This is a genomic window from Paraburkholderia sp. A1BS-2L, from assembly GCF_051125205.1.
Classification (GTDB): domain Bacteria; phylum Pseudomonadota; class Gammaproteobacteria; order Burkholderiales; family Burkholderiaceae; genus Paraburkholderia.
Map to the genome: position 1 here is coordinate 1,030,148 of NZ_CP120429.1, position 57,671 is coordinate 1,087,818.

Genomic DNA, 57,671 nt, shown 5'->3' on the forward strand with positions numbered 1-57,671 from the left:
CCACGCCGCTGCAGAATCCGTGGGGCCGTGCGTATCGGCTAGTCGAATGGACCACGCTGCTCGACGACGACGCGCGCCGCCAGGTCGTGCCCGCCGAAAGTTCGGCGCTGGATATCGCGCGCCTCGTGGCGGAGCACGTGCCCGGACGCCGTATCCTGCTCAACGGCGAGACGATGGACACCGAACGCCCGCGCACGCGGCGCCGCTCGCGCAGCCGCGCGAACGCAGGCGCAAGCGCGCACATCGCGGGCTAAGGGCGCGCGCGTCCCATACTTCAGGACGCGCCCGTTTTCGCGCGGCAAACCGCGTGATGTTCGGCGCGCGGTATTTCCGCCGCTCACGCCACCATCTTTCCCAGCGCTTCCTCCAGCGCGGCGCTCGCGCAAGTCATCGGCGCGCGCAGTTCATTGCGAATGAGCCCGCGCCGCGCGAGCGCCGCCTTCACCGGCCCCGGATTCGGCTCCGCGAACGCCGCCCGCACGAGCGGCACGAGCGCGTGCCAGAGCGCGCGCGCATCGGCGAGACGCCCCTCGCGCAACGCGCGCTCCATCGCTACAAAACGTTCCGGCAACAGATGCGCCGATGCCGCAATCGCGCCGCTCGCGCCCGCGCACAGCGCGCCGAACATCTCGATGTCCTCGCCGCACAGCACCTGCAGGCGGCCGTCGAGAATCAGCGCGAGCGTCTTCGCAAGCGAGCCGCCGCAATCCTTCACCGCGACGATTCGCGCATGGCCCGCGAGGTCGAGCAGCGTCGGCAATTCGAGTTGCACGCCCGTGCGCGCGGGAATGTCGTAGACGATCACGGGCTTGCGGCTCGCATCGGCCAGCGCCGCGAAGTGCCCAGCCACGCCAGCCTGCGACGGGCGAATGTAATACGGCGCGGCCGCCAGCACGCCTGCCACGGGCATCTCGTTGAGCGCGGCAATCCGCTCGCACAGCGACTGTGTGTGATTGCCGCTCACGCCGGCGACCACCGGCAGGCCGCCCGCGCCCGCGAGCACGGTGGCGAGCACGGCGTCCTGCTCGAGCTCGTCGAGCGCGGCCGGCTCGCCGGTCGTGCCGAGCGCGACAAAGCCCGCTACGCCGGCTTGCGCGTAGTGGCGCACGAGCGCATCGAGCGCCTCATGATCGACCGCGCCGCGATTGAACGGCGTGACCAGCGGAATCCAGATACCCGAAAACGAAGACATGATTTTCCCTTGTACGTGACCGTGTGAAAGGTCCGTCGAACCGTACGCGGGAATTGGGCAAGCCAGCAGGGAGAAAGAGGCGGGGCGCCGCCGGCAGGCCGTTCCATCGCACCATCCGACGGAACAGCATGCTCCGGTCAGATGAGCGGCTGTTTTTTGGCTTTGGCTTTCACGCACGCGCAGGAGGCCTGCGCGCGCGCCAGCATCGCGCGCGAAGCGGCGACGGCAAATGGCGTGACGAAGGGACTCGGCTGACGTGGCATGTCGGGCAGTGTACTGGAAATCGCGCGCGCCCTGGCGCTCAGTCGTGCGCCTCGACGTCGGTGACCGACGTTACCGACGTTACCGAGGTATCGAGCAGCAGTCCCGGCGCGTCGCCCGGGTCGCGCCTGGTGAGCTTGCCATCCACGCTCGCGCCGCAATCCATCCGCAATTGCTGGTAGTAGATGTTGCCGACCACGTGCGCATTCGACTGCAATTCGACGAAATGATCGGCGATCACGTCGCCCACGATGCGCCCGTTGACCACGATGTCGTAGCCATGCACGTTGCCCTGCACGGCGCTGCGCTCGCTCAGCACGAGCAGTGTCTGCGCGCCCGGCTTGCTCGTCACGTTGCCGCTCACCTTGCCGTCGAGCCGCAGGCCGTCGGCGAATTCCAGATTGCCCGTGACATGGACATCCTCGGCGATCAGCGTCGCGAGCTTGGTTTGGGCAATGCCCGGCTGGGGTTTCTTCCTGTTGAACATGAGTCGTGCCGTTGCGGTTAATTACGGTTGATTCCAGATGGTCTTGTCGAGGTTGGGTAGAGCCGCGCCCAGCGGGCGGCGGTAATCGGACACCAGCGTCAGCGCGCGTTCGAGCGCGCACCGTGGTTGCGCATGAACACCAGTTCGGCTTGCAGCTTCGCGGTCTCGGCCTGCGCCGCATCCGCGGCTTTCTGCAGCGCCGAGCGCTCCGCGCGCTCCTGCTCCAGCGCGAGTTCCACATTGGAGAGCCGCGTTTGCAGCACATCGGGCTCGACGGCGGGACACTGCCCGGCGTCACCGGCATGCAGCGCCCATGCGGCGAGCCCCGCGCCAGCCGACGCCGCCGCGACGGTCCATGCGAGCGCCACGCCCCAGCGCCATGCGAGCGAGCGCACTGGCTGCAATTCGAATTCGCGCTGCGCGTCGCGACGCTGGCGCGCGAAGCGTCGTGCGTCAGCCATTGCCGTTTCGTCCGGTGCTTTCAGTCCGATAGGCGTCGAACAGCGCGAGATAGTCGCCGGGATCGACCTGAACGCCCTTCACGATCACTTCGAAGTGCAGATGCGGGCCCGTCGAGCGCCCGGTCGAGCCGACGTCGGCGATATGCTCGCGCGGCAGCACGATCTGCCCCACCTGCACGTCGATCTTCGACGCATGCCCATAACGCGTGACGAAGCCGTTGCCGTGGTCGATCTCCACCGCATTGCCATAGCCCGACTTCACGCCTGCGAAGATCACGCGGCCTCCCGCGGCGGCGAGAATCGGCGTGCCCGTGGGCGCGACGATATCGAGCCCCGGATGAAAGCTCAGGCGCTGCGTGAACGGATCGAGGCGGTTGCCAAACGGCGAGCCGGGCCGGCCCGCGTCGGTAGGACGACGGCCCGGAAACGCATCCCACGCGGCCTTGTGCTCCGCCACGGACCGCTCGAGCGCGGCGAGCGTGGCCGCCATGCAGTCGACCTCGCCGTTGATGGCATGGACGTTGGCGCGCGCGGCGGATGCCTCGAGGCAGCGCCTCGGCGCGAGCGCGGGGCCGCCCTCGCCGCCGCCCTCGCCGCCGTCATCGTCGCCGGAGCGCGCGGCGGGCGCGGCGGGCACCGCCGTGGCGCCGCGCGGCGTTTGTGCGCGCAGGCGCTGATCGAACTGGCGCAACTCGGCAATCTGCGAGACCAGACGCTCGATGCGCGGATCGAGCAGCGCAATCGATGCGTTCATGCGGCCGATCTCGCCCACCACGTAATGGTGCGTGGCCGCGCCGGCGGCCGAGCTCGCAAGTGCGGGCGCCGTGCCGCTATAACGGCCGATGGCCACGCCGCCAGCCAGCGCGATGGCCGCCGCCACGCATGCGGCCGCCATCGCCGTGCGGCGCGCGGCGCGGTGCGTGACGAAACGGGTTTCGCCGCTGGAAAGCTCGTCGACCGAGCTGGACCACGGCATCTTCATGGCTGGCTCCGCCGCTGCCGCTTCGCGCGCAGGAGCGCGGCGCACGACACCAGGGTACAGAACAATGCGTACATCTCAGGCTGCGGAAGCCGGCGTGCGCCGGCCCGTCCAAAATCAAAACCGCGATTATGGTGGCGCCTCAAAAATGCCCATCCCGATAAAAGGGGACGTGCCGGGAAAAGAGCGCTCAGAACAGCCTGTCAGGCCGCGGATCTGCTGCACTGCGGCACGACCAGCGCCCTCGACAGCGCATTCGGGGAGGCGCTGCGCTACGTTGTCGCACTCGCCCCGGCCACTGCCGCACGAAAGCCCTTGACTTCTCACGCCGCCCCACTAATATACGCAACGCGTACATCAACCCGACATCACAGGTGCCAGTCATGAGCGTTCCGCAACAAGCCTTCCTCCGCGACGCCATGCGGCGTCTGAATATGACCCGCGATGCCTTCGCGAGCCGCATCGGCGTGTCGCGCCGGGCGCTGGACACGTGGCTGCTGCCGGAAGAGTCGCAGGAATCGCGCGCCATGCCCGAGATCGTCGAGCGCTTCGTCTCGGAAATCGTGGGCAGCGGCGAGCCGCGCGAAATCTATACGCAAAGCGTAGAGTCGCGTTCGCTGGCGAGCCAGATGGAGTTCGAAGGCAAGCCGCAACTGCTGTCGGTCGACCAGTTCTCGCGCGACTCAGTGGAAGCCCTCTTCCGCGTGGCCGACATCATGCAGCCCATCGCACGCCGCCGGAAAATCTCGCGCGTGCTCGAAGGCGCGGTGCTCGGCAACCTGTTCTTCGAAGCCAGCACGCGCACCCGCGTGAGTTTCGGCGCCGCGTTCTGCCGGCTGGGCGGCTCGGTTTGCGACACCACGGGCTTCACGTTTTCGTCGATGGCCAAGGGCGAGTCGATCTACGACACGAGCCGCGTGATGGCCGGCTACGTGGATGCGATGGTGATTCGGCATCCTGATCAAGGCTCGGTGGCCGAATTCGCGCGCGCAGTGAACATTCCCGTGATCAACGGCGGCGACGGCCCCGGCGAGCACCCGAGCCAGGCGCTGCTCGACCTCTACACGATCCAGCGCGAGTTCTCGCGTCTCGGCAAGATCGTCGATGGCGCGCATATCGCGCTCGTGGGCGACCTCAAGTACGGCCGCACGGTGCACTCGCTCGTGAAGCTGCTCGCGCTCTATCGCGGCATCAAGTTCACGCTGATCTCGCCGCCGCAGCTCGAAATGCCCGCGTACATCGTCGACAAGATCTCGACCAACGGCCACGTCGTCGAGCAGACGCACGACCTGCGCGCGGGCCTGCGCGGCGCGGACGTGGTCTACGCCACGCGCATCCAGAAGGAGCGCTTCGCCGACGAGTCGTTCGAAGGCTACACGCCCGAGTTCCAGATCAACCAGGCGCTGATGGACGAGTGCTGCAGCCCCGAGACGCTCGTGATGCATCCGCTGCCGCGCGACAGCCGCCCCGGCGCGAACGACCTCTCGACCGACCTGAATCATGACCCGCGCCTTGCGATCTTCCGCCAGACCGACAACGGCATTCCGGTGCGCATGGCGATTTTCGCGGTGCTGCTGGGTGTGGAGAATCTCGTGCAGCACTCGATGCGCGATGCCGTATGGCGTGCGCCTGCCTACCTCGGCCCGGACGACGCCGTGTTTCACGGCATCGACTGAGGCACGCCGGGCATGCAAACCGTCACGCACGTCAGCCCCTGTGCCGCTTGCGCCGCGTCGATCGCGGCCTCCAGCGCATCGAGCGCATAGCGCTCGATTTCAATCGCGTCGAGCGGCAGCTGGCCCGAGCGCACGAGCGCGATCAGCGCCCGGTAATCCGCGCCGCTGTACATGAAGTGCCCCATCAACTCCCAGTTGTTGATCAGCATTTCCCGATAGACGATGGGCAGATCCACCTCCATGCTGCCCATCAGCACCATGCGGCCATTGCGGCGCAGGCTGCGCAGCGCGGCGAGCGTCGAGCCCGGGTCGCTCGCGTGGCCGACCATGTCGAAGGCGAGATCGGCGCCGCCACCCGCCGCGTCGCGGATAGCCACGCTATCGCGCGCGCTGTCGCCGCTGAGCGCCACAGTCGCGACGCGACCATTGCCCAGCTCCGCAAGCGGCGCCAGCGCTGCGGCCCGCCGCGCCACCGCCACGACCCGGCTCGCGCCCAGCGCGAGCGCATCGAGCACCGCCGCAGCGCCGAACGCGCCGGCCGCACCGTTCACCACCACGGTTTCGCCGGCAGCCAGCCGGCCGCGCCGCAGCCCGCCGAACGGCACCACGAGCTTGCCGAGCGCGGCAAGCCGCACCGACGGCAGGTCATTCAGACCGTCGAGCGGAAACACCGTGGAGGCGGGAAACTCGACCACCTCGCGCAGGGTGCCATGCGCAAAATCGGCCAGCATGGGCGCGCTGTCGGGGCTGATCGTGGTGAGCCCGAGCAGCGCCTGGGCGGGCTCGCGCAGAGCCTCGTCGGCGACCCAGTAGGGGCTCAGCGCAACGCGCTGCCCGGCGCGGTAGCCGTACACGCCCTCGCCAACGGCGAGCACGCGGCCAATGCCGTTGGTGCCCGGCGAAAACGGCCCGCCGGGATACCCGAAAGGCAGCTTGCCTTCGACATACTGGCGTGTGTAGCTGAGGAGCGGCACGGCCTCCATGCCGACCACCAGCGCGCCCCGGCGCGGATGGGGTTGTGGCACGTCGCGCAGCGCGAGCGGCTGGCCGGGTCGATCGAGCATCCATGCTTTCATGGCTTCGTTCTCCTTGGTCGGTTTGCCCTGGTTCGGCGAGAGGGGACTTGCACGGTTCGTCTGACGGATTGAACTGTAGGTGACGCGCACGTATTCTTGAAATCGATCCCATGCATATGACCCATCACCGTGATCGATCTCTCCGGAATCGACCTGAATCTGCTGGTCACGCTCGATGCCCTGCTCGCGGAATCGAACGTGACGCGCGCGGCCATGCGCCTGAACCTCACGCAACCGGCGGTTTCGGCCCAACTGGCGCGGCTGCGCCAGCTCTTTGACGATCCGCTGCTGATTCCCGCCGCCAACGGCCGCGGCATGACGCGTACGGTGCGTGCGCTCGAGCTGATGGAGCCCCTGCACGCCGCCTTGCAAACGCTCGAGACCGTGGTGCGCCGCCAGCCCGCGTTCGATCCGCTTACCAGTTCGCGGCGCTTCGTGATCGCCACGAGCGACCAGTGCGTGGCCGTGCTCGGCCTGCCGCTGATGATCGAATGGGCGCACCTCGCCGGGACGGCCGTTCAGCTCGCGTTCGTCGCCATTGAGTCCGGCTCGCTCGCGCAGCGCTTCGAGCGCGGCGAAATCGACCTGCTGCTCGGCTCCGCGCAGCAGGTGCCGCCCACGCTCAAGACAAGAAAGCTCTACGACGAGCGCTTCGTCGTCGCGCAACGCAAAGGACACCCGCGCGGCACGGCCGCTTTCGATCTCGACAGCTATTGCGCGCTCGGTCACGTACTGGTCTCGACCAGTGGCGGCAGCTTCTCCGGCTTCATGGACGAGCATCTGGAAGCTCTCGGGAGGCGCCGGCGCGTGGCGCTCTCGGTGCAGCACTTCACGCTCGTGCCAGAAGTGCTCGCGCGCACCGACTACGTAGCCACGCTGCCCTACCGGCTCGTTGCACGCAGCCTGGACCGCGTGGATCTGTTCGAGCTGCCATTCGAGGCGCGCGGCTTTTCCATGCATGCGGCCTGGCATCCGCGCAGCCACGCGGACCCCGCGCTGACATGGCTGCGCGAGACGGTGAGCACGCTGGCGCTCGCGCAAGCTGACGCGCAGCGCAGTGCAATCGATTAGCGATCCTGCTTATCCAAAAACGGTTTCGATTGTGGCAGCAGCGCAATTCTGTCCGCCACGCCAGCTTCGCGACAGCTTCATGCCAGCCCTGCGACAGCGTTGCGCCAGCAAGCACTTCGCACCTCGAAAAACGTGCGCCAACGCTTTACTTTCGCGTTCCACGAGCGCAACGTGCGGTTCTCATAAGGGGCGCAAGGAGAGCACGCCCGACTGAACGCGGCATCGAATTTGCTGCATTCGGACAGCCGCGCCGCGAAACTCCGCGCATGGCAAATCCGGCCATGCGCTTGTGCTTCATTGCGCGCCTTACGTTCCGTCTTCGTTATGGAGTCTGTCGAACGCCATGTCCAACGCCCCTCCTCCCGCCGACGTCACCCGCCGCCGCTTCCTGCAATCGGCCGCCGCTGCCGCCGCGCTGGGCAGTGTGCCTCATCTGCATGCGCAAGACGCGCCGTCGCAGCACACGCCGTCCCCCGCCGATACCGCCACGCCACCGCCCTCGCCCGCCACCGCGCAACCGGTCAAGCTCGACATCAACGGTCGCGAATATGTGCTTCATATCGAGCCGCGCGTGACGCTGCTCGACGCGCTGCGCGATTACGCCGGCCTGAGCGGCACGAAGAAAGGCTGCGACCGCGGCCAGTGCGGCGCTTGCACGGTGCTCGTGGAAGGCCGCCGCATCAACAGTTGCCTCACGCTCGCCGCGATGCACGAGGGCCAGCGCATCACCACCGTCGAGGGCCTCGCGGGCGCGGATGCACCCAGCGCCGTGCAACGCGCCTTCATCGAACGCGACGCGCTGCAATGCGGCTACTGCACGCCCGGCCAAGTGTGCTCGGCCACCGCCTGCCTCACGGAATTCGCAGCCGGCGCGGCCAGCGCCGTGACCGCCGATGTGCGCACGCCTCCCACGCAACTGAGCGACGCCGAGATTCGCGAGCGCATGAGCGGCAACCTTTGCCGCTGCGGCGCCTACGCCAACATCGTGGCCGCGGTGCGCGACGCGCACGCGGCCTGCACCTGAAAGAAAGGAGCATCGCAATGGACGCGTTCTCCTTGCAGCGCGCCGACGACATCGACGCCGCCATTGCCGCCGCGCAGCAGCCGGGCGCAGCCTTTATCGGCGGCGGCACGAATCTGCTCGACCTCATGAAAGGCGGCCTCGCGCATCCGCTCAAGCTCATCGACATCACGCGCCTTGCCGCACTCGGGCACATCGAGACCTTGCCCGATGGCGGCCTGCGCATCGGCGCGCTCGTGCGCAATAGCGACGCGGCGAACCACGCGCTCGTGCGCACGCGCTACCCGCTGCTCACGCAGGCCTTGCTCGCGGGCGCGTCGCCGCAACTGCGCAATATGGCCACCGTGGGCGGCAATCTCATGCAGCGCACGCGTTGCGCGTACTTCTACGACACCGCGTTCGCGCAGTGCAACAAGCGCGCGCCCGGCAGCGGCTGCGCCGCGCGCGAGGGCTTCAATCGCATGCACGCGATTCTCGGCGCGAGCGCGCAATGCGTGGCCGTGAATCCGTCCGACATGAGCGTGGCGCTCGCGGCGCTCGAGGCCACCGTGCAAGTAAGCGGACCGCGCGGCGCACGCGCGATTCCGATCGCGCAGTTTCACCGGCTGCCCGCCGAGCGCCCCGATCAGGACACGACGCTCGCGCCCGGCGAGCTGATCACGTCGGTGGACCTGCCGCCCTCCGCGTTCAGCGATCACACGCACTACCTGAAGCTGCGCGACCGCGCGAGCTACGCGTTCGCGCTCGTCTCCGTCGCGGTGGCCTTGCAGCTCGATGGCCAGCGCGTGCGCGCCGCGCGCATCGCGCTAGGCGGCGTCGCGCACAAGCCGTGGCGCGCCAGCCGCGCCGAGCAGCATCTCGCCGGGCACACGCTCGACTCGGCCACGTTGCGCAGCGCCGCCGCCGCGGAACTCGCGCAAGCACAGCCGCTCTCCGGCAACACGTTCAAGGTCGAGCTCGCGCAGCGCGCCATGGTGCGCGCCGCCATGCTGGCCGCGGGCAGTCCAGCGACTGGCGCAAGCAGCGCGAGCGTCACGGGAGAACACGCATGGACAAGCTGATCGGACAGCCGGTCGAGCGCATCGACGGCATGCTCAAAGTCACAGGCGGCGCGAACTATGCGGCGGATTTTCCCGAGGCGCGTCTCGCGCATGCGGTGCTCGTGACAAGCACCGTGGCGAGCGGCACGATCGCATCGATCGACACGGGCCGTGCACAGGCCATGCCGGGCGTGCTGCTCGTGATGACCTCGCAGAACGCGATGCGCCTGCCGAACGCGGGGCGCCCGCCCGTTTCGCCGCCCGCGGTGCGGCGCCTCACGCTGCTCCAGGACAACGTCGTGCGCTACAGCAACGAGCCCGTCGCGGTCGTGGTCGCGGATACGCTCGAGCACGCCGCCGACGCCGCGCAGCACGTGAGCGTGACCTACGCTGCCTCGCCGGCGACGCTCGACTTCGCGCGCGCCAAAGCGCAGGCGCACACGCCGCCCGCCATACCCGGACGCCCGATGGATTCGCAGCGCGGCAACGTGGAAGCGGGCCTGCACCAAGGCGCGCTGCGCGTCGACGCGGTCTACACCACGCCCACGCAGTTCCACAACCCGATGGAGCCGCACGCGACCATGGCGCGCTGGGACGGTCCCGAACTCACGCTCTACGACGCCACCCAGGGCGTGACGAACGATCGCGCCGCCGTGGCCGCCGTATTCGGCATCCCGGCGGAGCATATCCGCGTGATCTCGCCGTTCATCGGCGGCGGCTTCGGTTGTAAGGGATCCTCATGGTCTCACGTGAGCCTGTGCGCGATGGCCGCGAAGCAAACCGGCCGTCCCGTGCGCCTCGCCCTCACCAGGCCGCAGATGTTCGGGCTGGTGGGCTCGCGGCCGCACACGGAGCAACATCTCTCGATTGCCGCGCGCGCGGACGGCACGCTCACCGGCGTGCGCCACGACACGCTCTCGCACACCTCGGCGTTCGAGGACTGGACCGAGATGTCGGGTCTCGTCACGCGCATGATGTATGCATGCCCGAACCTGAGCACGAGCCACCGCGTCGTGCCGCTGAACGTCGGCACGCCCACCTTCATGCGCGCGCCCGGCGAGACCACCGGCTCGTTCGCGCTCGAATCCGCGATGGACGAACTGGCGTGGCGCCTGAAGATGGACCCCATCGCGCTGCGCCTGAAAAACTACGCGGAAGCGGAGCCGCAAGAAGGCCGGCCATGGTCGTCGAAGGCGCTGCGCGAATGCTATACGGCGGGCGCGCAGCGCTTCGGCTGGTCGCGCCGCGTGAACGCGCCGCGCGCGATGCGCGAGGGCAACACGCTGATCGGCCTGGGCATGGCGGGCGCGACCTATCCGGCCAACCGCAGCGAAGCGGCGGCCATCGCGCGCATCCTGCCCGATGGCACCGCGATGGTCGCCTCCGGCACGCAGGACATCGGCACCGGCACGTATACCGTGATGACCCAGGTGGCCGCCGATGCGCTCGGCTTTCCTCCAGAGCGTATCCGCTTCGCGCTCGGCGATTCGACGCTGCCTCGCGCGCCGGTCTCGGGCGGCTCGCAATCGGCGGCGAGCGTCTCGCCCGCCGTGCAGGCGGCGGCACGCGCCGCGCGCGACAAACTGATCGCGCTCGCGATTGCCGACCCCGCTTCTCCAGTCCATGGCGTGGCTCCCGGGGACGTCGCGGTCGCCGACGGCTGGGTTCTGGCGACCCGCGACCCGGCGCGCCGCGACCCGGCCGCCGCCATCATCGCGCGCGCGGGCGGCGAGCCGATCGAGGCGCAAGCCGCGGAGAAGCCGGGCGCGGAGCGGCAGCAATACGCGTTCCACTCGTTCGGCGCGGTCTTCGCCGAGGTGCACGTGGACGCCGAGCTCGGCACGCTGCGCGTGGCGCGCATCGTCGGCGCTTACGACGTGGGGCAGGTGCTCAACGAAAAAACGGCGCGCAGCCAGCTGATGGGCGGCATGGTCTGGGGCGTGGGCACGGCGCTGCACGAAGACGCCATGCTGGACGCGCGCACGGGCCGCTTCGCCAACGGCAACCTCGCCGACTATCACGTGCCCGTGAACGCCGATATCGGCGATCTGGATGTGCTGTTCGTGGGCGCGCCGGACTTGCGCTTCAATCCGCTCGGCGTGCGCGGCATCGGCGAAATCGGCATCACCGGGGTGCCCGCCGCGATCGCCAACGCGGTCTATCACGCAACGGGCGTGCGCGTGCGGGATCTGCCGATCACGCTCGACAAGATGATGCTGCCGCGTCACGCATTCGCGTAACCCGCGCGTGACGATTTAATGACAGGCACGCGCGGCACCACGGAATGAACGGAACACGCGGCGCGCCGCGCGTCTTCCCTGGGCTTGCCTCACGCGCGGTTGCACCGCACAATCAACGCCTCCCCCTCTCGCGCGGCTCCCCCCATGGCCTATGCATCGCTCGCCACTGGCGTTTTGCTCGCCGCCGGCACCGGATCGCGCTTCGATCCAGACGGTTTGCGCAACAAGCTTCTCGCGCCGCTGCGCAGCGGCGTCAGCGTGGCTCATGAGGCCGCGCACCGGCTCTTGACGGTCACGCCAAGGGTGATCGCCGTGGTGCGTCCCGGCGCGGAAGCGCTCGCGCACGTCTTGAACGACGCCGGCTGCGACGTGGTGTTCGCCGCCGCCGCCGCGAGAGGCATGGGCGCGAGCCTCGCCGCGGCGATCAAGGCCGACACCGAAGGAGAAAGCTGGATCGTGGCGCTCGCGGACATGCCGCGCATCGCGCCCGCGACCATCGAGGCCGTCGCGCGCGAGCTCGATGCGGGCAAGCCGCTGGTCGCGCCGTTCTATCACGGGCAGCGCGGTCATCCGGTCGGATTCGGGCTCGCGCATCGCGCGGCCTTGCTTGCGCTCGACGGCGACACCGGCGCGCGCGCGCTGCTGAACTCGCCCGCGCTCACGCGCATCGACGTGAACGACCCCGGCATCCTGCGCGACGTCGATACCCCCGCCGATCTGGATGGGCTCTAGGCGCTTGCCGTCTCCGGCGCGTTTCCAGCGCCTCGCGCGCGCATGCGAAATCCCGCACGAGGCGCGCCGATCGCCTAGGCTATAAGGACCATCCACACATCGCGCCCGATTGGCCACGCCTGCTCACGAGGTACCCGCGATGATCTGCTCGCACACCAACCCGCTGCCCGACCCGCTCGCCGATCCCACGCGTGACCCCGAGCGCGATCCGCTCACGCCACCACCGCCCGGACATCACGGCGAGGAGCCGCAACGTCCGGACGCTCCGCCGAGCAAGGATCCGGTGTAGCGAAGCGCCACCAAGCGCCACCAAGCGCCGGCCGCGCGGCACTCGCCGCCAGCCGAATTTCCCGCCTGCCTCCGCGTCTTCCTGCTTTCGCGAAGCTTGCGTTCGCGCGCATCTCTTTATAGAATGCGAACGATTCGCATTTGCAACCAACATTGCACTCAGCCGGATTCATCCCAACCGTCGTGACCGCTTTCCAGACTGCGCCCGCCCGCGCGGACCGCCGCACTCGCTGCGATCACCGCGCTCGCACTCTTCCCGGCGCGCCCGCATGAGAGCCCTGCTGGTCCGCCTGCACCGCTGGCTCGGCCTCGGCACGGCGGCGTTCCTGTTTCTCGCCGGCCTCACGGGCGCCGTGATCGGCTGGGACCACGAGCTCGATGCGGCGCTCAATCGGTCCTTCTATCACGCCGATACGCCCGGCGCGCCGCTGCCCGCGCTCACGCTCGCCCAGCGCGTGGAAGCCGCCGATCCGCGCGCGCAGATCAGCTACATGCCGCTCTCGGTCGAGCCCGGCCACACGTTCGTCGTGCGCGTGGAACCGCGCATCGACCCGAAGACCGGCGCGCCCTTCGCGCTCGGCTACAACCAGGTCGCGCTGGACCCGGTCACCGGCGCCGAGCAAGGCCGCCGCATGTGGGGTGCGCCCTCGCTTGCGCGCCTGAATCTGATCCCGTTCCTCTATCAGCTGCACTACACGCTGTTCCTGCCGACCAGGATGGGCATCGACTTCGGCGTCTGGACGATGGGCGTCGTCGGCATGGCCTGGCTGCTGGACGGCTTCGTCGCCATCGTGCTCGCCTTTCCGAACCTCAAGAGTTGGCGCAAATCGCTCGCCTTTCGCGTGAAGCGCGGCGGCTACGCGCTCACCTTCGACCTGCACCGCTCGGGAGGCGTCTGGCTCTGGGGCCTGCTAATAATGGTTGCACTCACATCGATCTCGATGAATCTGGGCACGCAGGTCGTGCGCCCCGTGGTGTCGATGTTCTCGACGCTCGCGCCGGACCCGTTCCGCACCGTCGCGCCCGGTCCCGAGCTCACGCCCGAAGAAACCACTTCGGCGCGCGCGCGCATCGCCGCCATGGCGCCCGCGCTGGGCCGCCGCGAAGGCATTGCCGCGCCGCCGGGCGGCCTGTTCGCGATGCCCGCGCTCGGCGCGTATGGCGTGGGCTACTTTGCGGCGGGCAACGATCACGGCGACGCCGGCCTCGGCAACCCCTGGCTCGTCATGAACGCTCGCACCGGCGAGGTGATCGCCCGGCAAATACCCGGACGCGGCAGCGCCGGCGACCTCTTCATCCAGGCGCAGTTTCCGCTGCACTCGGGCCGCATCGCCGGATTACCGGGGCGCATCGCCATGAGCTGCATGGGCGTGGCCGTCGCGATGCTCAGCGTGACGGGCGTGCTGATCTGGCTGAAGAAGGCGCGGGCGCGCCGCAAGAGTGCAAGCAAGCCCGCGAAGGAAACCACGGCGCTGCGCGCGGGAGAACGCGTGACGGGGTAAGGCGCCCGTCCGAATCGCGACGGCTACTTCGCGACTGCGTCGAACGCCGCCAGCAGACGCTCGACGTCGGCGGCATGAATATCGCCCATCGTCGAGATGCGGAACAGTTCCTTCGACAAACCGCCCTGCCCCGCATAAATCACGAAGCCGCGCGCCTTGAGCGCGTCGTGCAGCGTCGGATAGTCGATGCCAACCGGCAGACGGAACGCTCGCAACACCACCGAGGACTCGTCCTTCGGCAACACGCTCGCCATCCCGCGCGCCGCAAAACCCGCGCGCACCTGCTCCGAAAGCGCTGCATAACGCGCGTGACGCGCTTGCCAGCCGCCTTCATCGGCGAGTTCGCGCAGCGCTTCGACGAGCGCGTAATACGCATGCACCGAAGGCGTGAACGGCGTATTGCGCTGATCCTGGAGCGTGGCGAGGCGCTTGAGGTCGAGATAGTACGTGCGGCTCGATGCATTCGCGAGCGCCGCGCGGCGCACCACGACGAAGGCCGCGCCCGGCACGCCGTGCAGGCACTTGTTCGCGGTCGCGGCCACAGCGGCAATACTCGTGTCGGCGAAATCGATGGCTTCGGCGCCGAAGCTGCTCACGCCATCCACGAGCATCTGCACGCCGCGCGCGCGGCACGCCTCGCCCAGCGCACGCAGATCGTTCAGCCGGCCCGTGGTGGTCTCGTGATGGATGATCGCGACATGCGTGATCGCACGGTCAGCGTCGAGCGCCGCGCAAACCCGCGCGAGATCGGGCGCCTGCATCCACTCGTGCTTCATCACTTCGTGTGCGATGTGGTACTGCGTGGCGATCTGCGTGACGCGCTCGCCGTACACGCCGTTCTCGACGATCAGCAGCTTGCCGTTGGCGGGCACGAGCGATGCAATCATGCTCTCGACCGCGGCCGTGCCGGAGCCGGTCATGAGCACCGCCTGCCACTGCGCGAGGTCCAGATCGTAGACGCCCAGGAGGCGCGTGCGCGCGTCTTCCTGAACGTCGAAGAATTCGCTTTCGCGATGGCAGAGGTCTTCCTGCAGCAGACTACGGCGCACGCGCTCGGTAAGCGTGACGGGACCGGGATTGAGCAACAGCATCGGCAATTCCTTATCGTTCAACGGTATGTTCCGCTGCATGAGCGGGCGCGCCGATGTGGCGCATGAGACGCGCCTTCACCTCGGGCGGCGTGATGGTCGGACGCGGCAGCCCATCGGGCGTGCCGCGGCGGATAGTCAGACGTACGAAGCGTGTGCCGTTCAGTCCCGAGTCGCCCGCCGCATCGTTCGCGCCAGCGAGCACGGCGTCAAGCGCCGCGAGGTCGTCGCTTTCCACCGCCTCGGCGTAACCGCATGCCGCCGCCACACCCGCGAACGACACTTGCGGCGAAACCGTCGCCTGGCCGCCGGTCGAATCGTGCACGCCGTTGTCGAGCAGCACATGCGTGAGGTTCGACGGGCCGTAAGCGCCCAGCGTCGCGAAAGCGCCCATGCGCATGAGCGCCGCGCCGTCGCCATCGAGCGCCACCACGTTCAGGTCCGGACGCGCAAGCGCGAGCCCGAGCGCGAACGGCGTGACGCAGCCCATCGAGCCCACCATATAGAGCTGGTTGGCGCGGTCGTCTAGCGCGTAGAGCTCGCGTCCGCAGAAACCCGTCGACGCCAGCACCACCGACGATTGCGTGGGCGTAGCCGCAATCACGCGTTCGAGCACCTGCTGGCGCGTGGGCAATTGATCAGGAGTCCGCTCCGTCCATTTCGACTGGGCGACGGGCAGCGCATGCTTCTCGGGCATCGCGCCGCCACCCTCGAGTTCGAACGGCGCAACGCTGCCCTTTTGCATCACGAGCGCATAGGGGCGGCCCGTTTCGTCCATATGCCTGAGCGCGCGATCGAGCGCCGGGCCGATGGCTTCCGCTTGCGTCGGGAACAGCTCCCACGGAATCTCCATCGTGTCGAGCATCTGCGGCGTGACGGGGCCCATCAGCGCATGCTGCGGCTCGTCGGCCACGCCAGGCTGGCCGCGCCATGTCACGATCAGCAGTTGCGGCAGGCGAAAGGTCCACGTGAGCGAAGTCAGCGGGCTCACGGCGTTGCCTAGCCCGGAGTTCTGCATCATCGAGATGCCGCGCTCGCCGGCGAGCGCCACGCCCGCAATCAGCGCGACGGCATCGCCCTCGTTTGCCGCCGACACGTAATGAAGCGACTCGTCCTGCAGCACGTAATTGATGAACGGCGTGAGGAACGAGCACGGCACGCCCGCGTACCATTCGAAGCCGCGCGAGCGCGCCGCTTCCACAAACTGCGCCGCTTCGATCATGCCTGGCCCTCCGCCTTCGACTGAGCCCGCGTCTGCGTCTGCATAGCAGCGCCCGGCATGACGCCACCCTGCGTAAGTACGCCCTGCGCGAAATCCCCCGCGCGGCGGAAATCTTCGAGATCGTTCACGCCGCGCCAGTGACCGCGCACGTATTGCACCTCGACCTGCTCGCCATCCGCGATCAGCGCATTGAGGAGCGCGGGCATGTCGAGCGTGTCGAAGTCGGCGCGCGTTTGCAGTTGCGCGAGCTTGTTCGCGAGCTTCTCGCGGCCCGCGCCGCGCACGCTCATGAGGCCGATCCAGCGTCCGTGCGGCGCCTCGCCCTCCTCACCCTTCGCGGCCGGCCCGCTCGCGATGCGGGCAAGCAGCACCTTGTTGCCGAAGAGGCCACGATCGTCGCCCGACGAGCACCACGCGAAGTCGCGCGTGCTGCTGCTTTCCGACTCCGGCGACGAATCGATCACCACGCTGAAGTCCGCTTCGCTTTCCACCAGATCGCGCAGGATGTAGCTGCGGAACAGCAGGTCGCCATACGAGATCACCGTGTCGTTCTTGAGCGAGTCGATGGCGCACGCGAGCGAGGCGAGCTCGTTGGTCTGCCCATAGCGCTCGTTGCGCACGAGCTTCACGCCCGCCATGTCGATGGCGTCGGCGCGATAGCCGCCCACCACCGTGATGTCGTTGACCGACTGCTTCTTGAACGCGTCGACGAGCCAGCGCAACAGCGGCTTACCCGCCACGGGCAGCATGACCTTCGGTTTGTCCTCCGTGAAAGCATCGAGGCCCGAGCCACGGCTCCCCGCCAGCACGATCGCCGCGCCCGCCGTGCGCGACGCGCTCAGGTAGCGGTTTTCCGCTTCCGAATACTCATCGGCGTCCTGAAGACGGAAGATTTCGTTGACGGGCGCGATGCGGTCTTCCACATCGATGAGCGTCTGCGTCTCGTGAATCGTCTTCGCGACGGACTGCATTGCCGAAGCCGAAGCGCGCACCAGATGGTTTGCCCAGATCACGACGCTGATGCCGGCCTTGCGAAACACATCGGTGGGCGTGCTGTAGTACTTGGTGGGCACGATCACGAGCGGACCCCGCCCCGCCCACTCGCGCGCGAACGTGAGAATCTCGTCGGGCTTCGAGAGCTTGCTGTGGATGAGAATCGCATCCGCGCCCGCGAGGCGATAGGCCTCGGCGCGCTTGAGCGCCTCGTCCATGCCCCAGCCCGCGATCAGCGCTTCCACGCGCGCAACGATCGAGAAATGTTCGTCGTGCTGCGAATCCTTGCCGGCCTTGATCTTGCCGCAGAACTCGTCCATGTCGGCAAGCGGCTGCGCTTCGCCCTTGATGAAGCTGTTGGTCTTCGGAAACTGCTTGTCCTCGATGCACACGCCCGCAATTCCGCGTTGCTCGAGCTTGCGCACGAGACGGCGCACGTTGTTGAAATTGCCGTAACCGGTGTCGCCGTCGAGCAGGATCGGCAGATCGCTCGCATCGGCCATGAATTCGAGGTTGTCGACCACCTGGGTCCAGCTCGCTTCATTGTTGTCGCGCACGCCGAACTGCGCGGAGATCGACAAGCCCGAGCCCCAGATCGCCTTGAAACCCGCCTCGCGCGCAATCCGCGCGGACAAGCCGTTGTGCGCTTCCATCAGGAATTCGAGTTCGTTGCTCACCAGCATCTGGCGCAGCCGCGCGCTGCGCGATGCGGGAACCGCAGCGGAAAACATGGCGGGTTCGCGTGCGTTCATCGTGTCGCTCCATGGGACGACGCCGCGTCGGCAGCCGTGGCTGCGCCGCGCGCGTCGCATCGTTGGGAAATCGGTTTTGGGACCGCGAAACATGCGTCGCGCCGCCGATGGACCTTGGCGGCGGCATGGGGCCAAAGCCGCGACTATAACGGAAATGATTCGTATCCGCTTTCAACCACAGCAGAAAGTGGCAAATCATGTAATTCCAGTGAAATTTGTGGTTTTAAAGGGCGCTTTCCGCGCATTTTTGCGCCAACGGCCGCCGCACACAGGGTTCATCCTGACTCGTGCGCTCGCGTGCGCGCGCCGTTATCACAGGCTGGCGAGGCCCTCCCTTTGCAGCAATCGCCGCCCCAACGCAGCCCTGGACCGACCAATCAGAAGATGACCCTCAACCAGAAACTCCGCTCGATGATCGCGATCCTCTGGATCGGCTTGCTCCTCATCGTTGCCTTCGGCGCGTGGCAAAGCCGCGACGGCATGATCCGCGAACGGCGCGCACAGCTCGTCACGCTCGTGCAGGAAGCCACCAGCATCGCCAAGCACTACTACACGCTGTCGCAGCAGCACGCCCTCACTGAAGCCGATGCGCAAAAGCAGGCGCTGGCCGCGCTCGCTGCCGTCCGCTACGGGACGGACGGCTATCTGAGCATCAACAACTCCCAGTCGGTGATGCTGATGCATCCCATCAAGCCCGAGCTCAACGGCAAGAAGCTCACCGACTTCAGCGACCCCTCGGGCAAGCACCTTTTCGTCGAGCTTTCACAGACCGCGAGTCAACCTGGCGGCGGCTTCGTCGACTATCTGTGGTCCAAGCCCGGCCAGACCGAGCCCGTGCCGAAGCTGAGCTACGCCTACCGCTTCGCGCCGTGGGACTGGGTGATCGTCACCGGCATGTACATGGACGACGTGCGCACCGCGTTCTACACGAACCTCGTGCGCTGGCTGCTCGCGACCTTCGTGCTCGGCGCGGCCGCCACGGTCGTGATGGTGTTGGTGGTGCGCAGCGTTCGCAGCAGCATCGGCGGCGAACTCGAAATCGCCGTCGAGACGGCCAACCGCATCGCTCATGGCGATCTCACCTCGCACATTCAGGTTCAAGGCGCCAACGCGAAAAGCCTGATGCGTGCGCTCGCAACCATGCAGGGCGCGCTCGTGCAAACCGTTTCGCGCGTGCGCAGCGGCGCGGAAAACATCAACGTGGGCGCCAACGAAATTGCCGCCGGCAACACCGATCTCTCGCAGCGCACCGAGGAGCAGGCCGCGGCGCTCGTGCAAACCGCATCGAGCATGGACCAGATGACCACCAACGTGCGCCAGAACGCGGACAGCGCGCAGCACGCCGCCACGCTCGCGAGCCAGGCGGCCGAAGTCGCCACGCGCGGCAACGCCGTCGTCGGCGACGTGGTGCGCACGATGGGCGACATCACCACGAGCTCGCAGCAGATTGGCGACATCATCGGCGTGATCGACGGGATTGCTTTTCAAACCAACATCCTGGCGTTGAATGCGGCGGTGGAAGCCGCGCGCGCGGGCGAACAGGGACGCGGCTTCGCGGTGGTCGCGGCGGAGGTGCGCAGCCTCGCGCAGCGTTCGGCGGCGGCAGCCAAGGAGATCAAGGCGCTGATCGAAAAATCGACGGGCACGGTGGCCGAAGGGCAGCACCTCGTGACCAGCGCGGGCTCGACGATGAACGAGATCGTGCAGTCGGTACGGCGCGTGCACGAAATCCTCGAGGAGATCAGCCACGCGTCGCGCGAGCAGAGCGCGGGCATCGAGCAGGTGAACCGCGCCGTGGGTGAAATGGATCAGGTGACGCAGCAGAATGCGGCGCTGGTCGAGCAAGCCGCGGCGGCGGCGCATTCGCTCAAGGATCAGGTGACGGGGCTGCGCGAGTCGATTGCGAGTTTCAGGTTGCCGGCGGAGGGACTGCACGAGCGCGCCTGAGGATCCAACCAGCGCCGGCAGCATGGCCTTCGATGGGCTTTGCAAGACCGGATCAAAGCTTCTGCAGTACGTATTGACTGCGCCACGTCAATTCCGGGAACAGGCTTCCCGGTTAACTTCTCGTCTTCCCCTGAAATAGAACCCGCCATTCCAGCCGTCGCGGGCTTGCGACGGCCAAATGCGCGTACCACGGACAGACGAGGTAACCCATGACTGCCCAGGCGCTGGACAAGGTGTTGCGCACCGGATACGCGCAACGTGGCCGTCTCGCCAGACTCGACACGCCACTCGGCGAAGACTGGCTCGTACCCCTGTACGTCAAGATCAATGCCCGGCTCGGACGCAATTTCGAGGTGATCGTCGACGCGGCTTCGGCCCACAACACCAGGATCGAACTCAGTGCGCTAATGCTTCGGCCCGTCACGCTCTGGATCCGGCAGACCAACGGCAGCTATCTGCCAATCCACGGCTATGTCCAGCGTGCCCGCAGAATTGGCAGCGATGGCGGCATCACGTACTTCCAGCTGCAATTTTCCTCGTGGCTGAGTTTCCTCAAGCTCGCCAGCGACCGGCGCGACTGGCAGGAAGTCTCTGGCCAGCAAGTGCTGTCTGACGTGTTCCATAAGCACCCCCAGGCGCGCGGAAATTACTCATTCGACCTGCGCACGCCCATGCGCTCGTATTCGAACCGCGTGCAGTGGGAAACCGACTGGAATTTCGTTCACCGCGGCATGGAAGAAGCCGGAGTGTTTGCACGCTTCGACTTCGCGAAGGACGGCAAGTCGCACAAAGTGACCCTCTCGGACGACCTGTACTTCGCCCCGCCCTTGCCGCAACAGACGATGAAATTCAGTCGCGCCGGCACCGATGAGGAGTTCGACGGATTGACTCAACTGAGCGAGCAGCAGGAAGCGCAATGCGCCACGCTCACGACAGCCACGGCCGACTACAAGCGGCCGGACCTGAGCAAGCAGGTCAGCGCATCCGCACTGGACACGGACGAGCTGCCGGGACAAGGAGAAGACTATCTCTACACAGGGTCGCAAAGCTGGGGGGAACGCGACCTGGGCGAGCAGCAGGCGCACATCCGCATCGAAGAATGGGCGTCGCGCGCGAAACGCTATTTCGGCGTCGGCAGTCCGCGCTATGCGTTGCCCGGTTACTGGTTCACGCTGACTGGCCATCCGGACTTCGACAAACTGCCCGAACACGATCGGGAACTGGCGATCATCGCCAGCGACTGGCTGATCCAGAACAACGTACCAGGCATGGACACGCTCGCGCGCTTTCCGAAGAGCCTGCGCGCCGAAGTCGAACAGGCGAAGAATGCAAAGGGCGGCGCGAGCGTGCGTCACCCGGACGGCAGCGCAGGCTTCATTCAGGTCGAAATCGACGCGCAGCGCCGCCGCGCGCCGTTCCGCAGCCCATTCGAACACAGCAAGCCGGAAATGCACCTCCAGACCGGTATCGTCGCCACCGCGGAGAACGAAGAAATATCCACCGACGACGGCAACCGCGTAAAAGTGTGGATGACTTACAGCCGCAAGGATCGCAACAACCGAGCATCGGCGTGGATTCGCGCCGCGATGCCGGACGCGGGCGCAAAGCGTGGCGGCTACTTTCCATTGCGCAACGGAGATCAGGTGCTCGTCGGCTTCGTGAACGGGGATTGCGACATGCCCGTGATCATATCTCGCGACTGCACGGCGGCGAGACCATGCCGGTGTGGAATACACATGGCCTGCTCTCCGGTTTCCGCTCCCGCGAATACGGCGGAGATGGCTACAACCAGATGGTGATGGACGACGCCAGCGGCCAGAATCGCGTCCACCTATACACGACCAGCTACAGCTCCCACCTCCACCTGGGCTACCTCATCGAGCAGACCGACAACACGCGCGGGGCGTTTCTCGGTCGTGGCTTCGACCTGAAGTCGAGCGCCTGTGGCGCCGTGCGCGCGGAACAGGGACTGTATGTCTCGACGCAGCCCGCCAGCGCGCAGCCCATGAACGTGACGGCGGCAACCGAGCAGCTTGCGAGCGCGGAAGCGGTGTTCGACACCGTCTCGAAGGCGAGCGAAACCAATCATGCCGAAAACCTGCAAGACGGCCACGATGCGCTCAAGGCATTCACCGATGCGACTCAGCACATGGTTGCTGGCACAACTTCAACCGGCGGACGCACGGCGGGCGGAGGCACGGGCAATGCAAACGGCTTCGCGAAGCCGGTGATGCTGCTTTCGAGCCCGGAAGGTATTGCGGTGTCCACTCAGCAATCGGTGCACATGGCCGCGCGTCGGCACGCGAACGTCGTTGCGGGAAATAACGTCAACGTCGCCGCAGGGAGATCGCTGCTGGCAAGCGTCATGGACAAGATCAGCCTGTTCGCACAGAACCTGGGCATCAAGATGATCGCGGCGAAGGGGCCGATCAGTATTCAAGCGCAAAGCGGCCCGGTGGATATGGCGGGCCTGGAAGACGTGACGATCGAGAGTTCGAACGGGCGGGTGGTCATCACCGCCGCAAAGGAAGTCTGGCTGGGCGCAGGTGGTTCGTACATTCGCATCAGAGCGGGATTGATCGAGAACGTAACAACCGGAGAGATTCTTGAGAAGTGCGGAACCTGGAACAAACCAGACGGCGCGAGCGCCACGATTCGCAATCCGCTGCAGTCGACGTCGGTTTCGGTGGATGGCGCGCATGGCTCGCTGTACTCGGGATAAGACACAAGACATTCCCCTTGCTGCCGGTACGCACACCCGAAACAACCACTGATCCGGGAATCCATGAACACGCCCGCCCTTCCTGCCCGACCAGCTGCATCGCCAGCATCCGCCTATACCCCGCTGAACTGGGCCTTTCCATTCACGCCGTCCGGCAATGGTGGCGCCACCGACCCGTTGACGTACATGAAGGCGCTGGCGAAGGCCGAGGACGGTTTCTATCCGCTTGGCGTCAGCGGAATATGGCACGGCGGCGTGCACTTCGACCGCAACACCGCCGCGATGCTCAAGCAGGATGAAGGCGTGCGCGCCATCGCCGACGGCGAGATCGTGGCCTACCGGCTAGACAGTAAGTATTCCGAACAGATCTGGCGCGACAATCGCAAGGCACTCTACTCGACGGGCTTTGTGCTGATCCGTCACAGGCTGCCGCTGCCGCCGGCGTCTGGTGCCACGGGCAAGCCCGCGTCGGACGAAACGCTGACGTTCTTCAGCCTGTACATGCACCTGATGGACTGGAACAGCTATCAGGCCGCGAAGAAACAACCTGATCCGGCCACACCGCACCTGGAGCCGATGCCGTTCTGGGAAGGCGAGCGCTACTACCGCGTGGGCGACAGGTCGAACGACATGCAAACGCTGCCGAAGCCAAAGCCGCCGCAGCCCGTGCCGGTGGACATCGCGAACCGGGACCTGCTTGGCGAATTCATCGATGCGGATTTCGTCGTTCCACCCCAGCCGCCCGTAGTCCAGCCGGTTGACAACACGCCGCCCCCCGCGCCCGTGAAGGGCATCCACATTCGCGACCTGGCGAATGGCAGAATCATCGGCATCCTGCCCCGTGGCGCTGAACTCCTGCTGTCCGAATCGGACCCGAGACATCCCGGCTGGCGAAGGATCAAGGCGCTCAGAAGCGGCGAGCCGGTCGCCCCGATTGCCGGCCAGCGGGTATCGGAGCATGCACGGTGGAGCTGGGTGTATGCGAAGGAACTCGATGCGGTTCTCGATCCGAAACCACTCGATACGGTGGTGGTGCTGAAACAGCCGTATCCCGTGAAGGCCGGCGACGTGGTGGGCCAGATGGGCCACTACGTGCGTTACACGGAAGCGAAGCTGCTGCCCCCGAAGCCGACCCGGCCGCTGCTGCATCTCGAGGTATTCGCGGGCCCGGAATTGCCGGCGTTCATCGAAAAGAGCCGCGCACGCGCAAAAGCGTTGCCGGCGGTGAAGACGTTTCTGGAGATTTCGCCCGGTGCGCGACTCGTCATGGAGATCCCCGGGCCGGACCGGACGCTGCCCCAGAGCGCAGGTGGCCTGAAGCTCGTGCCGGTGGGCAAGGCGGCGGGTTCGCGCTGGGTCAGGGTCCAGCCGAAGACGGTGACGATGCCCGCACGTGGAGGACACCGTGGCCAGCGCCCAACCCCGACGCTGACGAACGCCGGTTCCCCGGTGTGGGTGGAAGCCCAACTCGCGAACACAACGGCAACCGGTGTCGTAAAGGGATGGTCGGATTTCCCGCTGAATATCTCCAATGCGAAAGGCCCGGGCGCGGACTTCCGCGACGTATTCCGGCGCACCGATCTGGACCGGCTGGGCGCAGGTAATGTCGCCGTCGACGACAAGGGGCTGCACTGGTGGAACATCACGATCGGGACGAAGGATGGCTCAACCCTGCAAGGCTGGGTGTGCGAGGCACATCATCCGCTCGCGCGCCTGTGTGGCCAGTGGGACTGGCCGGGGTTCGAACTCGTCGACAACATCAGCTTCAGACCGGTCGACCTGTTCAAACGGCACCTCCATGTCACGGACCAGTATCTGGCCGACGAGGACAAGACGGCGTTCGAGCCGAGCGCGCTGAAGGTGAATGCTGGCGATCTGATCGTCAAATTGGAGAAAGCGATCGATGCGAACCACGACGGCAAGGTGACGGCATACGAGTTGCAGCAGGCGCGGGAAACCCCGTGGATGGCCGAAGCGATCACGCATCTGGTGGTGCGCTCGGAAACCGAATGGGGCGGCGGGATGGGCAAATGGGAAGAGATGTCGCCGCTGATGAAGAATCTGCTGTGGCTGTGGCAGTCCGAGATAGAGCGGATCGGGAAACTGCAGTGGTGGGAGCAGGTGACCTCCATCGAGGGATTTCCGAAGGAGCCAGCGCCGTGGCATTTTCATCCGGTGGGGGTGGTGGGGAATTTCAGTTTTGCTACAGACAACCTCGACGAATTCATCAAAAAAAATAGGCGATGCTATTTCGGGTGGTGAGGGAACATACGAATCATATAACACGGGAACCAAGAACGTTCCAGGCGGGCGTGTTGGCCATTCATATATGAGCCCCCCATCGGGAACAGTTACGTCAAAAGCAATTGATGAAATCCTGGCAACAGATCCACTATCTGGCACCAATCCAAACCGAATGTTCGCAACCGGAAAATATCAAACAACCTTATACACACTTAGAATTGGAAAGTTAGCTCTGGGACTAACGGGCAATGAAAAATACGATGCCGAGATGCAGGAGCGCTTTTTCAGAGACTATCTCTTCAAAAAGGCTGGGGGTGGTGCATTGTCCGCCTTTGTAGAGAATGGGCGGGGAACCATAGACGACGCCCAGTATGCGGCTGCTCAGGAATGGGCTTCCATCTCAGCCCCGCAAGGTCGCCCAATTCAAGATGGCAGAATATCGAACGGCCACATGTCATACTATCAAGGCGTGGCCAACACGAACAATGACGCATCCACAGGAAAGTTGAGAGAAATTCTCAATGAAATTGACAAAATCAGGAGATAAACATGAAGTCCGGCTTGATTTTTAAATGCTACCTTCTCGCTCTCTCGCTTGTTATTTCTTCTTGTGTACTTGCAGAGTCCGACGCCAACACATTGAATATTCCGTTAATAAAAATGGAGACGCCGTATAGCAAGGTTCGTGAGATCATGCTAAAGAATGGATGGAACCCATACCATAGCGTCAATGCTTTACCGTGTACTCCAGAAGACCAGCGATGCATAGCGCGCCCTGAGATGCAAGCATGCTCCGACGTGGGACTTGGCCAGTGTTCGTGGCTGTGGAAAAAGAAAGGGAAAATTGTTCTGATAAAAACGCAGGATGATGATTTATTTTACGGCGCTACGCGATACTATGGCCAATGAAGTAAATATTTTATACCTGCATAGTTGCCTAATCATTGCAACCCAGCCATATAGAAATTGGCAGTCCCATCTAGAGGCCCGGCGCGCTTCATTGTTATTTTTGCGCTCGATTGCGAGACAAGCTTTGGAGTGAAGAGCATAACTACGCGCATAACCCCGAACACCTTGCAAACTATGCGCATGCAAATCGGATGGGGAATGGGAGTGAGGGCAGTGGTGATGGTTATAAATATCGCGGACGTGGTCTTATACAAGTTACGGGTAAGGCCGGTTATCAGTCGTTTCAAGACGAATATAATCGAAGATCCCCTGAAGATCAACAGGATTTCATTAACAACCCAAACCTGTTAGCGACTCAATCTGAGTATGCTGTTGAATCCGCCTTTGTGTTTTTGTCGAAAGTTAATCTAAATTCAGTTTCGGATACTGGGACTGTTTCTGATGTAATACAAATCGTAAATGGTGGGCAAACTGGCTACGCAGATCGGCTTGCCCGATACAATGCAGTTGCCCCTTTGTTGGGTTTGGCAGCGGAGTGATTAATGAGCATTGTTAGAATAAGTGTCACGCTGGCACCTGGACTCGGTGTGATGACGGGCGCTCACGCAGAAGGATTGTGCGAGGCAGGTGAAACGGTAATTTTTAACTGCGAATTGCTAAAATCTATTTCATCACTGTGCCAAGCCAATGGCAATGGTATTTTGGCATATCGAAACGGAATCAACGGGGAAATAAATTTAAAAAAATCAGATAAGGGTGGGAGCAATGGACGGGTTTTTTATTTCTCCAATACATTCTATTCCGGCGGCGGCGAGGCTCACATTCGATTTTCAAGATCAAATTATACGTATTATCTTTACGATAAAACCATAAAAACCGATGGCGGCCCGGCATTCTCTGCTGGAGTTGCAATTTACAAAGGTAGCAGAAGGGTCGCCAATCTCGTTTGCAGCAACGACGCCTCTATACGCGAAAGCGCATACCATACAATCACAAAGGAAGCCTATCACCGAATAAGTACGCAGTAGAAATATACTGCATGAGCTTATGGCGAGGAAAACATATCAGAATCACACATAATGCCGTTTTTGACTTATATCTGATCGTCAAGCTGGAGAAGGCGATCGATGCGAACCACGACGGCAAGGTGACGGCGTACGAGTTGCAGCAGGCGCGGGAAACCCCGTGGATGGCCGAGGCGATCACGCATCTGGTGGTGCGCTCGGAAACCGAATGGGGCGGCGGGATGGGCAAGTGGGAAGAGATGTCGCCGCTGATGAAGAATCTGCTGTGGCTGTGGCAGTCCGAGATAGAGCGGATCGGGAAACTGCAGTGGTGGGAGCAGGTGACTTCCGTCGAGGGATTTCCGAAGGAGCCAGCGCCGTGGCATTTTCATCCGGTGGGGGTGGTGGGGAATTTTGTCGCAACCTGTACGGAGGAATGGCAGACAGACGTTTTGGATTTCCAAACTACTGAGGGAATCTTCTACTCATCGAAGGAAGCTTTTGCCCTTATCTTGAGGGCCGAGGGATATGGCGAAACCCCTTACGTCCCAGGAAATAGCAGCGATCAGTCCAGCGGCGTGACGATTGGATACGGTTATGATTTAGGGCAACAAATCGCTGCGCAAGCCTCCGCCGATCTAAATGGATTGGTATCACCAGAGCAAATTTCAAGATTGCTTGTTGCAATTGGAAAGCACGGAGATCGTGCACGGATACTTATTTCGTCCTTATCCGATATAAAAATATCCAACCCAAACGCCCTAGAATTGGCAAAACGAATGAAGCGACGTTATGCGCAATACACAGTGGACGCATTTCCCGGCGTCACGCGACTACACCCACATTGTCAAGGAGCATTGCTTAGCTTGATTGTGAATCGGGGACCCAGCTTACAGGACCAACCACACCAAAAGACACGAGCTCAAATGAGAGAAATCCGAATGGCAATCGACGAGAATAATTTATCTGGAGTTCCCTTTCAGTTACGTGCCATGAAGGTACTCTGGGACCCGCAAGCCAGAGATGTCTTATCAAAAGGCGGGAAGAGGAAGCCCTGCTATTCGAGAAAGGCATGAATTGTGATTGCTGGAGATAAAAATGACAAAGATTCTTACTTTATTGGCAATTATTTCTGTATCCCACACTGTCTTCTCCAAGGAAATTTGCAATGGCAATACCAATTCAGAAATTGAAAATTGTGCGCATGAAAATTTCCAATCAGCCGACAACAATCTAAACGGGCGCTACAAGGATCTGTTAAGCAAGTTGACTGGAACGGATAAGCAGAATTTCGTCGCAGCTCAACGATCATGGGTTGCCTATAAAGAGAACTATTGCCAAGCCGCATATGATGCCACTAGCCCCGGAGAAGAGGCTGGCGTTGATAAATGGACATGCCTGACTTCAGTAACGGAGGCTAGAACGAAGGAAATTCTCTACATCGGTTCATCGGTCGGAATGGGTGACTATAGAAGATCGCTAGCAATTATGGCCGATCTTTACGAGCATGGAGACACTAGCAAGGTAATTTCAAGGTTAGTAAACCAATATTCTGAAAGATCAGATCAGAATTGGAAGAAATATGTCGATTTGAATTGCAAAATGACTGCTTCCAAGTTAAGCGAGGAGCACAACGCCTGTGTGGCGCGACTCAATTTTTATAGAAATTGGTAGTCCCATCTCGCGGCCGGAAGCGCTTCGCTATTATTTTTGCATGCGCTTGCGCTCGTTGAGCCGAATGCAAGCGCGTCTGAACCACGTTAACGTGCCATCTAATGACCAACCTAATCCGCATCAACGACAAAACCACCCACGGCGGCAAAGTAGAAACCGGCTCGCCAACCATGCGCTTCGAAGGACGCCACGTCGCGCGCAAAGGCGACCGCGTCTCCTGCCCCCAACATCCAGACGTATCACCAAACGTTAATCGAAGAAGGCGACCCGTCAATGACTGACGGTGGCATTCCGATCGCCCGCCACGGCCACCGGGCAACCTGCGGCTGCCACCTGATATCAAGCCTGATCTGACCGCCTCATATCAACTGCGAACGTCCCGCACGAAATGGACAGCGCCGTATCTCCGATCCGTTCATCTTGGACAACACAACAAGCTGCGTAAAACTATTCTCCGGCACGTAACGCGCGAAATAACGGTCCAAAACGCCAATAAAAGCCACCATGCTGTGCCCGGAAAATGCCTGTTCATCAAGCGACAGGGTAATTTCCAACCCGGACATGATTGACGCATTCGGCCTGCCCGGGAACATTCGCTGAATCCATTTCTTGCGTACGAACGACACCGTATCGACATGCTGCACCTGCGCTCCTGACGGCGCGCACTGCCGAAGCAATCGTCTGAACTCCTTCCACCCTTCAGTGCCCAATTGAGTCGGATTAGGCGGCGTCAGCGCAACGATGCGCATGCGCGCGTCCTCCTCGTTCACGGGACGGAATGTGTGTGAGGGCTGCAGCAGCAACGTGATCCGACTCCCCGCCGCCCCCTTTTCATCGCGCAGATCTCCAGGCGGGCCACCAATTTCCATCCGCGCGGGAAAATCGCGATTGGTGCACGTCACGTCGATCTCGATTTGCTCAGGCCACTGCTCCGCCGTCTGTCCGTTTTCCCGCAGCAGGATCAACGATGTTTCGTACCCCGGATGATGGCGAGCCCGATATTCGTCGTGCCGCCGCAGCCAGTAGCGCCCGGCTGCGCGAGCCGTCGCTGTTGCATGAGAAAGCGCGTTGTAGTGTGGAATCACGCTCTTGTCGGCAGCGTCACGAACGCAGCGTATCGCGTAAGTTTCCTGGATCTCGGGATCCGATGACGGCACCACCGGATAGTCGAGAATGAGCCCGCCGCGTCGCGCCTTCACATCGGCCCGCTCGAACAGGTTGACGACTGGCGCGCAGAACAGCCGAAAGTTGTGTGGAGAAAGATCGGCAAGTGCACTCGCTGCCCGACTGTCGGGATGCAGCGCGACGGCGAGATGCAATGTGATCCGCTTCGCCTCGTGCGTCCGAGCAGCCCTTAGCAGCGCGGCGGCATCAAAGTCGATGAAATCGAATTTTTGCGGGAAAGCCATGTATTCGAGCAGCGGGCGAACGAATGATCCGGATGGGCTCTCGTTGGGTAGCAACGCGTCGTTTTGCGCAAAGCCGGCTGCCGTCAACGGAATTCGTTCAAGCGACGTCCAGTGTCCGGCACTGTCCGCTTCGACAAAGGCCTGGCGCGTACGCAAGAGCATCGTGTCCGCCAACGCCGCCACGGTCTGTGGCTGCCCCGCCAAATAAACGCGCATCACAGCCGGCATGGCGACGGAAAGCGCCGCCGTGCCTGTCGGCTCGAACGTGATCGACACGATCAGGGTGGTGTCTGGCGGCAGGCCGGCGCGGCCCGGCGCAACCATACTGGACGACACGCGCACGTCGGCAATCCTGATAGGCGCAGCCGTTATGTCGTACACCGTCCGAAAGCGCAACGTGTCGTCGAGACTTGTGAGCAGCGTTCCGCGCTTGATAACGAGCGGTGCAGAGGGTGGCTCGTTCAACTCGATACATACGATTGAACTGGCGGGAAAGGGGTGCAGGTAATGCGGATGCAGCACGTCCAGCAGGGCCTCCGAAAACTTCGGCGCTCCATCGTCCAGTTTCACGCGGGCGTGCGCGGCGAGCAGCGAGAACGCCTGCATGAGGCGTTGCACGTGTGCGTCTTCGGAGTGGCCACCGGAAATGCTCAACCGCTCGGCGGCCTTGGGATACTTGCGGCCAAAATCGTCAAGCAGGTCGCCCAGCAGGCCGAGTTCCTGCTCGTAGTACTGAAGGAGTTTTTCGAGCATATCCGGTGCGGCATGGCCCGCGCGAGAGGGCCATTTTTCTCAGGTCGCGATTGCAGCCGATTCAACCGTGCAACCACGGCATCGACCACCAGGGAAACAAAAGGCAGGCTATTTCCGACGCCAGAGTATGGCCGAGCCCCCTTCCGCACCGCCGACCTATCCCCCATTTCCCTGCGCCCGCTCATCCTCCTACCGCTTCACGGCAGCAAAAGGCCGCGAAAATTTCAATTCAATTACATAGATATTACAATAATACATCGCTAAATCCCCGCCCCGCCCCGATGATCCGCTCCAGGAAACCGCCGCGCGACCCGCACGCCACGGCGACCCGCCATCCGATGCTCTCGCCGAAGCTGCCCGCGTGGCGCTCGAAGTTCATCGTGTTCGTGCTGTTCGCGGCCTTCGCCGCGCTTGCCGGCCGCGCGCTCTGGGTTCAGATCGTCAACCACGACTTCTATGTGAAGCAGGGGCAAAAGCGCTATCAGCGCACGCTCGAGCTCGACGCCATGCGCGGGCGCATCGTCGACCGCCACGGCGCGCTGCTCGCCGTGAGCCTCGAAACCTTCGAGATCTGGGCCAATCCCAAGCTGCTTGATGAAGCCGCCTACGCGCCGCTCGCGAAGCTGCTCGACATGCCGCTCGCCGAACTGCGCCGGCGCCTGCCGCACGAGCGCTCGTTCGTGCTGCTCAAGCGCCAGGTCGACGCCGAGACCGCCGCTCATATCGACGAAATGGCCACCGGCGGCATCACGCTGATTGCCGACTCGAAGCGCTTCTATCCCGAGGGCGAATCGGCGGCGCACGTGGTAGGTTTCACCGACATTGAGGACCAGGGCCAGGAAGGCGTCGAGCTCGCGGCCAACGCGCGCCTGCGCGGCACGCCCGGCCAGCGCGAGGTGATCCGCGACCGGCTCGGCCGCGTGGTTTCGGAGCCGAGCGAGCGCGTGCTGCCGAAAAACGGCGACACGGTGCAGCTCACCGTCGACCGCCGCATCCAGCAGCTCGCCTATGCGCAGTTGAAGGCGGCCGTTGCGAAGCATCACGCGGAAGCCGGCAGCGTCGTGGTGCTCGACGCGCAGAACGGCGAGATTCTCGCGCTCGCCAACTGGCCGTCGTTCGATCCCAACAATCGCGCGCGCCTCACGGGGCGCCAGTTGCGCAACCGCGCAGTGATCGACACATTCGAGCCGGGCTCGACCATCAAGCCGCTCGTCGCGGCGCTTTCGATGGATCTGCACAAGGTCAACGCCAATACGATCATCGACACAACGCCTGGCACGTATCGCATCGGTCCGGCCGTGATTCACGACACCTCGAACCATGGCCGCATCACGGTGGCGCAAGCGATCCAGATGTCGAGCAACATCGCGCTCGCGAAGATGGCGCTGAACCTGCCCGCGCAGACCATCTGGAGCAAGTATCAGGACTACGGCCTCGGCATGCGGCCCGAGGTGACGTTCCCCGGCGCCGCCGCGGGCCGCGTGCGGCCCTGGGCGCGCTGGCGGCCGATCGAGCAGGCGACCATGGCTTACGGCTACGGCCTCTCGACTTCGCTCCTGCAGATCGCGCAGGTCTACACCGCGTTTGCCGGCGACGGCACGATGTACCCCGCGAAGCTGCTGGGCGGCGAGCCTGGCTCGCCGGGCGCCGCGCCGCGCGCCGTGACGACGCCCGCCACGGCGGCGTCGATGCGCAAGATGCTGGAAATGGCCACGAGCGAAGGCGGCACCGGCCGCGCGGCCAATGTCGAGGGCTACCGGATCGGCGGCAAGACCGGCACCGCGCGCAAGCAGGTCGGCGCGGGTTATGCGAAGAACCGCTATCGCGCGCTGTTCGTCGGCATGGCGCCGATGAGCGCGCCGCGCGTGGTCGTCGCGGTGATGATCGACGATCCCGCAGGCGGCTCGTTTTACGGCGGCACGGTGGCGGGGCCCGTGTTCTCGGGCGTCATGCAGGGCACGCTGCAATTGCTGGGCGTTCCGCCGGACGCGTGATCGCCGTCGGCGGTCGCGCTTGTCAAGCGCGTCACCGAGCCCGGCAAAGCCGCGCCCGGTCGCTTCAGGCGGTGCGGCTACCGCTCGCCGCCACTCAAATCTGGTCGCGCCCAAACGCGCGCAACGCGCCGAGATCCACCACATCCACGCGGTTATACGAAAGCGTGACGAGCCCCTCTCGCTCGAGCGTCTGCAACGCCTGATTGACGCGCTGCCGCGACGCCCCCGCGAGCATGCCGATCTCCTCCTGCGAAATCTCCAGCGCGTGGCCGGTTTCCGGATACAGGTCGGGGTTGAACATCTGCGCGAGCGCCTGGGCCACGCGCGCGTCGACGTCGAGCAGCCGGCTATTCTGGATCAATGCGATGAACTCGCCCATGCGGTTGTTCAACTGATGAATCACGAAACGGTTGAACGGCAGGCTGCTGTCCATGAGCCGATGAAACGTGTCCGCCGTCACCGCCATCACGAGCGAGGGCTGCAGTGCGATCACGTCGTACTTGCGCGGCTCACGCTTGATCACGCTGCCCTCGCCGAACCAGCCGCCATGCGGCACGCCCGAGAAGGTGCAGCCGCGCCCCGACGCATTGAAGATCGCGAGCTTCACGAGCCCGCTGCTCACGCCCAGCCAGTATGCGGACGGCGCTTCGCGAGCAGCCACGATCGCGCCCGCGGCCCATGCCTGCGCGTGCGAGGTGTCGACCACCCATGCGCGGTGCTCGGGCGCGAGCGTGCGAAACCATGCGCAGCGCTCGAACAGCGCCGCGAGCTGGACCGCATTGCGCGCGTCGATCCTGACCGGGTCGATCCTGACCGGGTCGATCCTGACCGGGTCGATCCGGCCTGCAGCAAACGTGGCAAGGGTGTCCTTAGGCGGAATGGGGTCCGGAGGGATAATGGGCTGCGTCATCGCGCTTACCTGAATTACCTGGAGGTCGGTCATCGGTGGCGCGGGGAAGGCATGCTCTGTCGCGCCGGCGACAGACTCCCCCGCACCGTCCTGCTACGGTAGCGCGAATCATACCGACAAACCAGCCGATAAACCGGAAACAGGCCCGCGCTCCGGGCCCTGTATGGATCGCATCAGGAGACAGCACCATGTCGCACCCGTACGAGGAAGGGCTCGCGCAACGCGAAGCCAATTACGTCCCGCTCACACCGATCGACTTCATTGCGCGCGCCGCCGAGGTCTATGGCGACCGTCTCGCCATGGTCCACGGCAACGTGCGCCGCAACTGGCGCGACACTTACGCGCGCACGCGGCGTCTCGCGAGCGCGCTCGAGCGTTCGGGCGTCGCGCGCGGCGACACCGTCGCGGTACTGCTCCCCAACATCCCCGCCATGGTCGAGGCGCACTTCGGCGTACCGATGGCGGGCGCCGTGCTCAATACGCTCAACACGCGGCTCGATATCGCAACCATGCTGTTCATGCTGCGCCATGGCGAGGCGAAGGTGCTTATCGTCGATACCGAGTTCGCCACGCTCGCGCAACGCGCGGCGCTCGAATTTCCGGCGCTGAAGATCATCACCGTGGCCGATGTCGCGCCCGCGGACCCCGAGCATTTTCCACGCGGCATCGACTACGAGGCCTTTCTCGATCAGGGCGACCCCGAGTTCGCCTGGCAACTGCCGGCGAACGAGTGGGACGCCATCGCGCTGAACTACACCTCGGGCACCACCGGCGACCCGAAGGGCGTGGTCTATCACCACCGCGGGGCGTATCTGAATGCGGTGAGCAATATCCTCGAGTGGGATATGCCCAAGCACGCCGTGTATCTGTGGACGCTGCCGCTCTTTCATTGCAACGGCTGGTGCTTCGCGTGGACCGTGGCGGCGCGCGCGGGCGTGAACGTGTGCCTGCGCAAGTTCGACGCGAAGCTCGTATTCGAGCTGATCCGCTCCGAAGCGGTCACCCACTATTGCGGCGCGCCCATCGTCCAGGGTGCGCTCGCCGACGCCCCCGCCGAATACCGCGAGGGCATCACTCACACGGTGCGCACGATGGTGGCGGGCGCGCCGCCCGCACCCGCCGTGATCGCGAAGATGAAGACCATCGGCATCGAGCTCACGCACGTGTACGGGCTCACCGAGGTCTACGGTCCGGCTTCGGTGTGCGCGACACAGGAGAGCTGGAAAGCGCTGCCCGAAGACGAACAGGCGCGGCTCGCCGCGCGCCAGGGCGTGCGCTATCACCTGCAAAGCGGCATCAGCGTGCGCAATCCCGAAACGATGGAGCCCGTGCCGAACGACGGCGAAACGCTCGGCGAAATCATGTTTCGCGGCAACATCTGCATGAAGGGCTATCTGAAGAACGAGCGCGCGACGGAAGAAGCGTTTCGCGGCGGCTGGTTCCATACCGGCGATCTCGGCGTGATGACCCCCGACGGCTATGTGCGCATCACCGACCGCAGCAAGGACATCATCATCTCGGGCGGCGAGAATATTTCGAGCATCGAGGTGGAAGACACGCTGTATCGCCATCCCGCAGTCGCGCTCGCGGCGGTCGTGGCGATGCCCGACGCGAAGTGGGGCGAAGTGCCGTGCGCATTCGTCGAACTGCGGGAAGGTGCGAGCGCAACGACCGAGGAGATCATCGCGCATTGCAGGCTCTTTCTCGCGGCTTACAAGGTTCCGCGCGTCGTGAAGTTCGGCGAGTTGCCGCGCACCGCAACGGGCAAGATCCAGAAATACGAATTGCGCGCGCAGGTGGGGTCGAAAAGCGCAATCGATATGAAGAAATAGTCCACGGCAACCGGCGGGCTTCGTGCGCCCGCCTTGCCGTCTTTATGTTACGGCTCTTGACAACCGCGTCCGTGAAATTGCTTTGGCAATCTTCAGAAACCCGCGGTAATCCGTTACGCATCAAGAGCCGATTATAAAACGCGCAGTTTTCGTGCGGCAGACCGCTCGAAATGAAACATTACAAGTGCTCACGTATTCATCGCCTTGTCCCCTATAAGCTGGGCTTCATGTCGAATGCAACGCAATGCATGACGACGTACCCAAAAAGGAGGAACGCATATGAATACGACGCGCTGGAAAACCCCCGCCCGAGTTCTCGCCGCCGCGCTGCTCGCAGGCGGTGCGCTGATGAGCGCATCGAGCGCCTTTGCCCAATACGCGCCGCATCATGATGGGCCGCGCATGGTGCCGGTGGATGCGCGAGTGTCGATCGGCTGGCACGAAGACCGTTACTGGGACGGCCACCGCTACTGGGAACGTGACGCATGGATGCACCATCATCCGCACGACCCGGGCCCTCCGGGCTGGCATGGCGACCGTCACGAGATGCGTTACGACGATCATCGCCCGCCCCCGCCGCCGCGCTACTGATTTGATCGACGCGGAACCTGACACCCGCCCCGCATCATATTCCCCGCCATTTAATTCGACATGCGAATTAACTTAAGCGGATCTGCGCCGAAAGCCTCGCGACAGTAACGACGCGTAATGTGAGCGCGTTGCTTCGCACGCAGCCGGTAGGTAACGTTATGGGGCGTTTCGTTCCCAGGAGCGCACGGTGTATTCTCATTACCCCGGCCGTTCGCGGCTGGGGCTCTTTTTGCCCCGGCTTCAATCGATAAGCTTGTTCAAGGTGGCAAATTCGATCAGCGCCGCCAGCGACGAAACACCGAGCTTGTCGAGCACGCGCGTCTTGTAGGTGCTGACCGTCTTGTCGGAGAGCCCGAGCCGCGCCGCCACGCCCTTGTTGCTCATGCCGCGCGCGAGATATTGCAGCACTTCCACTTCGCGCGGCGAGAGCCCGTTGAGCGCCACATCGCGGCCGCCGCCGCAACTGCCTGCCGGAAAGCAGTCGTACCCGAGCAGCACCGCCTTCACCACGCCGCACAACTCCTCCACGCCACGGCTCTTGCTCACGTAACCGTTCGCGCCCGCGATGCGGGTGTGATTCGCCATGACCTGCTCGGGCTTCGCGGAGAGCACGAGAACGCGCGTGGCGGATTGCCGGGCGCGGATGCCGCGAATGACCGAGAGCCCGTCCAGTTTCGGCAATTCGAGATCGAGGATGACGAGATCAGGCTGCAATTCCTGCACGATGCGCAAACCTTCTTCCCCGTCGCTGCACTCGCCCACCAGTTCATATTCGGTGTGCAAAACGTTCGCAAGCATCTTGAGGACGATGGGGTGATCGTCGATAACCACGATGCGCTTCATTTTTTCTTCCATTTTTAGGGGCGTGATCGGATGCACCTTTCGGTACGAGAATGACAGCCTGAATGACCACCCCACCTTTGTGTATAGGAAAGGTCTGAAAGGACGTCGCCCGACTGACAATCGTTAACCCGCATCGCGCGCATTTGAATCTAACTAACGCGTGAATTAGACTGGACCAATGAATCCACGTCGCTCGATGCCGGCCTCGCCTCCCTCGCCTCCCTCGCCCGCCACGGCCGGAAGCCGCAAGCCTCGCGGGCGCCGCCGCGCCGATACCGACCTCGACGTGCGCGAGCGGCTGCTGGCCTGCGCGACGCAACTCTTCGCCGAACAAGGCATTGCCGCTACGACCATGGCGCAAATCGCCGCCGCGGCGGGCGTCACGTCGGCCATGGTTCACTACTACTTCACCAATCGGGAAAAGCTGCTCGACGCCGTCGTCGAAGAGCGCATCGCGCGCTCCATTGCCTATGTGTGGGGCAGCGCGGATAGCGAAGCCGCAGCCGACCCGCACGCGCTCGTACAGGAACTCGTCGCAAGGCTCTTCGAAGTCACCGAGCACCTGCCGTGGCTGCCGCCGCTATGGCTGCGCGAAATCGTCAACGAAGGCGGCCTGTTGCGCGAGCGCATGCTCAAGCGCCTGCCCGTCGAACAACTGCAACGATTCGTCATGCATATCGGTTCTGCGCAGCGCGAGGGCACCGTGAACCCGGCGCTGGAAGCGCCGCTGCTGTTCATGTCGATCCTCGCGCTCGTCATGCTGCCGCTCGCGACCGCGAGGCTCTGGCAAAACACGCGCGGCCTGCCAAAGGTCGAGCGCGAAGCGCTGCGCCGCCATGTCACCGCGCTGCTCGCGGGCGCCATGCGGGTGCCCGCGAATGCTGCTGGAAATACCACAGGAAGTGCGCCATGAGCGGACAGATCGAACCTGCGCGCGCCTCGCGCTGCAACCGCTTGCCGCTTCGCGCAGCCATCGTCGGCCTTGTTGGCCTCGTTGGCCTGGGCGCTCTCGGTGCGTGCTCGCGCCACGAAGCGCCGGTCTGGCAAGGCTACGTCGAAGGTGAATATGTTTATCTCGCGTCCTCGCAATCGGGCACGCTCGCGAAGCTCGCCGTGCAGCGCGGCCAGGCCGTCGCTGCCTCGGCGCCCGTATTCGCGCTCGAAGCCGTCGACGAAACCGCTGCGCGCGATGAAGCGCGCCACCGCCTCGCCGCCGCGCAGGCGCAGCTCGACGATCTGCAAACCGGCAAGCGTCCGCCCGAAGTGCGCGTGACCGAAGCGCAGCTCGCCCAGGCCGAGGCCACCGCGCGCAAGGCGGCGCTCCAGCTCGCGCGCGATGAGGCGCAGTTGCGCGCAGGCGGCATCTCGCAGGCGCAGCTCGACGACTCGCGCGCGCAGGCCGCATCGAGCGCCGCGCAGGTGCGCGAGTTGCAGAATCAGGTGCGCGTCGCGAACCTGCCCGGGCGCGTGGCGCAGATCGCGGCGCAGGCCGCCGATGTCGAGGCGGCGCAGGCCACGCTCGCCCAGGCGCAGTGGAAGCTCGATCAGAAGCGCGTGACCGCGCCCGGCGCGGGGCTCGTTTACGACACGCTCTATCGCGTGGGCGAATGGGTGCAGGCCGGCAGCCCGGTCGTGCAGATGCTGCCGCCGCAAAACGTCAAGCTGCGCTTTTTCGTGCCCGAAACCGTGGTGGGCTCGCTCGCGCCGGGGCGCAAGATTCTCGTGCACTGCGATGGCTGCGCCGCCGACGTGCCCGCCACCATCACCTGGGTTTCGAACGCCGCCGAGTACACGCCGCCCGTCATCTACAGCAACGAGCAACGCGCGAAGCTCGTGTTCATGATCGAGGCGCATCCGGCCACGCAAGACGCCGCGAAGCTCCATCCGGGCCAGCCGGTGGAGGTGCGGCTGCAATGAGCACAACCAGCGCAACGGGCGCGGACACGGGCGACGGGCCGCGCTACGCCATCGACGTGCGCAATCTCAACAAGCATTTCGGCGACAAGCACGTGGTCAACGACGTCTCGCTGCGCGTCGCGCGGGGTGAGATCTTCGGCTTTCTCGGGCCCAACGGCAGCGGCAAGACCACCTCGATCCGCCTCATGTGCGGCCTGCTCACGCCCGATTCGGGCTCGGGCACCTGCCTCGGCTACGACATCGTGCGCGAGAGCGAAGAGATCAAGCGGCGCGTGGGCTACATGACGCAGCGCTTCTCGTACTGGGACGATCTGACGATCCGCGAGAATCTCGACTTCGTCGCGCGCATCTACCGCATGCCGCGGCGGCGCGAATGCGTCGACCGCGCGATCGAATCGCTCGGCCTCGAAAGCCGCGCGAACCAGCTCACCGGCGCGCTCTCGGGCGGCTGGAAGCAGCGTCTCGCGCTTGCCGCCTGCATGCTGCACGAGCCGCTGCTTCTGCTGCTCGACGAACCAACGGCAGGGGTCGATCCCAACGCGCGGCGCGACTTCTGGGAAGAACTGCACCGGCTCGCCGCGCGCGGCATCTCCGTGCTCGTGAGCACGCACTACATGGACGAAGCCGAGCGCTGCCACAAGCTCGCGTATATCGCGTACGGCAAGCTGCTCGCGCAGGGTACCGCCGCCGAAGTGATCGCCTCGCAAGACCTCGAAACGTGGGCGATTCACGGCGATCAGCTCACTGCGCTCTCGACGCAATTGCGCACCATGCCGGGCGTCGATCAAACGGTGGTGTTCGGCCCCGTGCTGCACGCGAGCGGCCGCGACCACGCGGCGCTCGCGGCCTCGATCGAGCACGTGAGCGCCGGCACATCGTTGCGTGCACAACGTATTGAAACCGGTTTGGAGGATGTCTTTATCCATCTGATGAGCCAGACGCGCGACAACTACGGAGGCAAGGCCTGATGCTGAAGCTGAACCTCGCGTTCTCCGTGTCGCGCTGGTGGAGCATCGTGCTCAAGGAGTTCCTGCAGCTCAAACGCGACCGCGTGACCTTCGCGATGATCGTCGGCTTGCCGATCATGCAGCTCACGCTGTTCGGCTATGCGATCAACACCGATCCGAAGCACTTGCCGACCGCCATCGTGGTGGCCGAAGACAGCCCTTTCTCGCGCAGCTTCGTGGCAGGCATGAAGAATTCGGCTTACTTCGACGTGGTCGAGACGCTGCCCGACGAGGCCTCCGCGCGGCATGCGCTCGCGCGCGGCAGCGTGCAGTTCGTGCTGAGCATTCCCGTGGATTTTTCGCGGCGCCTGCTGCGCGGCGAGCGGCCCTCGCTGCTAGTGGAAGCGGACGCCACCGATCCCACCGCCATCACCACTGCGCTGGCCGCGTTGCCCGGCCTCATCGCCCCCGTGGCCGCGAAGGACCTGACCGGCCCGCTCGCGCACCTGAACGGCGCGCCCGCTGCCTTCGACGTGCAGGTCCACCGCCTCTACAACCCCGAGGGCATCACGCAATACAACGTCGTGCCGGGCCTCATGGGCGTGATCCTCACGCTGACGATGGTGATGATGACCGGTCTCGCCATCACGCGCGAACGCGAACGGGGCACGATGGAAAACCTGCTCGCCATGCCCGTGCTGCCCATCGAGGTGATGACGGGCAAGATCGTCCCGTACGTGGCGATCGGCCTCGTGCAGGCGACCATCATCGTGCTCGCCGCGCGCTTCGTGTTCGACGTGCCATTCGAGGGCGGTCTCGTGGCGCTCTATCTCTCGGCGCTGCTGTTCATCGCAGCGAATCTCACGGTGGGCATCACGCTCTCGTCGCTCGCGCAGAACCAGTTGCAGGCCATGCAGCTCGCCGTGTTCTACTTCCTGCCGAACCTGCTGCTCTCAGGCTTCATGTTTCCCTTTGCGGGCATGCCACGCTGGGCGCAATGGATCGGCAACCTGCTGCCGCTCACCTACTTCAACCGGCTCGTGCGCGGCATTCTGCTCAAGGGCAACGGCTGGGCTGACTTGTGGCCTTCCGTGTGGCCGCTCGCCGTGTTCGCGGCAGTCGTGATGGCGATCGCGGTGCGCTTCTACCGGCGCACGCTGGACTAGGAGCGCGATGATGAAACGCCATACTCCAACGCCCTTGTCATCGCCTTTGTCATCGCCTTTGTCATCGCCTTTGTCATCGCCTTTGTCATCGCCTTTGTCATCGCCTTTGTCATCGCCTTTGTCATCGCCCGTGTCATCGCCTTTGTCATCGCCCTTGTCATCGCTTTTGTCACTGCTGCTGGCAGCCGCACTCGCGGGCTGCACGGTCGGCCCTGACTTTCACGCTCCCGCAGCACCGCAGGACCCCGACTACACGCGCACGCCGCTGCCCGACGCCACGGCCGGCGCGCCGGGACCCGGCGGTGCCGCGCAAACTTTCGCAGCCACCGAACACGCGCCGCGCGCCTGGTGGAAGCAATTCGGCAGCCCCGCGCTCGACAGTCTCGTGGACGAAGCGCTGCACGCCAGCCCGACGCTCGATTCCGCACGCGCGAAGCTCGTCGAGGCGCGCGAGAATTACAACGCGCAAGCGGGCGCGGCGCTGTATCCGGCCGTCGACCTGAAGCTCTCCGGCACGCGCCAGAAGATCAATCTAGCTGCCTTCGGCATCACCCAGGTGGCGAGTCCGGCACCGTTCACGCTTTACAACGCCTCGGTCAGCGTCTCGTATGTGTTCGACCTGTTCGGCGCCAACCGCCGCGCACTCGAAGCCACGCTCGCGCAAGTCAATTATCAGGAATACGAACTTGAGGCGGCGAAGCTCACCGTGGCGGGCAATGTGGTCGCCACGGCAATCCGGCGGGCCGCGCTGCGTAGCGAAATCGACCTCACGCAGCGATTGATCGTCGCGCAAACGCGGCAATTATCGATCATGGAAGCACGACTCGCGGCCGGCGGCGTCGCGCGGCTCGACGTGCACAGCCAGCGCACGCTGCTCGCGCAAACGCGCGCAACACTTGCGCCGCTCACCACGCAGCTGGCCCAGACCGATCATCTGCTCGCCATCCTGCTAGGCGTGGGGCCATCGAGTTCGGCCTTCGCGCCGCAACTCGACGCGCTCACCCTCGACGCGTTGCCGCTGCCCGAAACGCTCGCGCTCACGTTGCCTTCCACGCTCGCACGCGAGCGCCCCGACATTCGCGCATCCGAGGCGCTATTGCATCACGCCAGTGCGAACGTGGGCGTGGCGACAGCCAACCTGTTTCCACAGATTTCGATTTCGGCGGGCGCGGGCTCGGAACGCACGCGCATCGAAGACGTGATAACGGGGCTCAACATCTGGAACGTGGGATTTGGCCTCACGCAGCCGATCTTTCATGGCGGCGAGTTGCGCGCGAAGCGGCGTGCGGCGCAAGCCGCCTATGAGGCCGCGTTCGCGGACTATAAGCAGACGGTGCTGCAAGCGCTCCAGCAAGTCGCCGACACGCTGCACGCGCTGCAGGACGACGCGCTGGAACTGCAAACCCGCGACGACGCCGCGCACGAAGCGCAAGCCAACGCCTCGATCGCGCATGATCGCTACGCTGCGGGCGGCGTGAGCGAATTCGATCTGATCGACGCGCAACGCCAGGCGCTGCAAACCGCGCTCGATCGCACGCGTGCGCAGGCCACGCGGCTCACGGATACGGCAGCGCTCTATCAGGCGCTGGGCGGCGCGGCGCTGCCCGATTAGGCCGCGCGTTAGTGCTGGCGCGAAAAAGAGCTCTTCGTGGATTTGCGGGGGAAAGCGGTTGCGGACGGCCTGGGGTCGGCCATGACGCGCCCTTCACCTGAAACTCAGCAGACATCCCGGCGTCGGTTGCGCTTTGTACACGGCCGGTCATACGCGGCTCTGATACGAATTTAGGGGAACGTTGCGCAATTCACCTTTTTCGACCCCGCCACAGCAAGTGCGGTGCCGCCCTAAGCTTGTGTCTGTCCCCACCTTATGTCTAACCTGTGCGCCTTACCAGGCAACGGTGCGCAGCCCGACAGGCCGCATCGCTCGGGCTGCACAACCGACCGCCGGGTGAAACAGTTACAAGATAAGTATTGACGCTGGCAGCACCCAGCGGGTACTGTGCCAGCTGAAGTTCAAGAAGTTCGACTGCTGTTCATCAATTGCTCGCTCCTCCGCGGTATTCGTTGTCCTCTCCCTCCTTGAAGCTTCACCCACTCTTTAACAGAGTAATTCTTCGTAGTTTTCCTCAAGGATTTTTTATGGATACCGGTACCGTTAAGTGGTTCAACGACAGCAAAGGCTTTGGCTTCATCACGCCGGATAAGGGCGGCGACGACCTCTTCGCTCATTTCTCCGAAATCAGGGGCGACGGATTCAAGACGCTGGCTGAAAATCAAAAGGTGAGCTTCGAAACGAAGCGAGGCCCGAAGGGTCTGCAAGCGGCTAGCATCAAGCCGATGTAAAGTTTGAAGGGCCCGGTCTCCCGCGATGGACGCCGGGTTATAGCGACATCCTCGCGGAGCTTGGTCTCCTGAATCCGGCGCGATTGCGCTTAGCTGCACCTGTTCATTCAGCAGCTCGCCAAGCCCCATACGCCTCGTTGTTGATCATTCCCCCCTCAGGCTTCAACGCCATTTTTTGCTTTCCGACTGCTTCAGATTCAGCTCGCCATGGCTTTGAATCGGCGTGCCCCTGCATATTTCACACGGCATGCGCGCACTCGAACATCATTAAAATTAAAATGCGTAATAAACAAATTCAACAATACAACGGCTATGCCGTCCAACCCTCGGCGCATCGTTTGCCCGACGGTAGTTTTTCGTCCAACCTGCTGCTCGAGCGCATCAATAGCGCGCGCGCCGAAGGCCGCTACCAGTTTTATTCGCTCGATTACTTCGCGAGTGAAGAGCAGGCTCTGCAGCACTCGACACGCTGGGCGCGCAACTGGGTCGACACGCGCGGTTAAAGGCGACACGGTTTCGCCGCATTTCGCCGTCGTTGACACGGTGCCAAGCGAACGTCGGCTGCGATACGGCGCTATGCGCATACCCGCAGTCGATCCAGGCTACCGGCTCGTAACAGTAGCGGGGGCAGGAAAACATTCGCTGTACAAATCGGGCAATGGGTGTAGGATGAAAGCGTTGATTGACCCACAGCCCCTCTCTGCGCCTCTCCAGTCACCCTTTCCAACGGAATCGGGCCGCTCATTCATCACAGGCCGAACAACGCGGCCGATCATGTGAAGACTGAACTCAGTCGCTCACGCCCTTTTCCCGATTCGTCGCGTGTTGACGCGGCTTCAAAGGTATTTCATGACAACCGGATTCCGTCTCTACCGTGGACTGGAAGTTTATCCACTCGTCTATCCGCATCGTGCCACCGAGCCCGGCAATGGGCATAACTACGACGAAGGATTCGACGCTGCCGTGCGTATCCAGGCGCCGGGAAGCTCAGGGGAAGCGCCCCGCAGCCGCGTATTCCGGCTTGTGGTGACGAAGCCCTTCCAGAGCGCCGGAGACGCGCGGCGTGCTTCGACTGCCTATGCGGAACACCTCATCGATACGTGTTCCCAAGACACGAACATCCTTGATTTGGTGTTGTGATTCGCACCTCGCTACAGGCCCTGTTGAACGCGTGACACATCCCATCCATCCACGCGAAGCTGGCGCAACGATCCTGGTCGCGCGGCAACCAAACAAGGAAAGACAGTGCGCTTCAATTCGACGCGATTCATTATCGACCCGACGCCACGCAGGGCCGACGGCGAATACATGGCCCATGCCCGCATCAGCACCAGCCGTGCGGACGGGAGCAAGTACGACATTCATCTAAGTGGTGATCTCGCGGGCTTCGACATGCGCGAGGACGCCATTGCCTATGCGAAAAAATGGGCGCAGGAATGGCTGGACGTGCGCTTTGGCTGAAAGGAAACAAGGCCGCAAACTCCGTCGCGCACGTCCGGACGATTCACGGCGCAAACTCACAACCAGGAAGACAATTGACTACTGTAACCCCCAAACTGAACGAACCGGTGGAAGTCGCGCTGCGCCGCTTCCGACGCTCGATCGAGAGCACCGGCTTGATAAAGGAACTGCGGGCCAGAACGGCTTATGAAACACCGACTGCGAAACGCAAACGAAAGAAGGCCGCCGCTGTAGCCCGACTCAGAAAACAGATCAAACGGTCATTGCCACCGAGGAAGCTGTACTGAGCCAAAGTTGTCGTGCAGGCAAGCGAGCGGCGGCCCTGCTCCAGGAGCAGTCGTTGGCAGCGCTGCACCCGAATGACGGCAGCGGGTCGAACAGAGCCTGGCCCGGAAATCCACGAAGCCCCCCTAAAAAAGCGGCGCATGCGCCGCTTTGCACTTCAGGCCACAATCAGGCCACCTCAAGCCGCCTCAAGCCTTCACCGCGCGCGCCGCATTCCTGCCGCGCAGCCATTCGAGCGCCAGCAACAGGCCCGTCGAAAACACGATCAGGATCGTTGCGAGCGCAGCGATCGTCGGGCTGATGTTCTCGCGAATGCCCGTGAACATCTGGCGCGGCAGCGTCGTCTGATCGGCGCCCGCAAGAAAGAGCGTCACCACCACCTCGTCGAACGACGTCGCGAACGCGAACAGCGCGCCCGAAATCACGCCGGGCGCGATCACGGGCAGCGTGATGCGGAAGAACGTCGAAACGGGATTCGCACCGAGCGAAAGACTCGCGCGCACGAGGTTGTAGTTGAAGCCCTGCAACGTGGCCGACACCGTCGTCACCACGAACGGCACGCCCAGCGACGCATGCGCGAGAATCAGGCCCAGATAGGTATTGGCGAGCCCGAGCGGCGCGAAAAACAGATACATGCCCACGCCCACCACCACCACGGGCACGATCATCGGCGAGATGAGCACGGCCATCAGCAAGGCCTTGCCGCGAAAATCCGCCTTCGTGATGCCGATGGCCGCAAGCGTGCCGAGCACCGTCGCCACCAGCGTCGCCGCCGGCCCGACGATGAAGCTGTTCTTCGCGGCCATGCGCCACTCGTCGGACATCACGAGGTTCTGATACCAGCGCATCGACCAGCCCGGAATCGGGTAGACGAGAAACGTGCTCGACGAAAACGACAGCGGCACGATCGCGAGCACCGGCAGGATCAGATAGAGCAGCGTGAGCACGGCGAGCCCGCGCAGCGTGAAATACCATACGCGTTCGATGGCCGAGGTATGCGGCGCAAACAGAGGCTTGGCGAATTTCATGTCGGTTGCCTCCGTTAGCCGAGGCTCAGTTGCGTGCGCGTGAAGCGCCCATAGACGAAATACAGCACGGTGGTCGCCGCGAGCAGGAGCGCGCCGAGCGAGCATGCCATGCCCCAGTTGATCGACACGTTCGTGAAGTACGCCACGTAATAGCTCACCATCTGGTCGGCGGGACCGCCGAGCAGCGCCGGCGTGATGTAGTAGCCGATCGAGAGGATGAAGACCAGCAGCACACCCGCGCCGATGCCCGGATAGGTCTGCGGCACGTACACGCGCCAGAACGCCGCGAACGGATGGCTGCCGAGCGAGACCGCCGCACGCTGGTAGGTGGGCGGGATCGACTTCATCACGCTATAGAGCGGCAGCACCATGAAGGGCAGCAGAATGTGCGTCATGGAGATGTACACCCCCACGCGATTGAAAAGCAGCGTGAGCGGTGTGGATATGATGCCGGTGCCGATCAGCGCCTTGTTGACCAGTCCTTCGCTCTGCAGAATGACGATCCACGCAGCCACGCGCACGAGAATCGATGTCCAGAACGGAATCAGCACGAGGATCATCACGAGATTGGCGCGCCGCTCGGGCAGCGTCGAAATCCAGTACGCGAGAGGATAGCCGAGCGCGAGCGTAAACAGTGTCACGAACACGCTGATCACGAAGGTGCGGCCGAACACGGCGAGATAGATCTGCTGGTCGGGGTCGGCGGGAACGATGCTGCCGAACGCATCCTGCTTGTGATCGAGCGAGGCCAGCAGATAGAACGGCGAGTAGCGGCCACTGTTCTTCGCAATGGCCTGCCAGTACGTCACGTCGTTCCAGCGGTCGTCGAGCTCGACGATTTTGGCGCGCGTTTGCGCTGGCGTGAGCTTGAGCGGATGGCCGTCGTCGTCGGCGAGCGGCATGGCGCGCGCCGTCTTCGCCACGAGCGAGCGATAGCCCGCGATCTCGACGTTCAGGCGGCGGGCGAGCGCGCCCATGGCGTCGCCGTCCTGCACCGCCGTGAGATCTTGCGCGAGTGCCGCGTAGGCCGCGTCGGGCGGTGCGCTCTTGCGGTCCCAGCTGCTCAGCGCCGCAACGGTATGCGGCAGCGCGGTCGCCACCTCGGGATTCTGCACGGCGCGCGTGAGCAGCGCCGCGATCGGCACGACGAAAATCAGCAGCAAGAAGATCGCCAGCGGCGCAATCAGCAAGAGCGCCATCGTGCGCTTTCTGGCCTGCGCGAGGCGCAGTTCGCGTTTCAGGCGCGCAACCGGCTCGCTTGCGTCTGCTGCGCTGCTGCTTGCGCTGTTGCGTGATTCATCGGCTGCGTGTTTCGCGGTCGTCATGGATGTCAACTCAGTCTCCTGCGGTCACCCCGGAAGCGCTCGCCCCGAGGCGCCATACCACACGCACCGCCCCCGCATGGGAGGGCGCGTGCGGCCTGCCTCCGTTATCGCCTCGTCCCCGCTTACTTCGCGGCCCAAGAGCCGAAGCGCTGCTCGAGTTCGTCGCCGTGGTCGGTCCAGAACGTGAGGTTCTCCTGGATCGCGGTCTTGCCGTTCTTCGGCGAATTCGGCAGGTTTTCGAGCGTCTTTTCGTCGAGCGCCTTGATCGCCGCTGCGTTCACCGGACCGTAAGCGATGTGCTTCGCATAGTCCTGCTGCGGCTTCGACGACAGCGTGTACGCGATGTACTGCATGGCCTGCGCCTTGTTCGGCGAGCCCTTCGGAATCGCCCAGTAATCGAGGTCGTAAATGCTGCCGTTCCACACGACCTTGAGGTTCTTGCCTTCGCGCTGCGCGGCATCGATGCGCCCGTTATAGGCCGTCGACATCACCACGTCGCCCGCCACGAGGAACTGCGGCGGCTGCGCGCCCGCTTCCCACCACTGAATGTTGGGCTTGAGTTCGTCGAGCTTCTTGAACGCGCGGTCCTGGCCGGCCTTCGTCGCGAGCACCTTGTAGACGTCCTGCGGCGCCACGCCGTCGGCCATCAGCGCGAATTCGAGGTTGTAGCGCGCGCCCTTGCGCATGCCGCGCTTGCCCGGGAATTTCTTCACGTCCCAGAAATCGGCCCAGCTTGCGGGCGCCGTCTTCAGCTTGTCGGCGTTATAGGCGAGCGCCGTGGACCACACGAAAAAGCCCGCGCCGCACGGCTGCACCGCCGCCTTCAGGTAATCGGCCTTATTGCCGAGCTTCGCCCAGTCGAGCTTCTCGTAGAGGCCTTCGTCGCAGCCGCGCGCGATGTCGCCGGTCTCCACTTCGACCACGTCCCAGTTCACATGCTTCGCCTCGACCATGGCCTTGACCTTGGCCTGCTCGCCGTTGTACTCGACCACCGTGACCTTGTTGCCGGTCTGCGTCTGGAACGGCTCGTTGAAGGCCGCCTTCTGCGCGTCGCCGTTCGCGCCGCCGAAATTCACGACCGTGAGTTCCGCGGCGTGCGCCACGCCACACGAGAGTGCGAACGCGGCCGCCGCCGCTGCAACGCGCAAATTGCCGATTTGCTTCATGGTGTAGTCCCCTTCTCCTGGATGGTTTGTTTTCGCGCGCATCGGCGCTACCTGCGGTGGATGCTTCGTGCCGTCACGCGAAGATGCGCAGATGCTCTGGCGCGAACTCGAGCGCGACCGGCTGGCCGGGCGCGAAGGCTTCGAGCGCCTCGGTGCCGAGCGGCACCTTCACGAAGCACTCGTCCTGGTGAGGCAGACCGCAGCGCATGCGCACGTGGTCGCCGAAATAGATGAGGCTGCGCGCCTCGCCCGCGAGCGCGTTCGCGCCGTTGCCGCCGGCTTGGGACGAGAGCTTCATGCGTTCGGGCCGGATGCAGGCGACCGCATCCGCGCCCGCCTGCGCGCCCGCCACGTTGCGGCCTTTCAGGCGCGTGCCGTCGGCGAGATGGATTTCGCAGAATTCGCCTTCCACCGCGGCGATCTTGCCGCGCAGCCGGTTGCTGTCGCCGATGAAGTTCGCCACGAACTCGTTGCACGGCGATTCGTAGAGGCGGTCCACGGTATCGAGCTGCTGCACGATGCCCTTGTCGAACACCGCCACGCGGTCGGACATCGTGAGCGCCTCGCCCTGGTCGTGCGTGACGTAGACGAACGTGACCCCGAGCTTTTCATGGAGCGACTTCAGTTCGTACTGCATATGTTCGCGCAGCTGCTTGTCGAGCGCGCCGAGCGGCTCGTCCATGAGCACGAGCTTCGGCTGGAACACGAGCGCGCGGGCCAGCGCGATGCGCTGCTGCTGGCCGCCCGAGAGTTGGGCGGGATAGCGCTTGGCGAAGCCCTCCATGCGCACCATCTTGAGCGCATCGTTCACGCGCGCGGCGCGCTCGGCCATGGGCACCTTGCGCACGCCGAGCGGATACGCCACGTTCTGCTCGACGGTCATGTGCGGAAACAGCGCGTAGTTCTGAAACACCATGCCGATGTCGCGCTTGTGCGGCGGCACGTTGTTGAGCAGCTTGCCTTCGAGGCGGATCTCGCCGCCAGTGGGAAATTCGAAGCCCGCCAGCATCATCAGGCAGGTGGTCTTGCCGGAGCCGGACGGCCCGAGCAGCGTCAAAAACTCGCCGTGGTAGATGTCCAGATCGAGTTGCTTGACCACCAGCGTCTCGCCGTCGTACGTCTTGCGCACGCCCCGAAAGCTGACGATCGCCTCCGATGTCTTCATCGTCTTGTCTCCTATGTCGACCGGAGTGAATGCTTCAGCACTTCCGGCGCGGCTCAATTTATTCTCACACGAAAAAAAATTAGCCGAATCTGACGTCGGATTACTATAGACGCTCAAGGCTCTATTGAATGGAGCCATTTCATTATTATCGATGGAACCACTTTTGCCATGGTCATCCTGTCCGACTGGCTCGCAGCACAACTCGACAAAGCCTCGGCGGAGCCGGTCTACCGCCAGTTGCTGCAACTGATGCAGCAGGCCATCCTGACCGGCCGGCTGGCGCCCGGCACGAAGCTGCCCAGCTCGCGCCTGCTCGCGGGCGACCTCGGCATCGCGCGCAACACGGTGCTGCACGTCTACGACCAACTGAGCGCAGAAGGCTACGTGCTTTCGAGCACCGGCAGCGGCACCTACGTCGCGGACACGCGCCCCGACACGGCCGCCGTGGGCGCGCGCCCTGGCACCCCGCTGCGCGTTGACCGCGCCGCGCCGGAGCCCGGCCCGCGCGGCGACATGTCGATGCGCGGGAAGCGTCTCATCGACGAGGCCGGCGTCTCGGCCCGGCAATGGGGCGCGTTCATGCCCGGCGTGCCGGACGTGGCCGAGTTTCCCTCGCGCACCTGGAGCCGCCTGCAATCGCGGCTCTGGAAATCGGTGAACCCGGAGCTGCTCACCTATGCGCCGGGTGGCGGCTATCGGCCCTTGCGCCGCGCACTCTCCGACTACTTGCGCGTGGCGCGTTCGGTGCGCTGCTCGCCCGACCAGATCATCATCACGACCGGCATTCATCAGTCGATTGATCTTGCGGTGCGCCTGCTCGCCGACATCGGCGACCGCGCCTGGGTGGAGGAGCCGTGCTACTGGGGCGCGCGCAGCGTGCTGCAAGCCTCGGGCATCAAGCTCGCGCCGATTCCTGTGGATAACGAAGGACTCAATCCGCGCGAATCGGACCTGCGCCATCCGCCGCGCATCGCGCTCGTCACGCCATCGCACCAGTACCCGCTCGGCATGGTGATGAGCCTCGCGCGCCGCCGCACGCTGCTCGAATACGCGCGCCAGCACAAGGTGTGGATCATCGAGGACGACTACGACAGCGAGTTCCGCTACGGCAGCCGGCCGCTTGCCTCGCTGCAGGGGCTCGACGAATCGGACCGGGTGATCTATGTGGGCAGCCTCGGCAAGCTGCTGTTTCCGGGCTTGCGCGTGGGCTATATGGTCGTGCCCGAGCGGCTCGTGGAGGTGTTCCGCACCGGGGTGTCCGAGCTCTATCGGGAAGGCCAGCTGATCCAGCAAGCCGTGCTCGCCGAATTCATCATGGACGGCTATCTCACCTCGCACGTGCGCCGCATGCGCACGCTCTACGGTGAGCGGCGGCAACTGCTGATCGACGCCGTGACGCAGCGCTTCGGCGACGCGCTGCCCGTCATGGGCGACGAAGCAGGGCTGCACTTCGTGCTGGGTCTGCCCGATCATTGCGACGACCGCGTGGTGACCGCGGCTTCGTATGAGGCAGGCGTGATCGTGCGGCCGCTGGCGTCGTATTACCTCGGCAAGCAGCAACGCAAAGGATTGCTAACAGGTTATGCGTGTGTCGCGCAGGAGCATATTGCGCCGGCGTTCGCCACGCTCGCGCGCGTGATCGAGGAACATGCGTTCGGTGCGAAGAGCACGCCGCGCGCGCGCACGCGCGCGGCGTGACAAGCACCTGCGGGGCATGGAAAACACGCCCCGCATGCGGGCCCTCATTTCAGCCCGAAGTCCACGCGCGTGGTCGCGCCCTTGTCGTTGATGCCCTTTGCGTCAAGCTTGGGCGCCACCACGAACACGCGGCTCGAGTCGACCTTGCCTTCGAAGTACTGCTGCACGGCCTGCGCGCGCCGTTGCGCGAGGTCGCGCAGCGTGACGTCGTCCACCGGCGCGTGCTCGGCGAGCGCCTGCTTCATGTCGTCGACGGGCAGCGTCTTCGTGAAGCCCACCATGTTGCGCGGCTTCTTGAAGTCGGCGTCCTTATAGGCCTTGGTGAGGTATTTCTCGTACTCCTTCGGATCGACCTGCACCTGCGAGATATCCACGCTCTCGCCGTTGCCCACGGTGTCCTTCACCTTCTGCCTGCGCACGAGGCGGTCCACATACTTCTCGCGCAGCGCGGGCGTGTCCACGGCCGGGTCGACGCGGCCGATCAGGTCGATCTTGATCGAGGGTTTGTCGTCGAGCGCCTTCGCGATCGTGTCGAGCTTCTTGTTGTCGGCGTCGGAGAGCCTGGCCGAGCCCGGCTCGAATTCCACATAGCCGAGCTCTTCTCCGCCGCCGCCGAACGCGTTGGCGAGCAGCGAGAACGGCGCGGTCACGGCCTTCGCGATCAGGTTGAGCACCGCACGCCAGATCAGGCCGCCGAGGCTGAACTCGGGGTTCGAGAGCGAGCCCGACACCGGAATGTTCACGTCGATCTCGCCGCGCCGGTTCTTGAGCAGCGAAATCGCCAGACGCACGGGCAGCTTGGTGGCGGTGTCGTTCTCGACGTGGTCGCCGAACGTGAGCTGGTCGATGAACAGATGGTTGTTCGCCGTGAGCTGGTCGTTCGAGAGCTGGTAATGCAAGTCGACGTTGAGCTTGCCCTTCGTGATCGGATAGCCCGCGTACTTGGCCGAATACGGCGTGAGATTGGTGAGCTCTACGTCGTGGGCGCTCGCGGTGATGTCGAGCTCGGGCTTCGCGATGAGCGGATTCACCGAGCCCTTGATGACGATCGGTCCGTTCGCCGCGAGCTTGGCCGACACGTCGACGGGCGCGGAAGTGGTCGACTCGGTGCCGAACGCGCCCACCGTGCCCTGGATCTGCACGAGGTTGGCGCTGTAGTTCGGCTTGATGAAGTTGTCGGTATAGGTCACGCGGCCGTTTTGCAGCACGAGCTCGCCGAAATGCAGGCGCACCGGATGCTTGGGCGGCTGCGCTGCGGTGACCGTCGCGGATGCGGGTACCGGCGCGGAGGCCGACGCGGGCGCCGAAGCGGCTGCACCCGGCGCGCTGGCCGCCTCGGGCGACAGCGGCACTGGCTCGTGGCCGCTCGTGTCGCGCGTGAGCGACTGCGCCTGGCCGCTCTCGTGCGCCACCACGTCGTTGAGATTGAGCTTGCCTTGCGCGTCGAGCAGCACGCGCCCGTAGAAGCCGCTGAAGGTCACGCGGCTCGCGTCCACGTCGGTGCCGCGCGCGTCGTCGTAGCTCGCCTTCAGGTTCGAAAGCGCGAGCGAGCGCCAGCCCGCGAACGGGTCGGAGGTCGCCTTGTCGAGCATGCGCACGTCCACCAGCGCCGCGTCGCCGCGATAGTTCGCCTTGAGCGCCTTGCCCTGCTCCACGGCAAGCTGCCCCTTCATGTTGAGCAGCGCGCTCGCGATCACCGCGTTGAGCTGGCTGCTGAAGTACGGCTCGAACGCGGCGGCATCGAGCCGGTTCGCGTCGATCTTGAACTTCGCCGTGAGCGGCGTGGGGTTCAGGTCGCCGTTGAGCGCGAGCGTGCCCTTCTTGTTGACGGTCGCCTTCAGGTCGATGGGCAGCGCGTGCTTCATGTCGTCGCTGATTTGCTGGACCTTGAGGTCGAGCGGTGCGACGGCGAGCGTGACCGGACGCGGCGTCGTGCTGTCCGTGAAGTTGATCGAGCCACCGCTCACGTTCAGCGCGTCGATCTTGTAGCGCCACGCCGGACCTTCCTTCACCGACTTCTGCGCCGCGCGAATCGCCGTGCGCTCGGGCGCGGCCTGGCGTCCTTGCGCAAGCTCCAGCAGATCGATCTTGCCGTCCTTCTTGCGCTCGACGTTGACGGCGAGACCGCTCGTATCCACCGATGCGATCTGCGCGGTGCGCGCCGCGAGATCGACCGCGCTCACCTGCACCGTGCCCTTCGCGAGCGCCACGATCGGCGCCTTCGAGCCGCGCGCAGCAAGCTTGAGCGCCTCCAGACCCAGCGTGCTCGCCTCCACCTTCACGGCGGCCGGCTCCTTCGCCCAGTCGGCCTTGATGGTCGAGTCGAGGCTCAGCTTGCCGTCGAGGATCTGCGCCGCACTCACGCCGTCGAGATAGGGCTGCACTTGCGGCAGCGTCACGTCGTGCAGGGCGATCTTCGCGTCGGCGGTCTTCGCGGCAAGGCCGAAGCTGCCCGAGGCCTGAGCCGTGCCGCCGTCCCCCGCGCGCAGCGCGAGCGTGTAAGCAGCGGGCGTCTTCGCCACGGTCGAGAAGTTCGTGAGCGTCGCGGCGACGTTGCCGAGATCGAGTTCCACCGGCTTCGACGCTGCTTCATCGTGCACATGCACCGTGCCGTCCACGATCGCGAACTGGCGGATCGACAGATCGAGCGGCGGCGCCTTGGCCGCTGCCGCAGGCTCGGCCCGTGCGCCCGACGCCGCGGGCGGGACCGCCGCGACGGCGCTCGCGGCGCCTTTCTGCTCGCCCTTCTCAGGAGACTGCGCAGGAGACTGCACAGGAGACTTCGCGGCGGCCTGCGCCGTGGCTTGGTCCCTGGCAGCCGCGGCCTTCGCCGCTGGTGCGCCCACCAGCTTCTCGACGCTGAGCACGCCCGCCTTGTCGCGCGCGATCCAGGCCTTGGGCGCGTCGATGCGGATCGCGTCGAAGCGATAGACGTTGCTGAACGGCTCGAGCGACGCTGCCGCCACATGCAGGCTGCGCGCGCCGAACAGCGGCGCGTTGGCGTTGTCGGTGGCGTCGATGTCGGCGAGATCGGTGGTCCCGGAAACACGCAGCGTGGGCTTCTCGCCCGACATCACGAAATCGAGCTTGAGGTTGGTGGAGAGCTTGCCGCTCTTGAGCGTCACCGGCAGTTTGGCGGGCGCATAAGTGAGCAGCCTGGGCAGATCGAGATCGGCGAGACGCAGTTCGACCTCGGACTCGCGCGACGCGGCGAACGGCTTGGTCTTGCCGTCGATGGCGAGCGTGCTGTCGCCGTCGATGCGCGCGCGCAGCATCGGCTGGACGAAGATATCTGTCTTCGAAGGCAGCGTGGCGATGAACGGAATGCCGAGCGACCAGCGGTCGATCACGTGCTTTTCATTGAGCAGGCGATCGTCGAAAGTGATCTGGCCGTTCTCGACGTGGATGTTCGACACCGCGAATTGCGCGGGCTTGCTGCTGGGCTTTTCGGCAGGCTTCGAGAACTTCTCGATGAGGTCGGAGAAGTTGAAGCGCTGCGCGTCGAGCCGCACGATGGTCGCGCGCGGCGAGTCGAGCCGCACTTCGTCGACGATGGGCGCCGCGCGGAAGATCGACGACCACGACGCCTGCACGACGAGCTTTTCGACATCGAAGAAGTTGCCCTGGCCGCCGCGCTCGCCGATGTGCACGCGGTCCGCCTCGAGCCGCAGCGTGTAGGGATTGAGTCCGATACGCGCGATCGAGACGGGCCGGTCGAGCTGCTTGCTCAACTGTTGTTCGGCAATGTGCCGGATCAGCGGCGGCGCGGCGAAGAAACCGAGCAGGCCGAACACCGCGAGAAAGATCGCGATGCCGGTGAAGATGCGCCGTGTGCGCGGGGCGCGCGCCACGGCGCGCACCGATTGCAATGAAGTCGTCAGCGATGCTTTGTTGAGGCTTGCCATGCTTGCTGGCCAATGGCGCGGCGAAGAGCCCGCCGCGGATAGTGAAGAGAGTGAAACCGGACGGAATGCCGGAGAGTCCGACAGCCGGAAGTATAGGCCCGATGGTGCTTCGCGCGTCGACAAAACGTCGGAAGGATGCGGAGCTGGCAGCCGCGCGGCGCGCGCCGGCGCGGCTGCTCAGTGAAGGGACGGCGGTCCGCCGCGCTGGCGCGCGCGCTGCCGCCGTTATTGCTGCTATTGCAGCCCTGGCCGCTTACCGGCGCTCGACTGCCGGCGGCTGCCAGGAGCCGTCCGTGGCCTGGGACTTCGGCGCGTACATGCGCAGCACGAGGCGGAAGTCGCCCTTGGGCACCGGCACCCAGTTGGCGCCGCCGCGCGGCCGCTCCGCACTCACCTGCACGTCGAGCGAGCCATCGCGGTTGCGCCGCGCGCCGTTGCGGTCGCCAAACGCGACGCGCACGGACGCGTCGCTGTCGAGCGCGCCCTCGGGCGTATAGGCCGTGATCGACCAGAAGGCGCGCACCGGCGGCAACTGCTTCGCGCTGAAATGGATCACGTAGCGGTTCGCACCGTTCAGCGTGTGGCCGTCGCTGTCCTGGGCCACGCGGGCGCGCACTTCGTCGCGGCTCGTGGGCAGGCCCGGCGACGCGTAGGCCGCGTAGGCGCGCAGCGCGTAATCGGTGCCGTAGTTGCCCGCATCGTCGCCCACCCACAGCCAGCCGTTGCCGGCGAGCAGATTCGAAGGCGGCGTGGCGACGCGCGCACGGCCGTCGGCGAAACCGGTGCTCACGCCGGCGGCATCCTTCGTGCCGGACGGCAACTGCACCGGATCGCCGGGATGCACGCCGATGTCGCCGAGAATCTTGAGCGCGTGCGGATCCTCGGGCGCCGGCGCGTTGTCTTGCAGCGCGAGCGCGAGGCGGCTGAAGAAGCCGGCGGCGTCGAGCGCCCCGATCTGGGCGGCCGGCGTGCCCGCCGCCACCGGGTCGCCGGCCAGGCCCGCGCCGGTTTGCGCGTCCGCCTGCGCGACGCGCTTGCCGCTGCCGCTCCATGCGGAGAGCGGCGCCACGTGGATGCCGCGCTGCACGCGGCGCGCGGTTGCAAGATCGCCGCCGCCACGCGTCTCGATGCGCGCGAGGAACCAGACGTAGCGCGTGGTCACGTCCACGCGTTTCGCACGCGCGGGCAGCGCGCCCTTCCAGCCCGCCGGCACGAACGCAATCGTTTGCGCCTTCAGACCGTTCACGCGCTCATTGCCTTTCGCCGCCGTCGACCAGAGCACGTTGCTCCACATGTCGAGCGCGCGCGCATCTGCATAGCGGCCGTGCGTGTCGGGCAGCGCGACGAGCACGGGCTCGCGGCTCACGTCGAGCCAGCCCGACGAAGCCAGCGTGTCGAGATTGGGTTCGGGCGGTATCGTGGCGCCAACCGGCGGCAGCGATTGCGCGTGGCGCAGCGTATTCGGCGCGGCCTGGCCGGGCGCGTTTCCGGTGGCGGCCTCGCGCGAGATGTCCATCAGCACGAGCGGATAACCGAACACATAGGAGTCGGACACCTCGTCCTTGACCCAGCCATTGCCCTTCGGCCCGGCGCCCTGGGGCGCCGACGCACACCCGGCAATGAAGGCGACACCGGCTAGCGCGGCACAAGCGCGGAACAAAGGAAGAGTGCGGCATATTTTTTTCATTTCTTGATTATGTGCGAAGCGGGCGGTCCATGAATTGACGTCAACCGGCGTCCGACGCTGCGCGCCGGCCCCCCCGGGCCGCAATCCGATGCGCGCAGCATGGTGCCCATGCCGGCGAGTCGTATCGTATCGCCCGCATCCGCCCCTGAACAGTCTGCCGGTTGGAATTCTGCTTTGCCGCGAGTATTGCCCTTGACCTTCCCATCATGGGAACGTAGATACTGCATAAGGTCGAATACTTATCGCGTTTGCGCGTCATCACCATGAACGATCCCCTCGTTGCAGAAGCCGGCGAGCGTGCCGGGCACCGCGTGGCCGAGCTCGAAATCCGCGGCATGACTTGCGCCTCGTGCGCCATGCGCGTCGAGAAGGCGCTCGCGAAGGTGCCGGGCGTGATGCGCGCGTCGGTCAATCTCGCCACCGAAAAGGCCACCGTCGAAGCCAGTGCCGATGCGGGTGGACACCCGCCTGAGGCGCTCTTGCCTCAACTCGTGGCGGCCGTGGAAAAGGCTGGCTATGAAGCCGAGCCCGTCGTGGACGCCAGCACCGGAGCCGCGTACGCCGAGACGAGCGCGGCACCTACCGCGAGTTTCGCCATCGGCGGCATGACCTGCGCGGCCTGCGCGAACCGCGTGGAAAAGGCGCTCGCGAAGGTGCCCGGCGTG

49 protein-coding genes and 4 pseudogenes (2 of these 53 running past the window's edge) are annotated in these 57,671 nt (G+C 64.6%); 35 read left to right on the forward strand and 18 right to left on the reverse strand.

The genetic code is table 11. From position 1 onward, the window contains the following. Positions 1–149, forward strand: a pseudogene (locus P5W98_RS19395) (DUF2866 domain-containing protein) (its annotated part extends 85 nt beyond the left edge of the window); the annotation flags it as partial. 188 nt (positions 150–337) lie between these two features. Here P5W98_RS19395 and dapA read toward each other — a convergent pair. From dapA to P5W98_RS19415, 4 genes are all read right to left on the reverse strand, one after another. Beyond that, on the reverse strand, positions 338–1,192 hold the full coding sequence (gene dapA, locus P5W98_RS19400) for a 4-hydroxy-tetrahydrodipicolinate synthase (RefSeq protein ID WP_421026448.1): 855 nt from the start codon (positions 1,190–1,192) through the stop codon (positions 338–340). A 301-nt stretch (positions 1,193–1,493) separates the two neighbouring features. Next, complete coding sequence (locus P5W98_RS19405; RefSeq protein WP_421026447.1) at positions 1,494–1,940, reverse strand: bactofilin family protein; 447 nt, start codon at positions 1,938–1,940, stop codon at positions 1,494–1,496. A gap of 98 nt (positions 1,941–2,038) precedes the next feature. Beyond that, on the reverse strand, positions 2,039–2,401 hold the full coding sequence (locus tag P5W98_RS19410; protein WP_421026446.1) for a hypothetical protein: 363 nt from the start codon (positions 2,399–2,401) through the stop codon (positions 2,039–2,041). After that, entirely contained in the window at positions 2,394–3,383 is a 990-nt protein-coding gene (locus P5W98_RS19415; protein WP_421026445.1) for a M23 family metallopeptidase, read from the reverse strand. The genes P5W98_RS19410 and P5W98_RS19415 overlap by 8 nt, the downstream gene beginning before the upstream one ends. A gap of 380 nt (positions 3,384–3,763) precedes the next feature. Between P5W98_RS19415 and P5W98_RS19420 the strand changes: the two genes are divergently transcribed. Next, entirely contained in the window at positions 3,764–5,056 is a 1,293-nt protein-coding gene (locus P5W98_RS19420; protein ID WP_421026444.1) for an aspartate carbamoyltransferase, read from the forward strand. Here the strand turns inward: P5W98_RS19420 and P5W98_RS19425 are convergent. Next, on the reverse strand, positions 5,041–6,132 hold the full coding sequence (locus P5W98_RS19425) for a zinc-binding dehydrogenase (protein ID WP_421026443.1): 1,092 nt from the start codon (positions 6,130–6,132) through the stop codon (positions 5,041–5,043). The genes P5W98_RS19420 and P5W98_RS19425 overlap by 16 nt on opposite strands. A 129-nt stretch (positions 6,133–6,261) precedes the next feature. Here P5W98_RS19425 and P5W98_RS19430 point away from each other — a divergent pair, with 129 nt between their 5' ends. The 7 genes from P5W98_RS19430 (at position 6,262) to P5W98_RS19460 (ending at position 14,026) form a co-directional block, all read left to right on the forward strand. Next, positions 6,262–7,203, forward strand: a complete 942-nt coding sequence (locus P5W98_RS19430; protein ID WP_421026442.1) for a LysR family transcriptional regulator — start codon at positions 6,262–6,264, stop codon at positions 7,201–7,203. A 343-nt stretch (positions 7,204–7,546) separates the two neighbouring features. After that, positions 7,547–8,227: a (2Fe-2S)-binding protein gene (locus P5W98_RS19435; protein ID WP_421026441.1), complete on the forward strand. Its 681-nt coding sequence runs from the start codon at positions 7,547–7,549 to the stop codon at positions 8,225–8,227. A gap of 17 nt (positions 8,228–8,244) precedes the next feature. After that, positions 8,245–9,285 (forward strand): FAD binding domain-containing protein, encoded by a 1,041-nt coding sequence (locus P5W98_RS19440; RefSeq protein WP_421026440.1) that lies wholly within the window; start codon positions 8,245–8,247, stop codon positions 9,283–9,285. Further along, positions 9,273–11,504: a xanthine dehydrogenase family protein molybdopterin-binding subunit gene (locus P5W98_RS19445; protein WP_421026439.1), complete on the forward strand. Its 2,232-nt coding sequence runs from the start codon at positions 9,273–9,275 to the stop codon at positions 11,502–11,504. Before P5W98_RS19440 ends, P5W98_RS19445 begins: the two co-directional genes overlap by 13 nt. 144 nt (positions 11,505–11,648) lie before the next feature. After that, on the forward strand, positions 11,649–12,236 hold the full coding sequence (locus tag P5W98_RS19450) for a nucleotidyltransferase family protein (RefSeq protein WP_421026438.1): 588 nt from the start codon (positions 11,649–11,651) through the stop codon (positions 12,234–12,236). Between the two features lie 139 nt (positions 12,237–12,375). Next, positions 12,376–12,525, forward strand: a complete 150-nt coding sequence (locus P5W98_RS19455) for a hypothetical protein (protein WP_421026437.1) — start codon at positions 12,376–12,378, stop codon at positions 12,523–12,525. 268 nt (positions 12,526–12,793) lie between these two features. Next, the gene (locus P5W98_RS19460; protein WP_421026436.1) at positions 12,794–14,026 is read left to right on the forward strand and encodes a PepSY-associated TM helix domain-containing protein; all 1,233 of its coding nucleotides are present in this window, start codon (positions 12,794–12,796) and stop codon (positions 14,024–14,026) included. Positions 14,027–14,049: 23 nt separating this feature from the next. On the opposite strand, the gene P5W98_RS19465 is transcribed toward P5W98_RS19460, so the two are convergent. From P5W98_RS19465 to aepX, 3 genes are read right to left on the reverse strand one after another with little or no spacing between them, the layout of a single operon-like run. After that, entirely contained in the window at positions 14,050–15,117 is a 1,068-nt protein-coding gene (locus P5W98_RS19465) for a 2-aminoethylphosphonate aminotransferase (RefSeq protein WP_421027059.1), read from the reverse strand. A gap of 10 nt (positions 15,118–15,127) precedes the next feature. Further along, positions 15,128–16,336: a phosphonopyruvate decarboxylase gene (gene aepY / locus P5W98_RS19470; protein ID WP_421026435.1), complete on the reverse strand. Its 1,209-nt coding sequence runs from the start codon at positions 16,334–16,336 to the stop codon at positions 15,128–15,130. Beyond that, positions 16,333–18,081, reverse strand: a complete 1,749-nt coding sequence (aepX, locus tag P5W98_RS19475; protein ID WP_421026434.1) for a phosphoenolpyruvate mutase — start codon at positions 18,079–18,081, stop codon at positions 16,333–16,335. Before aepX ends, aepY begins: the two co-directional genes overlap by 4 nt. 384 nt (positions 18,082–18,465) lie before the next feature. Here aepX and P5W98_RS19480 point away from each other — a divergent pair, with 384 nt between their 5' ends. The 11 genes and pseudogenes from P5W98_RS19480 (at position 18,466) to P5W98_RS19530 (ending at position 28,935) form a co-directional block, all read left to right on the forward strand. Beyond that, entirely contained in the window at positions 18,466–20,028 is a 1,563-nt protein-coding gene (locus P5W98_RS19480; protein ID WP_421026433.1) for a methyl-accepting chemotaxis protein, read from the forward strand. 209 nt (positions 20,029–20,237) lie between these two features. Further along, positions 20,238–22,750, forward strand: a pseudogene (locus P5W98_RS19485) (type VI secretion system Vgr family protein). Positions 22,751–22,813: 63 nt separating this feature from the next. After that, complete coding sequence (locus tag P5W98_RS19490; RefSeq protein WP_421026432.1) at positions 22,814–25,012, forward strand: hypothetical protein; 2,199 nt, start codon at positions 22,814–22,816, stop codon at positions 25,010–25,012. A gap of 67 nt (positions 25,013–25,079) precedes the next feature. Continuing rightward, on the forward strand, positions 25,080–25,541 hold the full coding sequence (locus P5W98_RS19495; RefSeq protein ID WP_421026431.1) for a hypothetical protein: 462 nt from the start codon (positions 25,080–25,082) through the stop codon (positions 25,539–25,541). Between the two features lie 2 nt (positions 25,542–25,543). Further along, the gene (locus tag P5W98_RS19500; RefSeq protein ID WP_421026430.1) at positions 25,544–25,903 is read left to right on the forward strand and encodes a hypothetical protein; all 360 of its coding nucleotides are present in this window, start codon (positions 25,544–25,546) and stop codon (positions 25,901–25,903) included. A 110-nt stretch (positions 25,904–26,013) separates the two neighbouring features. Beyond that, entirely contained in the window at positions 26,014–26,442 is a 429-nt protein-coding gene (locus tag P5W98_RS19505; RefSeq protein ID WP_421026429.1) for a glycoside hydrolase family 19 protein, read from the forward strand. 3 nt (positions 26,443–26,445) lie between these two features. Further along, positions 26,446–26,931, forward strand: coding sequence for a hypothetical protein (locus P5W98_RS19510; RefSeq protein ID WP_421026428.1), 486 nt, complete (start codon positions 26,446–26,448; stop codon positions 26,929–26,931). Between the two features lie 71 nt (positions 26,932–27,002). Further along, positions 27,003–27,326 (forward strand): annotated as a pseudogene (locus tag P5W98_RS19515) (lytic transglycosylase domain-containing protein); the annotation flags it as partial. Next, entirely contained in the window at positions 27,312–27,983 is a 672-nt protein-coding gene (locus P5W98_RS19520; RefSeq protein WP_421042736.1) for a pesticin C-terminus-like muramidase, read from the forward strand. The pseudogene P5W98_RS19515 and the gene P5W98_RS19520, both read left to right, overlap by 15 nt. A gap of 22 nt (positions 27,984–28,005) precedes the next feature. Further along, a complete protein-coding gene (locus P5W98_RS19525; protein ID WP_421026427.1) occupies positions 28,006–28,581 on the forward strand; it encodes a lysozyme inhibitor LprI family protein in 576 nt (191 codons plus the stop codon). 101 nt (positions 28,582–28,682) lie between these two features. Then, a pseudogene (locus tag P5W98_RS19530) lies at positions 28,683–28,935 on the forward strand (PAAR domain-containing protein). 5 nt (positions 28,936–28,940) lie between these two features. On the opposite strand, the gene tssF reads toward P5W98_RS19530, so the two are convergent. Further along, the gene (gene tssF / locus P5W98_RS19535; RefSeq protein ID WP_421026426.1) at positions 28,941–30,743 is read right to left on the reverse strand and encodes a type VI secretion system baseplate subunit TssF; all 1,803 of its coding nucleotides are present in this window, start codon (positions 30,741–30,743) and stop codon (positions 28,941–28,943) included. A gap of 281 nt (positions 30,744–31,024) precedes the next feature. On the opposite strand from tssF, the gene P5W98_RS19540 reads away from it, so the two are divergent. Continuing rightward, positions 31,025–32,737: a peptidoglycan D,D-transpeptidase FtsI family protein gene (locus P5W98_RS19540; protein WP_421026425.1), complete on the forward strand. Its 1,713-nt coding sequence runs from the start codon at positions 31,025–31,027 to the stop codon at positions 32,735–32,737. A gap of 94 nt (positions 32,738–32,831) precedes the next feature. Here the strand turns inward: P5W98_RS19540 and P5W98_RS19545 are convergent, their stop codons facing one another. Then, positions 32,832–33,647, reverse strand: coding sequence for a Crp/Fnr family transcriptional regulator (locus P5W98_RS19545; RefSeq protein WP_421026424.1), 816 nt, complete (start codon positions 33,645–33,647; stop codon positions 32,832–32,834). 188 nt (positions 33,648–33,835) lie between these two features. On the opposite strand from P5W98_RS19545, the gene P5W98_RS19550 reads away from it, so the two are divergent. Together P5W98_RS19550 and P5W98_RS19555 are read left to right on the forward strand one after the other, a co-directional pair. Beyond that, the gene (locus tag P5W98_RS19550; RefSeq protein ID WP_421026423.1) at positions 33,836–35,479 is read left to right on the forward strand and encodes an acyl-CoA synthetase; all 1,644 of its coding nucleotides are present in this window, start codon (positions 33,836–33,838) and stop codon (positions 35,477–35,479) included. A gap of 279 nt (positions 35,480–35,758) precedes the next feature. After that, the gene (locus tag P5W98_RS19555; protein ID WP_421026422.1) at positions 35,759–36,070 is read left to right on the forward strand and encodes a hypothetical protein; all 312 of its coding nucleotides are present in this window, start codon (positions 35,759–35,761) and stop codon (positions 36,068–36,070) included. 240 nt (positions 36,071–36,310) lie between these two features. Here P5W98_RS19555 and P5W98_RS19560 read toward each other — a convergent pair whose 3' ends face one another. Continuing rightward, on the reverse strand, positions 36,311–36,913 hold the full coding sequence (locus P5W98_RS19560; protein WP_175196662.1) for a response regulator transcription factor: 603 nt from the start codon (positions 36,911–36,913) through the stop codon (positions 36,311–36,313). Between the two features lie 196 nt (positions 36,914–37,109). On the opposite strand from P5W98_RS19560, the gene P5W98_RS19565 reads away from it, so the two are divergent. From P5W98_RS19565 to P5W98_RS19580, 4 genes are read left to right on the forward strand one after another with little or no spacing between them, the layout of a single operon-like run. Next, on the forward strand, positions 37,110–37,826 hold the full coding sequence (locus P5W98_RS19565) for a TetR/AcrR family transcriptional regulator (RefSeq protein ID WP_421027057.1): 717 nt from the start codon (positions 37,110–37,112) through the stop codon (positions 37,824–37,826). Continuing rightward, positions 37,823–38,830 (forward strand): HlyD family secretion protein, encoded by a 1,008-nt coding sequence (locus tag P5W98_RS19570; RefSeq protein ID WP_421026421.1) that lies wholly within the window; start codon positions 37,823–37,825, stop codon positions 38,828–38,830. The genes P5W98_RS19565 and P5W98_RS19570 overlap by 4 nt, the downstream gene beginning before the upstream one ends. Next, positions 38,827–39,798, forward strand: coding sequence for an ABC transporter ATP-binding protein (locus P5W98_RS19575; RefSeq protein ID WP_421026420.1), 972 nt, complete (start codon positions 38,827–38,829; stop codon positions 39,796–39,798). The genes P5W98_RS19570 and P5W98_RS19575 overlap by 4 nt, the downstream gene beginning before the upstream one ends. Further along, positions 39,798–40,943: an ABC transporter permease gene (locus P5W98_RS19580; RefSeq protein ID WP_421026419.1), complete on the forward strand. Its 1,146-nt coding sequence runs from the start codon at positions 39,798–39,800 to the stop codon at positions 40,941–40,943. The genes P5W98_RS19575 and P5W98_RS19580 overlap by 1 nt, the downstream gene beginning before the upstream one ends. On the opposite strand, the gene P5W98_RS19585 is transcribed toward P5W98_RS19580, so the two are convergent. Then, entirely contained in the window at positions 40,940–41,092 is a 153-nt protein-coding gene (locus P5W98_RS19585) for a hypothetical protein (RefSeq protein WP_434718532.1), read from the reverse strand. The genes P5W98_RS19580 and P5W98_RS19585 overlap by 4 nt on opposite strands. A 5-nt stretch (positions 41,093–41,097) precedes the next feature. On the opposite strand from P5W98_RS19585, the gene P5W98_RS19590 reads away from it, so the two are divergent. The 6 genes from P5W98_RS19590 to rpsU all read left to right on the forward strand — a co-directional run bounded on the left by P5W98_RS19590 (position 41,098) and on the right by rpsU (position 45,034). Continuing rightward, positions 41,098–42,555, forward strand: coding sequence for an efflux transporter outer membrane subunit (locus tag P5W98_RS19590; protein WP_434663977.1), 1,458 nt, complete (start codon positions 41,098–41,100; stop codon positions 42,553–42,555). Between the two features lie 527 nt (positions 42,556–43,082). Continuing rightward, a complete protein-coding gene (locus tag P5W98_RS19595; RefSeq protein WP_421026417.1) occupies positions 43,083–43,286 on the forward strand; it encodes a cold-shock protein in 204 nt (67 codons plus the stop codon). A 278-nt stretch (positions 43,287–43,564) separates the two neighbouring features. Next, positions 43,565–43,789, forward strand: a complete 225-nt coding sequence (locus tag P5W98_RS19600) for a hypothetical protein (protein WP_421026416.1) — start codon at positions 43,565–43,567, stop codon at positions 43,787–43,789. Between the two features lie 346 nt (positions 43,790–44,135). Then, positions 44,136–44,426: a hypothetical protein gene (locus P5W98_RS19605; protein ID WP_421026415.1), complete on the forward strand. Its 291-nt coding sequence runs from the start codon at positions 44,136–44,138 to the stop codon at positions 44,424–44,426. A 105-nt stretch (positions 44,427–44,531) separates the two neighbouring features. Then, positions 44,532–44,747, forward strand: a complete 216-nt coding sequence (locus P5W98_RS19610) for a hypothetical protein (RefSeq protein WP_421026414.1) — start codon at positions 44,532–44,534, stop codon at positions 44,745–44,747. A gap of 74 nt (positions 44,748–44,821) precedes the next feature. Then, complete coding sequence (gene rpsU, locus P5W98_RS19615) at positions 44,822–45,034, forward strand: 30S ribosomal protein S21 (protein ID WP_421026413.1); 213 nt, start codon at positions 44,822–44,824, stop codon at positions 45,032–45,034. A 186-nt stretch (positions 45,035–45,220) separates the two neighbouring features. On the opposite strand, the gene P5W98_RS19620 is transcribed toward rpsU, so the two are convergent. From P5W98_RS19620 to P5W98_RS19635, 4 genes are all read right to left on the reverse strand, one after another. Then, positions 45,221–46,060, reverse strand: a complete 840-nt coding sequence (locus tag P5W98_RS19620; RefSeq protein ID WP_421026412.1) for an ABC transporter permease — start codon at positions 46,058–46,060, stop codon at positions 45,221–45,223. A gap of 14 nt (positions 46,061–46,074) precedes the next feature. After that, positions 46,075–47,385: an ABC transporter permease gene (locus P5W98_RS19625; protein WP_421026411.1), complete on the reverse strand. Its 1,311-nt coding sequence runs from the start codon at positions 47,383–47,385 to the stop codon at positions 46,075–46,077. Between the two features lie 122 nt (positions 47,386–47,507). Beyond that, positions 47,508–48,551 carry an ABC transporter substrate-binding protein gene (locus tag P5W98_RS19630; protein ID WP_421026410.1) on the reverse strand — a complete coding sequence of 348 codons (1,044 nt, stop codon included), beginning with the start codon at positions 48,549–48,551 and terminating at the stop codon, positions 47,508–47,510. A 73-nt stretch (positions 48,552–48,624) separates the two neighbouring features. Next, the gene (locus tag P5W98_RS19635) at positions 48,625–49,716 is read right to left on the reverse strand and encodes an ABC transporter ATP-binding protein (RefSeq protein WP_421026409.1); all 1,092 of its coding nucleotides are present in this window, start codon (positions 49,714–49,716) and stop codon (positions 48,625–48,627) included. 168 nt (positions 49,717–49,884) lie between these two features. Between P5W98_RS19635 and P5W98_RS19640 the strand changes: the two genes are divergently transcribed. Next, on the forward strand, positions 49,885–51,414 hold the full coding sequence (locus tag P5W98_RS19640; protein WP_421026408.1) for a PLP-dependent aminotransferase family protein: 1,530 nt from the start codon (positions 49,885–49,887) through the stop codon (positions 51,412–51,414). Positions 51,415–51,458: 44 nt separating this feature from the next. Here the strand turns inward: P5W98_RS19640 and P5W98_RS19645 are convergent, their stop codons facing one another. After that, complete coding sequence (locus P5W98_RS19645; RefSeq protein ID WP_421026407.1) at positions 51,459–55,319, reverse strand: DUF748 domain-containing protein; 3,861 nt, start codon at positions 55,317–55,319, stop codon at positions 51,459–51,461. A gap of 253 nt (positions 55,320–55,572) precedes the next feature. Next, positions 55,573–57,006 carry a DUF1254 domain-containing protein gene (locus P5W98_RS19650; RefSeq protein ID WP_421026406.1) on the reverse strand — a complete coding sequence of 478 codons (1,434 nt, stop codon included), beginning with the start codon at positions 57,004–57,006 and terminating at the stop codon, positions 55,573–55,575. Positions 57,007–57,269: 263 nt separating this feature from the next. Here P5W98_RS19650 and P5W98_RS19655 point away from each other — a divergent pair, with 263 nt between their 5' ends. Then, positions 57,270–57,671: the beginning of a heavy metal translocating P-type ATPase gene (locus P5W98_RS19655; protein ID WP_421026405.1), read on the forward strand. It continues 2,283 nt past the right edge of the window; the window shows 402 of its 2,685 coding nt (coding positions 1–402); it begins with the start codon at positions 57,270–57,272; its stop codon lies beyond the right edge, outside the window.

Bases quoted from the DNA above. Each gene is read 5' to 3' on its own strand.
- P5W98_RS19635 (WP_421026409.1), bottom strand. From the start codon at position 49,716: ATGAAGACATCGGAGGCGATCGTCAGCTTTCGGGGCGTGCGCAAGACG.
- P5W98_RS19600 (WP_421026416.1), top strand. From the start codon at position 43,565: ATGCGTAATAAACAAATTCAACAATACAACGGCTATGCCGTCCAACCC.
- P5W98_RS19575 (WP_421026420.1), top strand. From the start codon at position 38,827: ATGAGCACAACCAGCGCAACGGGCGCGGACACGGGCGACGGGCCGCGC.
- dapA (WP_421026448.1), bottom strand. From the start codon at position 1,192: ATGTCTTCGTTTTCGGGTATCTGGATTCCGCTGGTCACGCCGTTCAAT.
- P5W98_RS19560 (WP_175196662.1), bottom strand. From the start codon at position 36,913: ATGAAGCGCATCGTGGTTATCGACGATCACCCCATCGTCCTCAAGATG.
- P5W98_RS19580 (WP_421026419.1), top strand. From the start codon at position 39,798: ATGCTGAAGCTGAACCTCGCGTTCTCCGTGTCGCGCTGGTGGAGCATC.
- P5W98_RS19410 (WP_421026446.1), bottom strand. From the start codon at position 2,401: ATGGCTGACGCACGACGCTTCGCGCGCCAGCGTCGCGACGCGCAGCGC.
- P5W98_RS19605 (WP_421026415.1), top strand. From the start codon at position 44,136: ATGACAACCGGATTCCGTCTCTACCGTGGACTGGAAGTTTATCCACTC.
- P5W98_RS19585 (WP_434718532.1), bottom strand. From the start codon at position 41,092: ATGACAAAGGCGATGACACGGGCGATGACAAAGGCGATGACAAAGGCG.
- P5W98_RS19490 (WP_421026432.1), top strand. From the start codon at position 22,814: ATGAACACGCCCGCCCTTCCTGCCCGACCAGCTGCATCGCCAGCATCC.
- P5W98_RS19450 (WP_421026438.1), top strand. From the start codon at position 11,649: ATGGCCTATGCATCGCTCGCCACTGGCGTTTTGCTCGCCGCCGGCACC.
- P5W98_RS19645 (WP_421026407.1), bottom strand. From the start codon at position 55,319: ATGGCAAGCCTCAACAAAGCATCGCTGACGACTTCATTGCAATCGGTG.
- P5W98_RS19460 (WP_421026436.1), top strand. From the start codon at position 12,794: ATGAGAGCCCTGCTGGTCCGCCTGCACCGCTGGCTCGGCCTCGGCACG.
- P5W98_RS19435 (WP_421026441.1), top strand. From the start codon at position 7,547: ATGTCCAACGCCCCTCCTCCCGCCGACGTCACCCGCCGCCGCTTCCTG.
- P5W98_RS19465 (WP_421027059.1), bottom strand. From the start codon at position 15,117: ATGCTGTTGCTCAATCCCGGTCCCGTCACGCTTACCGAGCGCGTGCGC.
- P5W98_RS19565 (WP_421027057.1), top strand. From the start codon at position 37,110: ATGCCGGCCTCGCCTCCCTCGCCTCCCTCGCCCGCCACGGCCGGAAGC.
- tssF (WP_421026426.1), bottom strand. From the start codon at position 30,743: ATGCTCGAAAAACTCCTTCAGTACTACGAGCAGGAACTCGGCCTGCTG.
- P5W98_RS19480 (WP_421026433.1), top strand. From the start codon at position 18,466: ATGACCCTCAACCAGAAACTCCGCTCGATGATCGCGATCCTCTGGATC.
- P5W98_RS19510 (WP_421026428.1), top strand. From the start codon at position 26,446: ATGAGCATTGTTAGAATAAGTGTCACGCTGGCACCTGGACTCGGTGTG.
- P5W98_RS19405 (WP_421026447.1), bottom strand. From the start codon at position 1,940: ATGTTCAACAGGAAGAAACCCCAGCCGGGCATTGCCCAAACCAAGCTC.
- P5W98_RS19415 (WP_421026445.1), bottom strand. From the start codon at position 3,383: ATGAAGATGCCGTGGTCCAGCTCGGTCGACGAGCTTTCCAGCGGCGAA.
- P5W98_RS19495 (WP_421026431.1), top strand. From the start codon at position 25,080: ATGAGCCCCCCATCGGGAACAGTTACGTCAAAAGCAATTGATGAAATC.
- P5W98_RS19620 (WP_421026412.1), bottom strand. From the start codon at position 46,060: ATGAAATTCGCCAAGCCTCTGTTTGCGCCGCATACCTCGGCCATCGAA.
- P5W98_RS19440 (WP_421026440.1), top strand. From the start codon at position 8,245: ATGGACGCGTTCTCCTTGCAGCGCGCCGACGACATCGACGCCGCCATT.
- P5W98_RS19525 (WP_421026427.1), top strand. From the start codon at position 28,006: ATGACAAAGATTCTTACTTTATTGGCAATTATTTCTGTATCCCACACT.
- P5W98_RS19425 (WP_421026443.1), bottom strand. From the start codon at position 6,132: ATGAAAGCATGGATGCTCGATCGACCCGGCCAGCCGCTCGCGCTGCGC.
- P5W98_RS19455 (WP_421026437.1), top strand. From the start codon at position 12,376: ATGATCTGCTCGCACACCAACCCGCTGCCCGACCCGCTCGCCGATCCC.
- aepX (WP_421026434.1), bottom strand. From the start codon at position 18,081: ATGAACGCACGCGAACCCGCCATGTTTTCCGCTGCGGTTCCCGCATCG.
- aepY (WP_421026435.1), bottom strand. From the start codon at position 16,336: ATGATCGAAGCGGCGCAGTTTGTGGAAGCGGCGCGCTCGCGCGGCTTC.
- P5W98_RS19650 (WP_421026406.1), bottom strand. From the start codon at position 57,006: ATGAAAAAAATATGCCGCACTCTTCCTTTGTTCCGCGCTTGTGCCGCG.
- P5W98_RS19555 (WP_421026422.1), top strand. From the start codon at position 35,759: ATGAATACGACGCGCTGGAAAACCCCCGCCCGAGTTCTCGCCGCCGCG.
- P5W98_RS19595 (WP_421026417.1), top strand. From the start codon at position 43,083: ATGGATACCGGTACCGTTAAGTGGTTCAACGACAGCAAAGGCTTTGGC.
- P5W98_RS19625 (WP_421026411.1), bottom strand. From the start codon at position 47,385: ATGACGACCGCGAAACACGCAGCCGATGAATCACGCAACAGCGCAAGC.
- P5W98_RS19545 (WP_421026424.1), bottom strand. From the start codon at position 33,647: ATGACGCAGCCCATTATCCCTCCGGACCCCATTCCGCCTAAGGACACC.
- P5W98_RS19640 (WP_421026408.1), top strand. From the start codon at position 49,885: ATGGTCATCCTGTCCGACTGGCTCGCAGCACAACTCGACAAAGCCTCG.
- P5W98_RS19550 (WP_421026423.1), top strand. From the start codon at position 33,836: ATGTCGCACCCGTACGAGGAAGGGCTCGCGCAACGCGAAGCCAATTAC.
- P5W98_RS19540 (WP_421026425.1), top strand. From the start codon at position 31,025: ATGATCCGCTCCAGGAAACCGCCGCGCGACCCGCACGCCACGGCGACC.
- P5W98_RS19500 (WP_421026430.1), top strand. From the start codon at position 25,544: ATGAAGTCCGGCTTGATTTTTAAATGCTACCTTCTCGCTCTCTCGCTT.
- P5W98_RS19570 (WP_421026421.1), top strand. From the start codon at position 37,823: ATGAGCGGACAGATCGAACCTGCGCGCGCCTCGCGCTGCAACCGCTTG.
- P5W98_RS19630 (WP_421026410.1), bottom strand. From the start codon at position 48,551: ATGAAGCAAATCGGCAATTTGCGCGTTGCAGCGGCGGCGGCCGCGTTC.
- P5W98_RS19420 (WP_421026444.1), top strand. From the start codon at position 3,764: ATGAGCGTTCCGCAACAAGCCTTCCTCCGCGACGCCATGCGGCGTCTG.
- P5W98_RS19445 (WP_421026439.1), top strand. From the start codon at position 9,273: ATGGACAAGCTGATCGGACAGCCGGTCGAGCGCATCGACGGCATGCTC.